Source organism: Roseateles agri, from assembly GCF_034043675.1.
Lineage (GTDB): Bacteria > Pseudomonadota > Gammaproteobacteria > Burkholderiales > Burkholderiaceae_C > KK5.
This window is the reverse complement of the sequence record NZ_JAXCLA010000004.1, coordinates 735,121-790,775: the sequence shown is the minus strand read 5'-3', so window position 1 is coordinate 790,775 and position 55,655 is coordinate 735,121. Positions and strand designations below refer to the sequence as shown.

At 68.3% G+C, this 55,655-nt stretch carries 54 protein-coding genes (2 of these 54 only partly in view); 37 read left to right on the top strand and 17 right to left on the bottom strand.

All coding sequences use genetic code 11. The features are described from left to right. The 3 genes from SNE35_RS15560 to SNE35_RS15550 all read right to left on the bottom strand — a co-directional run. Positions 1-323: the 5' end (the start) of a S8 family peptidase gene (locus SNE35_RS15560; RefSeq protein WP_320423828.1), read on the bottom strand. Its footprint begins 2,788 nt before the window's first position; 323 of the gene's 3,111 nt are visible here — the first part of the coding sequence; the start codon lies at positions 321-323; its stop codon lies beyond the left edge, outside the window. A gap of 87 nt (positions 324-410) precedes the next feature. Continuing rightward, the gene (locus tag SNE35_RS15555; RefSeq protein ID WP_320423827.1) at positions 411-986 is read right to left on the bottom strand and encodes a PEP-CTERM sorting domain-containing protein; all 576 of its coding nucleotides are present in this window, start codon (positions 984-986) and stop codon (positions 411-413) included. Positions 987-1,168: 182 nt separating this feature from the next. Continuing rightward, positions 1,169-1,771, bottom strand: coding sequence for a phenylacetic acid degradation protein PaaY (locus tag SNE35_RS15550; RefSeq protein WP_320423826.1), 603 nt, complete (start codon positions 1,769-1,771; stop codon positions 1,169-1,171). Positions 1,772-1,891: 120 nt separating this feature from the next. On the opposite strand from SNE35_RS15550, the gene SNE35_RS15545 reads away from it, so the two are divergent. From SNE35_RS15545 to SNE35_RS15490, 12 genes are all read left to right on the top strand, one after another. After that, the gene (locus tag SNE35_RS15545) at positions 1,892-2,695 is read left to right on the top strand and encodes an enoyl-CoA hydratase-related protein (RefSeq protein WP_320423825.1); all 804 of its coding nucleotides are present in this window, start codon (positions 1,892-1,894) and stop codon (positions 2,693-2,695) included. Positions 2,696-2,698: 3 nt separating this feature from the next. Further along, the gene (gene paaI, locus SNE35_RS15540) at positions 2,699-3,133 is read left to right on the top strand and encodes a hydroxyphenylacetyl-CoA thioesterase PaaI (RefSeq protein ID WP_320423824.1); all 435 of its coding nucleotides are present in this window, start codon (positions 2,699-2,701) and stop codon (positions 3,131-3,133) included. Then, positions 3,130-4,431, top strand: a complete 1,302-nt coding sequence (gene paaK, locus SNE35_RS15535) for a phenylacetate--CoA ligase PaaK (RefSeq protein WP_320423823.1) — start codon at positions 3,130-3,132, stop codon at positions 4,429-4,431. The genes paaI and paaK overlap by 4 nt, the downstream gene beginning before the upstream one ends. A 12-nt stretch (positions 4,432-4,443) precedes the next feature. Next, positions 4,444-5,433: a 1,2-phenylacetyl-CoA epoxidase subunit PaaA gene (gene paaA, locus SNE35_RS15530; RefSeq protein WP_431312746.1), complete on the top strand. Its 990-nt coding sequence runs from the start codon at positions 4,444-4,446 to the stop codon at positions 5,431-5,433. After that, complete coding sequence (paaB, locus tag SNE35_RS15525) at positions 5,430-5,720, top strand: 1,2-phenylacetyl-CoA epoxidase subunit PaaB (RefSeq protein WP_320423822.1); 291 nt, start codon at positions 5,430-5,432, stop codon at positions 5,718-5,720. The genes paaA and paaB overlap by 4 nt, the downstream gene beginning before the upstream one ends. A 4-nt stretch (positions 5,721-5,724) precedes the next feature. After that, positions 5,725-6,483, top strand: coding sequence for a 1,2-phenylacetyl-CoA epoxidase subunit PaaC (gene paaC / locus SNE35_RS15520; protein WP_320423821.1), 759 nt, complete (start codon positions 5,725-5,727; stop codon positions 6,481-6,483). Between the two features lie 14 nt (positions 6,484-6,497). Further along, positions 6,498-6,998 (top strand): 1,2-phenylacetyl-CoA epoxidase subunit PaaD, encoded by a 501-nt coding sequence (gene paaD / locus SNE35_RS15515; protein WP_320423846.1) that lies wholly within the window; start codon positions 6,498-6,500, stop codon positions 6,996-6,998. Beyond that, positions 6,995-8,074: a 1,2-phenylacetyl-CoA epoxidase subunit PaaE gene (paaE, locus tag SNE35_RS15510; protein ID WP_320423820.1), complete on the top strand. Its 1,080-nt coding sequence runs from the start codon at positions 6,995-6,997 to the stop codon at positions 8,072-8,074. The genes paaD and paaE overlap by 4 nt, the downstream gene beginning before the upstream one ends. A gap of 13 nt (positions 8,075-8,087) precedes the next feature. Further along, positions 8,088-8,720: a TetR/AcrR family transcriptional regulator gene (locus SNE35_RS15505; RefSeq protein ID WP_320423819.1), complete on the top strand. Its 633-nt coding sequence runs from the start codon at positions 8,088-8,090 to the stop codon at positions 8,718-8,720. Further along, positions 8,717-9,865 (top strand): ABC transporter substrate-binding protein, encoded by a 1,149-nt coding sequence (locus SNE35_RS15500; protein WP_320423818.1) that lies wholly within the window; start codon positions 8,717-8,719, stop codon positions 9,863-9,865. The genes SNE35_RS15505 and SNE35_RS15500 overlap by 4 nt, the downstream gene beginning before the upstream one ends. 25 nt (positions 9,866-9,890) lie before the next feature. Continuing rightward, the gene (paaZ, locus tag SNE35_RS15495) at positions 9,891-11,942 is read left to right on the top strand and encodes a phenylacetic acid degradation bifunctional protein PaaZ (RefSeq protein WP_320423817.1); all 2,052 of its coding nucleotides are present in this window, start codon (positions 9,891-9,893) and stop codon (positions 11,940-11,942) included. Positions 11,943-12,038: 96 nt separating this feature from the next. Beyond that, positions 12,039-13,895 (top strand): methyl-accepting chemotaxis protein, encoded by a 1,857-nt coding sequence (locus tag SNE35_RS15490; RefSeq protein ID WP_320423816.1) that lies wholly within the window; start codon positions 12,039-12,041, stop codon positions 13,893-13,895. Between the two features lies 1 nt (position 13,896). On the opposite strand, the gene SNE35_RS15485 is transcribed toward SNE35_RS15490, so the two are convergent. Both SNE35_RS15485 and SNE35_RS15480 read right to left on the bottom strand, forming a co-directional pair. Then, positions 13,897-15,498, bottom strand: coding sequence for an amidase (locus SNE35_RS15485; protein ID WP_320423815.1), 1,602 nt, complete (start codon positions 15,496-15,498; stop codon positions 13,897-13,899). An 8-nt stretch (positions 15,499-15,506) separates the two neighbouring features. Further along, on the bottom strand, positions 15,507-15,902 hold the full coding sequence (locus SNE35_RS15480; protein ID WP_320423814.1) for a PPC domain-containing DNA-binding protein: 396 nt from the start codon (positions 15,900-15,902) through the stop codon (positions 15,507-15,509). 27 nt (positions 15,903-15,929) lie between these two features. Here SNE35_RS15480 and SNE35_RS15475 point away from each other — a divergent pair, with 27 nt between their 5' ends. Further along, on the top strand, positions 15,930-16,409 hold the full coding sequence (locus SNE35_RS15475) for a hypothetical protein (RefSeq protein ID WP_320423813.1): 480 nt from the start codon (positions 15,930-15,932) through the stop codon (positions 16,407-16,409). Positions 16,410-16,418: 9 nt separating this feature from the next. Here SNE35_RS15475 and SNE35_RS15470 read toward each other — a convergent pair whose 3' ends face one another. Next, positions 16,419-17,183: a C40 family peptidase gene (locus tag SNE35_RS15470; protein ID WP_320423812.1), complete on the bottom strand. Its 765-nt coding sequence runs from the start codon at positions 17,181-17,183 to the stop codon at positions 16,419-16,421. A gap of 260 nt (positions 17,184-17,443) precedes the next feature. Between SNE35_RS15470 and mdtD the strand changes: the two genes are divergently transcribed. Beyond that, positions 17,444-18,886, top strand: coding sequence for a multidrug transporter subunit MdtD (mdtD, locus tag SNE35_RS15465; RefSeq protein ID WP_431312745.1), 1,443 nt, complete (start codon positions 17,444-17,446; stop codon positions 18,884-18,886). A gap of 55 nt (positions 18,887-18,941) precedes the next feature. Here the strand turns inward: mdtD and SNE35_RS15460 are convergent, their stop codons facing one another. From SNE35_RS15460 to SNE35_RS15450, 3 genes are all read right to left on the bottom strand, one after another. Continuing rightward, positions 18,942-20,657: a PhoH family protein gene (locus SNE35_RS15460; RefSeq protein WP_320423810.1), complete on the bottom strand. Its 1,716-nt coding sequence runs from the start codon at positions 20,655-20,657 to the stop codon at positions 18,942-18,944. A 186-nt stretch (positions 20,658-20,843) separates the two neighbouring features. Continuing rightward, positions 20,844-21,323 carry a peroxiredoxin gene (locus SNE35_RS15455; protein WP_320423809.1) on the bottom strand — a complete coding sequence of 160 codons (480 nt, stop codon included), beginning with the start codon at positions 21,321-21,323 and terminating at the stop codon, positions 20,844-20,846. Positions 21,324-21,443: 120 nt separating this feature from the next. Next, the gene (locus SNE35_RS15450) at positions 21,444-21,821 is read right to left on the bottom strand and encodes an Mth938-like domain-containing protein (protein ID WP_320423808.1); all 378 of its coding nucleotides are present in this window, start codon (positions 21,819-21,821) and stop codon (positions 21,444-21,446) included. Positions 21,822-21,923: 102 nt separating this feature from the next. On the opposite strand from SNE35_RS15450, the gene SNE35_RS15445 reads away from it, so the two are divergent. Genes SNE35_RS15445 through SNE35_RS15420 form a run of 6 tightly spaced genes read left to right on the top strand, consistent with a single transcriptional unit; the run spans position 21,924 to position 27,760 of the window. Next, positions 21,924-23,150 (top strand): pyridoxal phosphate-dependent aminotransferase, encoded by a 1,227-nt coding sequence (locus SNE35_RS15445; RefSeq protein ID WP_320423807.1) that lies wholly within the window; start codon positions 21,924-21,926, stop codon positions 23,148-23,150. A gap of 27 nt (positions 23,151-23,177) precedes the next feature. Then, positions 23,178-24,488 carry a homoserine dehydrogenase gene (locus tag SNE35_RS15440; protein ID WP_320423806.1) on the top strand — a complete coding sequence of 437 codons (1,311 nt, stop codon included), beginning with the start codon at positions 23,178-23,180 and terminating at the stop codon, positions 24,486-24,488. Positions 24,489-24,492: 4 nt separating this feature from the next. Further along, positions 24,493-25,884, top strand: coding sequence for a threonine synthase (gene thrC / locus SNE35_RS15435; protein WP_320423805.1), 1,392 nt, complete (start codon positions 24,493-24,495; stop codon positions 25,882-25,884). After that, complete coding sequence (locus tag SNE35_RS15430; RefSeq protein WP_320423804.1) at positions 25,877-27,097, top strand: molybdopterin molybdotransferase MoeA; 1,221 nt, start codon at positions 25,877-25,879, stop codon at positions 27,095-27,097. The genes thrC and SNE35_RS15430 overlap by 8 nt, the downstream gene beginning before the upstream one ends. Next, complete coding sequence (locus SNE35_RS15425; protein ID WP_320423803.1) at positions 27,094-27,345, top strand: MoaD/ThiS family protein; 252 nt, start codon at positions 27,094-27,096, stop codon at positions 27,343-27,345. Before SNE35_RS15430 ends, SNE35_RS15425 begins: the two co-directional genes overlap by 4 nt. A gap of 1 nt (position 27,346) precedes the next feature. Continuing rightward, entirely contained in the window at positions 27,347-27,760 is a 414-nt protein-coding gene (locus SNE35_RS15420) for an S-adenosylmethionine decarboxylase family protein (protein ID WP_320423802.1), read from the top strand. Here the strand turns inward: SNE35_RS15420 and soxR are convergent. Beyond that, positions 27,721-28,191, bottom strand: a complete 471-nt coding sequence (soxR, locus tag SNE35_RS15415; protein ID WP_320423801.1) for a redox-sensitive transcriptional activator SoxR — start codon at positions 28,189-28,191, stop codon at positions 27,721-27,723. The two genes, SNE35_RS15420 and soxR, sit on opposite strands and share 40 nt — an antisense overlap. Positions 28,192-28,269: 78 nt before the next feature. On the opposite strand from soxR, the gene SNE35_RS15410 reads away from it, so the two are divergent. Beyond that, entirely contained in the window at positions 28,270-29,223 is a 954-nt protein-coding gene (locus SNE35_RS15410; RefSeq protein WP_320423800.1) for a questin oxidase family protein, read from the top strand. On the opposite strand, the gene SNE35_RS15405 is transcribed toward SNE35_RS15410, so the two are convergent. Beyond that, positions 29,190-30,782 carry a flavin monoamine oxidase family protein gene (locus SNE35_RS15405; protein ID WP_320423799.1) on the bottom strand — a complete coding sequence of 531 codons (1,593 nt, stop codon included), beginning with the start codon at positions 30,780-30,782 and terminating at the stop codon, positions 29,190-29,192. The two genes, SNE35_RS15410 and SNE35_RS15405, sit on opposite strands and share 34 nt — an antisense overlap. Continuing rightward, entirely contained in the window at positions 30,764-32,356 is a 1,593-nt protein-coding gene (locus SNE35_RS15400) for a polyamine aminopropyltransferase (protein ID WP_431312744.1), read from the bottom strand. The genes SNE35_RS15405 and SNE35_RS15400 overlap by 19 nt, the downstream gene beginning before the upstream one ends. Before the next feature lie 31 nt (positions 32,357-32,387). On the opposite strand from SNE35_RS15400, the gene SNE35_RS15395 reads away from it, so the two are divergent. Continuing rightward, complete coding sequence (locus tag SNE35_RS15395) at positions 32,388-35,219, top strand: AfsR/SARP family transcriptional regulator (RefSeq protein WP_320423797.1); 2,832 nt, start codon at positions 32,388-32,390, stop codon at positions 35,217-35,219. A 101-nt stretch (positions 35,220-35,320) separates the two neighbouring features. After that, on the top strand, positions 35,321-36,097 hold the full coding sequence (locus tag SNE35_RS15390; RefSeq protein WP_320423796.1) for a PEP-CTERM sorting domain-containing protein: 777 nt from the start codon (positions 35,321-35,323) through the stop codon (positions 36,095-36,097). Here the strand turns inward: SNE35_RS15390 and SNE35_RS15385 are convergent. The 3 genes from SNE35_RS15385 to SNE35_RS15375 are packed head-to-tail and all read right to left on the bottom strand — an operon-like array spanning position 36,077 to position 38,968. Further along, positions 36,077-36,301 (bottom strand): DUF350 domain-containing protein, encoded by a 225-nt coding sequence (locus SNE35_RS15385; RefSeq protein WP_320423795.1) that lies wholly within the window; start codon positions 36,299-36,301, stop codon positions 36,077-36,079. The genes SNE35_RS15390 and SNE35_RS15385 overlap by 21 nt on opposite strands. Before the next feature lie 24 nt (positions 36,302-36,325). Further along, positions 36,326-37,921, bottom strand: coding sequence for a DUF4178 domain-containing protein (locus SNE35_RS15380; RefSeq protein WP_320423794.1), 1,596 nt, complete (start codon positions 37,919-37,921; stop codon positions 36,326-36,328). A 3-nt stretch (positions 37,922-37,924) separates the two neighbouring features. Next, positions 37,925-38,968, bottom strand: a complete 1,044-nt coding sequence (locus SNE35_RS15375; protein WP_320423793.1) for an SPFH domain-containing protein — start codon at positions 38,966-38,968, stop codon at positions 37,925-37,927. A gap of 167 nt (positions 38,969-39,135) precedes the next feature. Between SNE35_RS15375 and SNE35_RS15370 the strand changes: the two genes are divergently transcribed. The 10 genes from SNE35_RS15370 (at position 39,136) to nadB (ending at position 50,406) form a co-directional block, all read left to right on the top strand. Beyond that, on the top strand, positions 39,136-39,621 hold the full coding sequence (locus SNE35_RS15370) for a molybdenum cofactor biosynthesis protein MoaE (protein WP_320423792.1): 486 nt from the start codon (positions 39,136-39,138) through the stop codon (positions 39,619-39,621). Next, on the top strand, positions 39,618-39,998 hold the full coding sequence (crcB, locus tag SNE35_RS15365; RefSeq protein ID WP_320423791.1) for a fluoride efflux transporter CrcB: 381 nt from the start codon (positions 39,618-39,620) through the stop codon (positions 39,996-39,998). Before SNE35_RS15370 ends, crcB begins: the two co-directional genes overlap by 4 nt. After that, entirely contained in the window at positions 39,995-40,345 is a 351-nt protein-coding gene (locus SNE35_RS15360) for a hypothetical protein (protein ID WP_320423790.1), read from the top strand. The genes crcB and SNE35_RS15360 overlap by 4 nt, the downstream gene beginning before the upstream one ends. A 49-nt stretch (positions 40,346-40,394) precedes the next feature. Beyond that, on the top strand, positions 40,395-42,992 hold the full coding sequence (clpB, locus tag SNE35_RS15355) for an ATP-dependent chaperone ClpB (RefSeq protein WP_320423789.1): 2,598 nt from the start codon (positions 40,395-40,397) through the stop codon (positions 42,990-42,992). Positions 42,993-43,044: 52 nt separating this feature from the next. Further along, positions 43,045-43,419, top strand: coding sequence for a glyoxalase superfamily protein (locus tag SNE35_RS15350; RefSeq protein ID WP_320423788.1), 375 nt, complete (start codon positions 43,045-43,047; stop codon positions 43,417-43,419). A gap of 127 nt (positions 43,420-43,546) precedes the next feature. Then, positions 43,547-44,482 (top strand): protoglobin domain-containing protein, encoded by a 936-nt coding sequence (locus SNE35_RS15345; protein ID WP_320423787.1) that lies wholly within the window; start codon positions 43,547-43,549, stop codon positions 44,480-44,482. A gap of 1 nt (position 44,483) precedes the next feature. Next, positions 44,484-44,870, top strand: a complete 387-nt coding sequence (locus SNE35_RS15340; RefSeq protein ID WP_320423786.1) for an STAS domain-containing protein — start codon at positions 44,484-44,486, stop codon at positions 44,868-44,870. A gap of 3 nt (positions 44,871-44,873) precedes the next feature. Next, on the top strand, positions 44,874-45,956 hold the full coding sequence (locus SNE35_RS15335; RefSeq protein WP_320423785.1) for an ATP-binding SpoIIE family protein phosphatase: 1,083 nt from the start codon (positions 44,874-44,876) through the stop codon (positions 45,954-45,956). Next, positions 45,944-48,730 carry a response regulator gene (locus tag SNE35_RS15330; protein ID WP_320423784.1) on the top strand — a complete coding sequence of 929 codons (2,787 nt, stop codon included), beginning with the start codon at positions 45,944-45,946 and terminating at the stop codon, positions 48,728-48,730. Before SNE35_RS15335 ends, SNE35_RS15330 begins: the two co-directional genes overlap by 13 nt. A 74-nt stretch (positions 48,731-48,804) precedes the next feature. After that, complete coding sequence (nadB, locus tag SNE35_RS15325; protein WP_320423783.1) at positions 48,805-50,406, top strand: L-aspartate oxidase; 1,602 nt, start codon at positions 48,805-48,807, stop codon at positions 50,404-50,406. On the opposite strand, the gene SNE35_RS15320 is transcribed toward nadB, so the two are convergent. Then, positions 50,403-50,699, bottom strand: a complete 297-nt coding sequence (locus SNE35_RS15320) for a late competence development ComFB family protein (protein WP_320423782.1) — start codon at positions 50,697-50,699, stop codon at positions 50,403-50,405. The two genes, nadB and SNE35_RS15320, sit on opposite strands and share 4 nt — an antisense overlap. Positions 50,700-50,744: 45 nt before the next feature. Beyond that, entirely contained in the window at positions 50,745-51,848 is a 1,104-nt protein-coding gene (gene nadA / locus SNE35_RS15315; RefSeq protein WP_320423781.1) for a quinolinate synthase NadA, read from the bottom strand. Positions 51,849-51,931: 83 nt separating this feature from the next. Between nadA and SNE35_RS15310 the strand changes: the two genes are divergently transcribed. From SNE35_RS15310 to SNE35_RS15295, 4 genes are all read left to right on the top strand, one after another. Further along, complete coding sequence (locus SNE35_RS15310; protein WP_320423780.1) at positions 51,932-52,708, top strand: SapC family protein; 777 nt, start codon at positions 51,932-51,934, stop codon at positions 52,706-52,708. Between the two features lie 130 nt (positions 52,709-52,838). Beyond that, on the top strand, positions 52,839-54,182 hold the full coding sequence (locus SNE35_RS15305) for a cyclopropane-fatty-acyl-phospholipid synthase family protein (RefSeq protein WP_320423779.1): 1,344 nt from the start codon (positions 52,839-52,841) through the stop codon (positions 54,180-54,182). A 91-nt stretch (positions 54,183-54,273) separates the two neighbouring features. Next, complete coding sequence (locus SNE35_RS15300; protein WP_320423778.1) at positions 54,274-55,524, top strand: PQQ-dependent sugar dehydrogenase; 1,251 nt, start codon at positions 54,274-54,276, stop codon at positions 55,522-55,524. Between the two features lie 86 nt (positions 55,525-55,610). After that, positions 55,611-55,655 carry the 5' portion of a cation:proton antiporter gene (locus tag SNE35_RS15295; protein WP_320423777.1) on the top strand. 1,176 nt of this gene lie beyond the right edge of the window, so the window shows 45 of its 1,221 coding nt (coding positions 1-45); its start codon is at positions 55,611-55,613; the stop codon falls past the right edge of the window.

Here is a 55,655-nt window from a genome sequence, read left to right as displayed (position 1 = left end):
CGCAGGTGGGCCTGCACCTGGCCGCCCAGCGCTTCGATCGACGGGCTCAGCGCCTGCTGGTCCGCGCTGCGCGCGGCCATGATCGAGGCGCGCTCGCCCATATCGAGCTTGCGGCCGGACTGCCGCTGCACGCTGGCGACGCTGTCGCCGCGCAGCATGACGATCACCGTGGTCGGCGTCGTGTCGGTCATGCGGGATTTGAACGTGGGCTTGATCGCCGTGTCGCTGGCGATCGGCTGGAAGGCGTCAGTGCCGGTGACCGCCTGGGCGGCAGCGGCGAGCGGGGTCAGTACGGCGCACAGGCCGACGATGCTTTTCTTCATTTCTCGCTCCTGATGAGTCGCGATAAACGCAAGGAGGCGCCGTCCGGCGCCTGGGGGTGTTGCTTGCCTGCAGGGCTTGCCGGCGGCTCAGCGGCGGCGACGGGAGGCGCCCAGCGCGAGGATGCCGGCCAGGCCTGCGAGCGCGAGGCCGTCCGGCTCGGGCACGTTGACCGAGACCGAGTCGAGGTCCCAGAAGGCGAAGGTCTGGCTGGCCGCGAAGCTCAGGTTGACGAGGCCGCCGGTGCCGTCGAAGAAGATGTTGTACTCGGTGTAGCCGAAGGCCAGCTCGTTGTTCAGCGACAGCGCCGTGGCGCCATCGAGGAGCACGGCGAAGCTGTTCGGCGCGGAGGCGCCGGTGACGTCGGCCTCGTTCATCAGCCAGAAGCTGAGCATGTAGTGGGTGCCAGCCGTGGTTGCCAGGTCCTGGCTGATGGTGCTGACGCTGCCATTGCCGAAATAGGCGGCGTAGGTGCCGTCATGCGGCGCGAGCGTGTCGACGGCGTCGTAGACCGGGTTGATGTTCGTGGTCCAGCCGGTGAAGTCGCCGGTTTCGAAGCCTCCGTTGGTCACCAGATCTGCGCGCGCCGAGGCCGCACAGCAGAGCAGGGCGGCCGCGGTAGCCGCGCTCAGTAGGGAATGCTTGGTAAAAAATCTAGCCAGCATGATGAAACCCCTTCCGTGATGGCGGAAAAATTGGACCAAGCTCCGCCCGGGTCCCGGGGCCATTCAAAGCCCGCCGGGACCATGACGAAAGTCAGGGTGAGGGGTTCATGCTAGGGGTACTTATCACATGATGGCGTCCTCAAGCCTGATGACGCCAACCCCCGGGCTTTCCTCTAGTCAGTTCAGCCCCGCTTGGTTGCGACCAGCGTCTTCGGGCCATGCGTCGGCAGTTGCGGCCGGTCGGCCTCGCGCTCGGCCAACGGCTGCACCTCGCGCAGCGAGGCGTGGCAGCGCCGGGCCAGTTCCTGATAGGTCTCGGTGCCTTCGCGCTTCCAGCGGATCTCGTCCTCGGTGAGCGGTCGCAGCACCTTGGCCGGCAGGCCGGCGATCAGCGACTTTTCCGGCAGCTTGAGCCCGGCGCGCACGAAGGCGCAGGCGGCGACGATGCTGTAGGCGCCGACCTCGGCCTCGTCCATCACAACCGCGTTCATGCCCACCAGCGCGTCGTGTCGCACGATGCAGCCGTGCAGCACCGAGCCGTGGCCGATGTGGCCGTTGGCCTCGACGACCGTTTCCGATTCCGGGAAGCCATGGATCACGCAGGTGTCCTGCACGTTGACGCCCTTGTGCAGCACGATGCGGCCGAAGTCGCCGCGCAGGCTGGCGCAAGGGCCGATGTAGCAGCCGGGGCCGACGATCACGTCGCCGATCAGCACGGCCGTCGGGTGCACATGGGCGCTCGGGTGGACGACGGGAATCACGCCGTCGATGGCGTAGCAGGGCATGGCGGTCTCCTGGATCGGGTTGCGGGTTAACCCTTGAAAAATCTTTCTTGCTTTCGCTGGCCTCGCACCTTACGATTTACCGACCGGTCGGTCAAGAATAGATTTCGAAAGGTGGCGGTGATGGAGACAAACGAGATCCTGGTCAGCAACGAGGGCGCGGTACGCACCGTGACGCTGAATCGTCCGGCGGCGCTGAATGCGTTCACGACGCCGATGATGACGGCGCTGCGTGCCGCGCTGGACGAAGCTGCCGCCGACAAGAGCGTGCGCTGCGTCGTGCTGACCGGATCCGGCCGCGGCTTCTGTGCCGGGCAGGATCTCTCGGACCCGGCCATCAGCCCCAGCCTGGACCCGAACGATCCGCCCAAAGACATCGGCAAGCTGATCGACGACTACTACCTCCCGCTGGCCCTGACCGTGCGCAATATGCCGATCCCGGTCGTTGCCGCCGTCAACGGCGTGGCGGCCGGCGCCGGTGCCAACCTGGCGCTGGGCTGCGACCTGGTGCTGGCCGGCGCCTCGGCCAGCTTCATCCAGGCCTTCTCGAAGATCGGCCTGATTCCCGATTGCGGCGGCACCTGGCTGCTGCCCCGCCTGGTGGGCCGCGCCCGCGCGCTGGAACTGGCGCTGCTGGGCGACAAGCTGCCGGCCGTGCAGGCGCAGCAGATGGGCATGATCTACCGCTGCGTGCCCGACGAAGAGTTGGCCGCCGCCGCGCAGGCGCTGGCGCAGAAGCTCGCCGCCATGCCCGTGCGCGCGCTGGCGCAGACGCGCCGCGCCATCGACGAAGCCTCGCTGCTGGACTTCGAGGACGCGCTGAAGATGGAATCGGTGCTGCAGAGCCAACAGGGCAGCGCGCACGACTACCTTGAAGGCGCGGCTGCGTTCCTGCAGAAGCGCAAGCCGACGTTCACGGATCGCTGAAGCATGACGCCCCAACAGATCGCCGAAGCCGTCCGCGACGGCATGTATGCCAACGACCGCGCCAGCAAGATGATGGGCATGGAGATCGCCTCCATCAGCCCCGGCGGCGCAACGCTGATGATGACCGTCCGCGAGGACATGCTCAACGGCGTGGACATCTGCCACGGCGGCCTGATCACGACCCTGGCCGATTCGGCCTTCGCCTTCGCCTGCAATTCATACAACGAGCTGACGGTGGCCTCGGGCTTCAGCGTCGACATCGTGGCACCCGGCCGCCTGGGCGACCGGCTCACCGCCGTCGCGACCGAGGTGGCCCTGGCCGGCCGCACCGGCGTCTATGACATCACCGTCCGCAACCAGCGCGACGAGCTGGTTGCCGTGTTCCGTGGCAAGTCCTATCGCATCAAGGGCAAGAAAGTAGTGGAGACATTGGCATGACCGTCCGAACCCCCGCTCCCGGTGACCTGGAGCCCATCGAGCGCGCCAGCCGCGACGAGCTGCAGGCGCTGCAACTGGAACGCCTGCGCTGGACCTTGGCGCACGCCTACGAGAACGTGCCGCACTACAAGGCCGCGTTCGACGCCAAGGGCGTGCACCCGAGCGACCTGAAGACCCTGGCGGACCTGGCCAAGTTCCCGTTCACCAGCAAGAAGGACCTGCGCGACAACTACCCCTTCGGCCTGTTCGCCGTGCCGCGCGAAAAGGTCTCACGCATCCACGCGTCCTCGGGCACGACCGGCAAGCCGACCGTGGTGGGCTACACCGCGAAGGACATCGACACCTGGGCCAATCTCGTCGCCCGTTCGATCCGCGCGGCCGGCGGCCGGCCCGGCGACATCATCCACATCGCCTACGGCTACGGCCTGTTCACCGGCGGCCTGGGCGCGCACTATGGCGCCGAGCGCGCGGGTTGCACGGTGATACCGATGTCCGGTGGCCAGACCGAGAAGCAGGTCCAACTGATCCAGGACTTCAAGCCCGACATCATCATGGTCACGCCCAGCTACATGCAGGTGGTGATCGAGGAATTCGCGCGCCAGGGGCTGGACGCGGCGGCTTCGTCGCTGAAGGTCGGCATCTTCGGCGCCGAGCCCTGGACCGAAGCGATGCGCCGCGAGATCGAGGCCAAGGCCGGCATCGACGCGGTGGACATCTACGGCCTCTCCGAGGTGATGGGACCAGGTGTTGCCAGCGAGTGCATCGAGAGCAAGGACGGCCCGGTCGTCTGGGAAGACCATTTCTACCCCGAGATCATCGACCCCGAAACCGGCGAGGTGCTGCCCGATGGAGCCGAAGGCGAGCTGGTCTTCACCTCGCTCAGCAAGGAAGCGCTGCCGATCATCCGCTACCGCACGCGCGACCTCACGCGCCTGCTGCCGCCCACCTCGCGCAGCATGCGCCGCATGGGCAAGATCGTTGGCCGCAGCGACGACATGCTGATCATCCGCGGCGTCAACCTGTTCCCGACGCAGATCGAGGAACTGGTGCTGCAGATCCCGGAGCTGTCCGGCCAGTACCAGCTGGTGGTGACGCGCGACGGCCATCTCGACGAGATCGAGGTCAAGTGCGAACTCGGCGCGGCCGGCGGCGATGCCCCCGCATTGAGCCGCCACCTGCAGGAACGGATCAAGACGCTGTGCGGCGTGACGACCAAGGTCAGCGTCGGCGCGCCCGAGTCGATCGAGCGCACGCTGGTCGGCAAGGCCCGCCGCGTCGTCGACCTCCGTAAAAAATAGGAGTTAGCAAGCATGTATACCCAGGCAATGTCCGTCGGCGCGCAAGACGCGGCCGGCGTGGAAGACGCCGAGAAGCAGGCCGCCTTCGATGCCCGCATCGACGCCGGCGACTTCATCGAGGCCAAGGACTGGATGCCCGAGCACTATCGCAAGACGCTCGTCCGCCAGATCAGCCAGCATGCGCACAGCGAGATCGTCGGCATGCTGCCCGAGGGCAACTGGATCACCCGTGCGCCGACCTTGAAGCGCAAGGCCATCCTGCTCGCCAAGGTGCAGGACGAGGCCGGCCACGGCCTCTACTTGTACTCCGCCGCCGAGACCCTGGGCACCAGTCGCGACCAGATGGTCAACGCGCTGCACACCGGCAAGGCCAAGTACAGCTCGATCTTCAACTACCCGACGCTCACCTGGGCCGACATGGGCGTGATCGGCTGGCTGGTCGACGGCGCGGCGATCATGAACCAGGTGCCGCTGTGCCGCTGCTCCTACGCGCCCTATGCGCGGGCGATGATCCGCGTCTGCCGCGAGGAGAGCTTCCACCAGCGCCAGGGCTACGAAGCGCTGCTGGTGATGATGAAGCAGGGCACGGCCGAACAGCGCGAGATGGTGCAGGACGCCGTCAACCGCTGGTGGTGGCCGAGCCTGATGATGTTCGGCCCGGCCGACAAGGATTCGCCGAACTCCGAGCAGAGCATGCGCTGGGGCATCAAGCGCATCAGCAACGACCAGCTGCGCCAGAAGTTCGTCGACGCGACGATCCCGCAGGCGGAGATCCTCGGCGTCACCGTGCCTGACCCCGACCTGCAGTGGAACGAGGAACGCGGTGAGTACGACTTCGGCGCGATCGACTGGGCCGAGTTCTGGCGCGTCGTCAATGGCGACGGCCCGATGAACCGCGAACGCCTGGCCGCCCGCGTCAAGGCCTGGGACGACGGCGCCTGGGTGCGCGACGCCGCCCTGGCCCACGCAAAGAAGCAAGCAACGAAGAAGGAAGCAGCATGAGCACGCAGAACGAATGGCCCCTGTGGGAAGTCTTCGTCCGCAACAAGGCGGGCCTGGACCACAAGCACTGCGGCAGCCTGCATGCGGCCGACGCCAAGATGGCGATCCAGCTGGCGCGCGACGTCTACACGCGCCGCCAGGAAGGCGTGAGCATCTGGGTCGTGCTGAGCAGCCAGATCGTCGCCTCCGATCCGGGCGACAAGGGCGCCTACTTCGACCCGATGGAAGACAAGGTGTACCGCCACCCGACCTTCTACGAGCTGCCCGATGCCTTGAACCACATGTAATGCCATGACGACCGCATCGATCAAGGTGGGCGCGAGCCCCGAAGTCCAGTACCTGCTGCGCCTCGGCGACAGCTGCCTGATCCTCTCGCAGCGCATCGCCGAGTGGTGCGGCCACGGCCCGATCCTGGAGGAAGACCTGGCGCTGTCGAACATGGCGCTGGACCTGCTGGGCCAGGCCCGCGCGCTGCTGACGCACGCCGCCCGGCTCGATGGGCAGGGGCATGACGAAGACCAACTCGCATTCCTGCGCGAGGAGCGCCAGTACCTGAACCCGGTGCTGATGGAACTGCCGCGCGGCGACTTCGCCTTCACGCAGCTGCGCAACTTTGCGGTGGCGACCTGGCTGCTGGCGCTGTGGTCGCGGCTGGAGCAGTCGGGCGACGTGGAACTGGCCGCCATCGCCGGCAAGGCCGTCAAGGAAGCGCGCTACCACCAGCAGCACGCGGCCGACTGGGTCGTGCGCCTGGGCGACGGCACCGATGAGTCGAACACTCGCATGAAGGCCGCGCTGAACACGCTGTGGCCCTACTTCAACGAGCTGTTCGCCGCCGATGGCGTGGCCGGCCTGGGCCCCGCCTGGGCGGAGCTGAAGCCCGACTGGCTGGCGCAGTTCGGCGAGGTGCTGGCCGAGGCCGGCCTGGCCTTGCCCAAGGAAAGCGCCTACATCAGCTCGGGCCACAAGGGCGTGCACAGCGAGCACCTGGGCCACATGCTGCCGACGATGCAATACCTGCAGCGCGCCTACCCGGGCGGCGTCTGGTGACAGCCGTGATCGCGATGGACCAGGCCTGCACCCGTCTCGAAGCCGCATGGGAAGTCCTGCGGCAGATCCCGGACCCCGAGGTCCCGGTGATCACGCTGGACGAGCTGGGCATCGTGCGTGACCTGCGTGAGACGGCGGGCGGCCTCGAAGTGGTGCTCACGCCGACCTATAGCGGCTGCCCCGCCACCGAGCTGATCCAGGACGACGTGAAGGCGGCGCTGGCCCGCTTCGGCGAGATCGAGGTCACGCTGCAGCGCGCACCCGCTTGGACCACCGACTGGATCAGCGACGAGGGCCGGCGCAAGCTGAAGGAATACAACATCGTGCCGCCAGGCAAGGTGGGCGGCGCGCAGCCGCTGCGCCTCGTCCATCGCAACGCGATCACGCAACTCGCCTGCCCGCGCTGCGGCAGCGATCACACCGAAAAACTCTCGGCCTTCGGTTCCACCGCATGCAAGGCGCTCTACCGCTGCCTCGCCTGCCTCGAACCCTTCGAATACTTCAAGCCACTATGAGCCTGCACTTTCATCCGCTGCGTGTCCGTGAGGTGAAGCCCGATACCGACGAGGCCGTCCTCGTCAGCTTCGACGTGCCGCCCGAGCTGGCCGAGACCTTCGCCTTCAAGCCCGGGCAATACCTGACCCTGCGCCAGGACATCGCCGGCGAGGACCTGCGGCGTTCGTATTCGATCTGCGCCGGCAGCGACGACCCGGCCCTGCAGGTCGGCGTGCGCCGCGTGGATGGCGGCAAGTTCTCCAGCTGGATCAATGGCGAGCTGAAGGCCGGCGACGTGATCCAGGTCTACCCGCCGCAGGGCCGCTTCCACGTGAAGCCCACGCGCGAACGCAACCGCCACTACGTCGGCATCGCCGGCGGCTCGGGCATCACGCCGGTGCTGTCCATCATGAAGACGGTGTTGGCCCACGAGCCGGCCAGCCGTTTCACCCTGATCTACGCGAACCGCCGCTTCGCCTCGACGATGTTCAAGGAAGAGATCGAGGACCTGAAGAACAAGCACCTGACGCGGCTGTCGGTCCACTACGTTTTCTCGCGCGAGTCGGTCGATTCGCCGTTGCACGCCGGGCGGCTGGATCGCGCCAAGGTCGATGACTTCCTGGCCTCGCTGATCCCGGCCCAGGGCATCGACCAGGCCTTCATCTGCGGCCCCTTCGGCATGAACGAGGAGGCCGAGGCTGCGCTGCTGGCGGCCGGCGTGCCGGAGAACCGCGTCCACGTCGAGCGCTTCGGCACGCCCGAGATGCAGACCGGCAAGCCGGCGCCGCACGAGGTCCACGCGGGCGACGCCGATGCGGCCATCGTCACCGTGATCCGCGATGGCATCTCCCGCGAGATCGAGTTCAGCAAGCACGACCCCAGCATCCTCGACGCGGCGGCTCGCGCCGGCATGGATGTGCCCTTCAGCTGCAAGAGCGGCGTCTGCTCCACCTGCCGCTGCAAGGTGCTGGAAGGCGAGGTGCGCATGGACAAGAACTTCGCGCTGGACAAGGAGGAGGTCGCCGCCGGCTTCATCCTCAGCTGCCAGGCCCATGCGCTGACGCACCGGGTCACCATCTCCTTCGACGAACGCTGAACACCAGCAAGCAATGGCACGCGGACGCGCACCCGGCTTCGAATCCAACCGCGAGGAAATCCTCGCCGCCGCGGCGCGCCTGTTCGCGCGCCAGGGCTATCCCGGCACCTCGATGAACGAGGTGGCGGTGGCCTGCCAGGTGTCCAAGCCCTCGCTGTATCACTACTTCAAGGACAAGCACGAACTGCTGGTGCAGATCTGCGAGAGCCACCTGCAGACCCTGGGCGGCCTGGTCGACGAGGTGGTGGCGCGGGGCCTCGCGCCCGAGCCGCGGCTGCGCGCGCTGATCCAGGGCTTCGTCAACGAGTACGGGCGCTCGCAGTTCCAGCACCGCGTGCTGACCGAAGACGTCAAGTTCCTCAACGACGAGGACCGGGCGCGGCTGCTGCAGGTGGAGCGGCGTGTCGTCGCGGCCTTCGCCGATGCGGTCGCCGCGGTGCGGCCTGAACTGGTGAGCGCAAGACTGGAGAAACCCTTGACCATGTTGCTGTTCGGCATGATCAACTGGACTTTCACCTGGCTGCGCCCCGACGGGGAATTAAGCTACGAGGACGTGGCCCCGATGGTGGCCGACCTGTTCTTTGGTGGATTGGGGGCCGTCCAGGCATCCTCAAATAACTCGTTACTTCAGGAGACTGCGCAATGACAAGAATCAAGAACCTGGCCGCGCTCGCTGCTGCGGCGATGGCGATGGCATCGGCCCACGCGGACATCAACGTCGGCGTCACCGTGTCCGCCACCGGCCCGGCCGCCTCGCTGGGCATCCCGGAGAAGAACACCTTCTCGCTGATGCCCACGACGATCGCCGGCCAGAAGGTCAACTACATCGTGCTGGACGATGCCTCCGACACGACGCAGGCGGTGGCCAACACCCGCAAGCTGATCAGCGAGCACAAGGTCGACGTCGTCATCGGCTCCACCGTCACGCCCAACTCGCTGGCGATGATCGACGCGGTCAGCGAAGCGCAGACGCCGATGATCTCGATGGCCGCCTCGGCCCGCATCGTCGAGCCGGTGGACGCCAAGAAGAAGTGGGTCTTCAAGACGCCGCAGAACGACATCATGATGGCCCTGGCCATCGTCACGCACATGGCCTCGCAGGGCGTGAAGACGGCCGGCTACATCGGCTTTGCCGATGCCTACGGCGAGGGCTGGTACAACGAGTTCGCCAAGATCGCCTCGATCAAGGGCATCCAGATCATCGCCAACGAGCGATATAACCGCACGGATACTTCCGTGACCGGCCAGGTGCTGAAGCTGCTGGCCGCCAAGCCCGATGCGATCCTGATCGGCGCCTCTGGCACGCCGGCCGCGCTGCCGCAGAAGACGCTGAAGGAGCGCGGCTACACCGGCAAGTACTACCAGACCCACGGCGTCGCGAACAACGACTTCCTGCGCGTCGGCGGCAAGGACGTCGAAGGCACCTTCCTGCCTTCGGGCCCGGTGCTGGTGGCTTCGCAACTGCCCAACGACAACCCGGTGAAGAAGAGCGCCTCGGCCTACATCGCCAAGTACGAGGCCGCTTTCGGCAAGGGCAGCGTCAGCACCTTCGGCGGCCACGCCTGGGATGCCGGCCTGCTGCTGGAAGCCGCCGTGCCGGCCGCGCTGAAGAAGGGCCAGCCGGGCACGCCGGCGTTCCGCTCGGCCCTGCGCGACGCGCTGGAAGCCACCAAGGACGTGGCCGGCGCGCACGGCGTGTTCAACATGAGCCCCACCGACCACCTGGGTCTCGACCAGCGCGCCCGCGTGATGGTCAAGATCGAGAACGGCGCCTGGAAGTACGTTCCCTAAGTCAAGCAAAGCACCGAGATTTCGTATGAGCACTCCCGTTCTCCAAAGCCTGATCGCCGACCGTTGGATCGGTTCCCAAGCGGCGCGTTCGCTGAACAGCGCCATCAACGGCCGTGAAGTGGCGCGTACCCATGCCGAGGAGATCGACTTCGCGGAGAGCCTGCATTACGCCCGCAAGACCGCACTGCCGGCGCTGCTGAAGCTCGACTTCCAGCAGCGTGCGGCGCGACTGCGGGCGCTCGGTGCGCTGCTGAACGAGCGAAAGGAAGAGTTGTACGCAATCTCGGCCCACACCGGCGCCACCCGCGCCGACAGCTGGATCGACATTGAGGGCGGCTCCGGCACGCTCTACGCCTACGCCAGCCTCGGCGCGGCTGAGCTGCCTTCAAGCAACGTGTTGCACGAAGGCCCGGTCTCGCGCCTGGGCAAGCTGGGCCACTTCGCCGGTACTCACATCCTGGTGCCGCGCGGCGGCGTGGCAGTGCACATCAATGCCTTCAATTTCCCGGTCTGGGGGATGCTGGAGAAGTTCGCGCCGAGCTTCCTGGCCGGCATGCCCTGCATCGTCAAGCCCGCCACGGCCACCAGCTACGTGACCGAGGCCGCGGTGCGCATCATGCAGTCCTCGGGCCTGCTGCCGCCCGGCGCGCTGCAACTGGTGATCGGCGGCACGGCCGACCTGCTGGACCGGCTGGAGGAACCCGACGTCGTTACCTTCACCGGCTCGGCCGACACCGCCTCGCAGCTCAAGGTCAACCCGAACATCATCCGCCGCAGCATCCCGTTCAACGCCGAGGCGGACAGCCTTAACTGCGCGATCCTCGGCCCGGACGTGACGCCCGACGACGAGGAGTTCGACCTCTTCGTCAAGGAAGTCGCCAAGGAGATGAGCGTCAAGGCCGGCCAGAAGTGCACGGCCATCCGCCGCGCGATCGTGCCGGCGGCGCTGATCGATGCGGTGGCCACGAAGCTGCGCGAGCGCCTGGCCAAGATCAGCGTGGGCGACCCGGCGCTGGAAGGCGTGCGCATGGGTGCGCTGGCCTCCAAGGCGCAGCAGTCCGACGTGGCGGAGCGCTTGGCGCAACTCGCGGCCGGCAACGAGATCGTTTTCGGCGAGCGCGACGGTTTCGCGCCGCAAGGCGAGGGCGTCGGCGACGGTGCCTTCTTCAGCCCCACGCTGCTGCTGTGCCGCGATGCGTTCGCCAACGAGGCGGTCCACAACATCGAGGCCTTCGGCCCAGTGAGCACCCTGATGCCCTACGCCGACATGGACGAAGCGCTGGCGCTGGCCGCCAAGGGCCGCGGCAGCCTGGTCGGCACGCTGGTGACCAAGACACCGGCAGTGGCGATGCAGATGATCCCGGTGGCCGCCGCCCACCACGGCCGCATGCTGGTGCTGGACCGCGAGGCTGCCAAGGAGTCGACGGGCCACGGCTCGCCGCTGCCGCTGCTCAAGCACGGCGGCCCGGGCCGCGCCGGCGGCGGCGAGGAACTCGGCGGCCTGCGCGCCGTCACGCACTACCTGCAGCGCGCGGCGGTGCAGGGCTCGCCGACGATGCTGACCGCCGTGACCGGTGAATACCAGCGCGGCGCCGCGGTGAAGGAGGACGTGGTCCATCCGTTCCGCAAGCACTTCCACGAGATCCAGGTCGGCGATTCGCTGCTGACGCACCGGCGCACTGTCAGCGAGGCGGACATCGTCAACTTCGGCGGCATCTCGGGCGACTACTTCTACATGCACTTCGACGAGATCGCCGCGAAGCAGACGCAGTTCGGCCAGCGCATCGCCCACGGCTACTTCGTGCTGTCGGCCGCGGCGGGCCTGTTCGTGTCGCCGGCGCCGGGGCCGGTGCTGGCCAACTACGGCCTGGACACGCTGCGCTTCGTCAAGCCGGTGGCGATCGGCGACACCATCCAGGCACGGCTCACCTGCAAGCGCAAGATCGACCGCCCGACGAAGAAGGACCAGCAGCCGCAGGGCGTCGTCGCCTGGGATGTGGCGGTGACGAACCAGGACGGTGAGCTGGTGGCGAGCTACGACATCTTGACGCTGGTCGCCAAGCAGCAGGTGAGCTGAAGGACGACAAGTCAGGGCAGTTATGACGGGGGCGGTGGTTTCCGCCGTGTCGGATGGCGAACAATTCCCGTCCAACAAAGACACGAGGGGCCCCGCATGAATCTCAGTCGCCTGTCCATCCAGCACAAGCTCATCGCTTCGCTGGGCGTCTGCCTGCTGTTGTTCATCGCGATCTCGGGCGGGCTCAGCAACTGGCTGATCGGCCGGGCCGTGCGCGAACGCGTCGTCGGCCAGGAGCTGCCCAACGCCGTCAACGCGATCCGCTCCGATGTGCAACGCCGCCTGGCGGTGCCGCTGACGGCCTCCTTCGCGCTGGCGCACGACGCCTACGTGCTGCAGTGGGAATCCGAAGGTGAGCCCGAGGCAGGCCTGTCCGCCTGGAAGGCCCAGGCCAATGCGGTCAAGGCGCAGAACGGCGCTGCGGCGGTGTTCTGGGTCTCGCAGTCGACGCACAACTACCTGGGCGAGACCGGCGTGCAGCGCCAGATCGGCGACAAGGACCAGTGGTTCCACGGCTTCCTCGCCAGCGGCAAGCCCTACACGCTGGACATCGACCGCGAGGTCTCCAACGGCGCCTGGATGCTGTTCATCAATGCGCGCTTCGAGGCGCCCGGTGGCAAGCTGGGCGTGGCCGGCGTGGGCCTGGCGGTGAACGAGATGGCCAAGGCGATCGCCGACTACCGGATCGGCGAGACCGGCTCCGCTGCCATCGTGCGCGCCAACGGCGCGATCCTGATGCACCGCGACCCGGCGCTGATCGACGGCAAGCATGCGCTGAAGGACCTGCCGGGCATGAATGCCGAGCTGGCCGGTAAGCTGCTCGGCGGCAAGGACTTCGCCAGCGCCAGCTACGAGGCGGCGGACGGCGAGCGCTTCATCGCATCGACGCCGATCCCGGAGCTGAATGCCTACGTGATCGCCGAGGTGCCGGCGCGCGAGCTGATCGGCCCGGTGACGCGCGCGCTGCAGATCGCCACCCTGGTGGCGGTGCTGATCGGTGGTGGCGTGGCGCTGGTGCTGATCGTGCTGATCAGCCGCGCGATCTCCGCGCCGATCCGTCGCGCCGCCGACCTGCTGGCCGACATCGCCGACGGCGAGGGCGACCTGACACGGCGCATGACCGTCGAGAGCCGCGACGAGATCGGCCGGCTCGGTGAATCGTTCAACCGCTTCGTCGATTCGCTGGCGACGCTGGTGCGCCAGGTGCGGGCCAGCGCCGAATCGATCGCGACGGGCTCGTCGGAGATCTCGGTCGGCAACACCGACCTCAGCCAGCGCACCGAGGAGCAGGCCGGCAACCTGCAGCGCACCGCGGCGTCAATGGAGGAGCTGACGGCAACCGTCAAGCAGAACGCCGACACCGCGCGCTCGGCCGCGCAGATCGCCGCCAGCGCCAGCGGCGCGGCCACGCAGGGCGGCGAGGTGGTGGGTCAGGTCGTCACGACGATGGATCGCATCAGCGAGGCCTCGCGCCAGATCAACGACATCATCGGCGTGATCGATGGCATCGCGTTCCAGACCAACATCCTGGCGCTCAATGCGGCGGTGGAAGCGGCGCGCGCCGGCGAACAGGGCCGCGGCTTCGCTGTCGTGGCCGGTGAGGTGCGCACGCTGGCGCAACGCAGCGCGCAGGCGGCGCGCGAGATCAAGGAGCTGATCGGCCGTAACGTCGAGACGGTGGAGGGCGGCGCACGGCAGGTCGCCTCGGCCGGCAGCGCGATGGAGTCCATCGTCAGCCAGGTACGGCGCATGAACGAGCTGATGAGCGAGATCAGCGTCGCCAGCATCGAGCAGAGTCAGGGCATCGACCAGATCGGCGACGCGGTCGCCCAGCTCGACACCGTCACGCAGCAGAATGCGGCCCTGGTCGAGCAGAGCGCCGCCGCGGCCGAGAGCCTGAAGCATCAGGCGGCGAAGCTCAACGAGATGATGTCGGTGTTCAAGGTCGACTGAATCAGACGGCGGTGCGGGGCCGGTACTGCGGCTCGCGGCGCAGCAGGGTGCGCTGCTCGTAGTCCGCGGCCAGTGCCAGCAATCGGGCGTCGGACCAGGCCGTGCCGAAGAAGGACAGACCCACCGGCAGGCCGCTGACCTGGCCCATCGGCACGGTGACATGCGGATAGCCCGCCACGGCGGCAGGCTGCGTCGCGGCGGGCGTGGTGTCCTGGTCGCCCTTGATCGTGTCGATGAGCCAGGCAGGGCCGGAGGTCGGCGCGACGATGGCGTCGAGGCGGTGCTTCTTCAGCATCGCGTCGATGCCCTGTGCCCGGGCCGCGAGCTGGCCGGTGGCCAGCGACTTCAGGTACTTGGGCGCCTTCAGGCCACCGGCCTTGGCGGACTCGGCAGAAGCCTGGAACCACTCCTGGCCGAACAGCGCCAGCGTCTCGGGATGGGATTCGTTGAAGGCCACGAGGTCGGCGATCGTCCTGAACGGGCCCTGCGGCGCGAAGTCGCGCAGGTAGTCGGCCATTGCGGGGGCCATCTCGTAGACCAGCACGTCGAGCTCGCCGGCGCCCATCGCAGGAAGCTGCGGCAGCGGGTCGCGGACTAGCGTGGCGCCAGCTGCTTCCAGCGCGGACAGTGCGGCCTCGAACAACGCGACGGTGGCGCGGCCGTGGCCCTCGACGAGGTTGATGGCCACGCCGATCCGCTTGCCTTGCAGCGCGCCGGTCGGCAAGGTCAGCAGCGTGTCGCGGTCGAAGCGGCCCTGCTGCGTTTGCGTGATCGGGTCGGCCGGGTCCAAACCGGTCATCGCCCACAGCAGCAGCGCAGCGTCCGCCACGCTGCGGCACATTGGGCCGGCCGTGTCCTGCGAAGGGGAGATCGGGACGATGCCGTGGCGCGAGACCAGGCCCACCGTCGGCTTCACGCCCACCAGCGCCTGCAGCGAGCAGGGCGAGGTGACCGAACCATCCGTTTCCGTGCCCACGCCGAGCAGCGACAGGTCGGCTGCCAGCGCCGCGCCGCTGCCGGACGACGAGCCGCTGGGCGAGCGGTCCAGCGCATAGGGGTTGAGCGTCTGGCCGCCGCGGCTGCTCCAACCGCTCACCGAGGCCTTGCCGCGGAAGTTGGCCCACTCCGACAGATTGGTCTTGCCGAGGATCACCGCACCGGCCTCGCGCAGCCGCGTCACCAGCGTCGCGTCGCGGGGCACCGGCACGCCGGCCAACGCGATGGAGCCGGCGGTGTTGGACATGCGGTCGTGGGTCGCGATGTTGTCCTTGATGAGCACCGGTAGGCCGTGCAGCGGGCCGCGCAGCTTGCCGGCGGCCCGCTCGGCATCGCGTTCGGCGGCGATCGCCTCGGCATCGGGGTTCAGCTCGATGATGCTGTTCAGCTTGGGCCCCGCCCGGTCCACGGCGGCGATGCGGGCGAGGTAGGCCTGCGTCAGCCCGAGCGAACTGAGGCTGCCCTCCGCCATCCGGAGGCTCGCTTCTGCAGCGCTCAGGCCGGCGAAGGCGAAGGGCGTGGTTTCGGGCATCGCCGCTGTTGTCGTTGCTGCTGCGGCTGCGGTCGAAAGCGCAGAGGCGGCGCTGAGGAAGTGGCGACGATGCATCGGGAGGTTCAGGACGGAGTGATCTTCAATTCAGCATAACCCGTTGCCTCATCGGGTTCGCGGCGGAGCTGCCAGTCGGGCAGCAGCGCGAGCAAGACCTCGGCCGTGGTTCGCACAATGCAGCCGGGGCCGGCGTGGCCGCCGAGCACGCGACCCTCGCGATCGGAGAGGCTCATGTGCAGGTGAGAGCCGTTGCTGGCGATGCTGCCGGCCAAGGTCAGGATCTCGTATTCGCCGTCGAGCACCAGCGTCTGCTCGGCGCCGGCGAGCCGGATGCTGGCGCGACCAAGGCTGCCGATGCCGCTGAGGACGAAGGCGGCATCGCAGCCGGCCTGTCGTACCGCCTGTTCGAGGGCAGGGCGCAGGTCGTCGCCCGGTTGGAGGCGCAGGGGCAGCAGCTTCATCGTGGTACCTTCGGCTGGATGGAATCAATGCAAGACGATAGTCAAACCGAAGTCATCCAGGAAGCGCGGCTGTGGTCGGACGGGCGCTGGACCGCCCGCGTGATCAAGAACGAAGACGACGACGGCTGGGCGGTGGCGATGCTGCTGGCCGGCGAGGCCGAGCCGGCGCTGGTCGGCCCCTGGACCATGGGCCGCGACAAGAAGAACCCGAAGCCGCTGGACACTGCGGCCTTCAACACGCTGGTGAAGACAGCCTCCGAGGTGATCCGCCGGCATGAGCAACAGCTGCATGCGCAACTGCACAAGCGCGTTCGCCTGGACATGCCGCAGGGCCGCATCGACGTGCTGCTGGACATCGTGCCGGACGAGGACAACCCCTATGCGACGCTGAGCGCGCTTGATGCCGAGGGCACGGCCTTGGCCCAGGTGCGGGTGTCGCCGAGCTTCAAGCTCAGCGAAGCGAGCGCCCTGCGTTGGCTGGAGAACGATTTCCAGCGGCCGGGCTGAAGCGCTGCTTCAGCGCAGCGCCGTGTCGCCGGTGGTGGTCGCGCTACTGCTGTGGACGTCGGCCGCGCGGCGCGCGCCGGTGAAGCGCTTGGCCCAGTAGGCCTCGCGCATGTCATCCACGCGTACGGCCGCGCCGGTGCGCGGGGCGTGCACGAACTTGCCTTCGCCGACGTAGATGCCCACGTGCGAGAAGGTGGCGCGCATCGTGTTGAAGAACACCAGGTCGCCGGGCTTCAGCTCGTCGCGCTTGATGTTCATCAGGCTGTTCATCTTGGCCTGCTCGTCGGCACGGCGCGGCAGCACGAGGCCGATGCTCATCTCGAAGATGTGGCGTGTGAAGCCGCTGCAGTCGAAGCCGGTGGAGGCCGTGTTGCCGCCGCGCGTGTAACGCACGCCGAGGAAATTCATCGCCGACAGCACGAGGTCGGACGCCGAATCGCGAACGTGATCCAGCAGGCCCGACTCGCCCTGCGCCTGGGCCAGGATGCCCCGCTCCTTCAGGAAGCGGCTGACGGCGTCGGCCGGCGCCACGGGGCCAGGTTTTGCCTGCGGCGTCGCGGTGGCGGCCACGGTTGTCGGTGTAGCCGTCGTCTGCTGCAGTTGCAGGCTCTGGCCGTAGGCGCCCGTCACCATGCCGGCCGGCGGGCCGTCCGTCTGCTGCGCCTGGGCCAGGCCGCACGCGCACAGCAGCACCGCGGCGGCACCGGACTTGATCCGGAGGAGCGCATCGCGTGCAGCGGGGGAATGCGGCGGTCGGCGGGCGGCGATCGTCATGGTCGGCGCGCAGGTTAAAAGCGCGCTGTTTGGGGTGTCAAGCAATCTAGGGGGTGACCGCGGGTAAGCCCCGACGGCTTTACATCTGGTAGCTCCCATGCGCCGCGGCTGCGTCCGCTGGAAGCCCCCGTTCGAGGGAAAACCCCGGATTGGAACACATACCCCCTCGAAGCAGTGTTTCCGATCGTAGGGTGGAGCGTCGGCTCCGGCCCGCAGAGGTCGAATACTTCACGAATGAGGGACGCATCGGCGCTCCGATAATGCGGCCGATGGCAACAACCGACCCTTCCTTCCGCCGCTACCTGCCCTGGGTCGTGGCGCTGGCGTTCTTCATGCAGACGCTGGACACGACGATCCTGAACACCGCGCTGCCCGGCATGGCGCGCGACCTGGGCGAGAACCCGCTGCGGATGCAGTCGGCGGTGATCGCCTACATGCTGACGGTGGCGCTGGTGATCCCCGCCTCGGGCTGGCTGGCGGACCGTTTCGGCACGCGCACGGTGTTCCTGTGGGCGATCGCGCTGTTCAGCCTCGGTTCGCTGGGCTGCGCGGCGAGCCCCACCTTGCGGATGCTCGTGATCGCGCGGGTGGTGCAGGGCGTGGGCGGCGCGCTGCTGGCGCCGATCGGGCGGCTGGTGGTGCTGCGCGTGTTCCCGCGCGAGCAGTTCCTGCCGGTGATGAGCTTCATCGCGATTCCCGGCCTGGTCGGCCCGCTGATCGGCCCGACCCTGGGCGGCTTCCTGGTGCAGTTCGTCAGCTGGCACTGGATCTTCCTGATCAACCTGCCGGTGGGCGTGGCGGGCGTCTGGGCCTCGCTGCGCTTCATGCCGCAGCTGCGCAGCGAGACGCCGAGCGCCTTCGACTGGGGCGGCTTCGTGCTGTTCAGCCTGGGGCTGATGCTCAGCTCGCTGGCCTTGCAGGGCCTGGGCGAGCATCTGGTCAGCACCGCGCTGTCGGTGATCTGCCTGGTGGCGGGCCTGTGCGCGATGGCGGCCTACTGGCTGCATGCGACGCGCCATCCGCGTCCGCTGTTCGATCCAGCGCTGTTCAAGATCCCGACCTTTCGCATCGGCATCATCGGCAATGTGTTCGCGCGCCTTGGCAGCGGCGCCACGCCCTTCCTGACGCCGATGTTCCTGCAGCTGGGCCTGGGCTTCTCGCCTAGCGAGGCGGGCCTGTCGATGGTGCCGACGGTGATCGGCGCGATGCTGACGAAGACGCTCGCGACGAAGCTGATCCAGCGCCAGGGCTACCGCCGCGTGCTGGTCGGCAACACGCTGATCCTGGGCCTGATGATCGCCAGCTTCGCGCTGATCGAGCGCGGCACGACACACCTGTGGCTGGCCGTGCAACTGGGCCTGTTCGGCATGATCAACAGCCTGCAGTTCACCGCGATGAACACGGTGACCCTGGGCGGGCTCGACACGACGACGGCCAGCGGCGGCAACAGCCTGCTGTCGGTCGTGCAGCAGCTGTCGATGAGCCTGGGCGTGGCCAGCTCGAGTCTGTTCCTGCTGCTGTTCTCCGGCGCGCCGGTGAACCGCGCCAATCCGGGTGTCGACCTGGTGCCGGCCTTCCATGCGACCTACATCGCCGTCGGTGCGATGGCGGCGCTGGCTTCGTTCATCTTTTTCCAGCTACGGCCGCAGGAAGGCGAGAGCGGGCCGCAGGCCCGGGCGGCGGGCGATTCGATCCAGGACTGATCCAAAGAAGAAAGGCGCCCGAGGGCGCCTTTCCTTGGTCGATTGCGAGGTTCGCTCAGAGCACGTCGGAAGCGAAATCCGCCAGCCGCGAGCGCTCGCCGCGCGCCAGCGTGATGTGGCCGCTGTGCGCCCAGCCCTTGAACTTGTCCACCGCGTAAGTGAGGCCCGAACTGCCTTCCGTGAGATAGGGCGTGTCGATCTGCGCGAGGTTGCCGAGGCAGACGATCTTCGTGCCGGGGCCGGCGCGGGTGATCAAGGTCTTCATCTGCTTGGGCGTCAGGTTCTGCGCCTCGTCGATGATCACGTACTTGTTCAGGAAGGTGCGGCCGCGCATGAAGTTCAGGCTCTTGATCTTGATCTTGCTGCGCACCAGCTCGTTCGTCGCGGCGCGGCCCCAGTCGCCGGCCGAGTTGTCGCCACGGGCGAGGACCTCGAGGTTGTCGTCCAGCGCGCCCATCCAGGGGCCCATCTTCTCTTCCTCGGTGCCGGGCAGGAAGCCGATGTCCTCGCCGACGGGTACGGTCACGCGGGTGACGATGATCTCGGAGTAGCGGCGGTCGTCCATCACCTGGGCGAGGCCCGCGGCCAGGGTCATCAGCGTCTTGCCGGTGCCGGCCGTGCCGGTCAGCGTGACGAAGTCGCAGTCCGGGTCCATCAGCAGGTTCAGCGCGAAGTTCTGCTCGCGGTTGCGGGCCGTGACGCCCCACACCGAGTGCTTCTGGTTGCCGTAGTCCTTCAGCGTGCGCAGCACCGCGGTCTTGCCGGTGATCTCCAGCACCTTGGCGTACAGCGGCGTGGCGCCGGGCGCCTCCAGGTAGATCATCTCGTTGATCAGCAGCGAGGGCACCAGCGGACCGCTGATGCGGTAGTAGGTGACGCCGCCCTGCTGCCAGCTCTCCATCGTCTTGCCGTGGCGCTCCCAGAAGTCGTTGGGCAGGGCCTGGACGCCGGTGTAGAGCAGGTCGCTGTCTTCCAGCGTCTTGTCGTTGCGGTAGTCCTCGGCAGGCAGGCCCAGTGCGCGGGCCTTGATGCGCATATTGATGTCCTTGGACACCAGCACCACTTCGCGCGAGGGCTCCTTCAGCTTCAGCGCCTGGACGACGGCGAGGATCTGGTTGTCTGCCTTGCCCTGCGGCAGGCCGACGGGCAGCGGCGCATCGACCAGCTGGGTCTGGAAGAACAGCTTGCCGCCGGCCTCCCTGTGGCCGGTGCCGTCCAAGGCGAGGCCCTTGGCCATTTCCTCGACGGTGCTCTGCTTCAGTGTGGCGGCCAGGGCGTCCAGTTCGCGGCTGACCTGGCGGACGTTGCGCGAGACCTCGGTCATGCCCTTCTTGTGGCCGTCGAGTTCCTCGAGCGTGATCATCGGCAGGTAGATGTCATGCTCTTCGAAGCGGAACAGGCTGGTCGGGTCGTGCATCAGCACGTTGGTGTCGAGCACGAAGAGCTTGATGGCGGCGCTGCCGTTCTTGCGGGGCGTCTTCGTTTTGGCGGCAGGCTTGGCGACCAGCTTGGGCGATGCGGCGGCCGGTGCCGCGGCTTCGGGCTTTGCCGTCGCGGGTGTGAACAGCGCAGGCACGGTCTTCGGCGCCAGCTTCAGCACGGGGGCAGGGTGTTGCACCGGCTCGACCGCAGCAGCGGCCACCGGGGGCGACTCGGCTGCGGCGACTGGCGCCTTGCGGGGGGCTGCCGGCTTGCTCAGTGCCAGCGTGGTTTCAAATGCGGAGGCTTCGAGGCGGCTTGCGCGCTTGGTCGGGGCTTTGGGCAGTGGCATGTGTGGCGTGGCGGTCTAGAACGGGCACCCGACTCCCGGTTCGCGAACCCCGCCCGCCGGAAAGCAAAAAGCCGCACAGTCACCTGTGCGGCTTCGGAATGCTGGGCTGCTGCGGACGAAACAACGAACTTCTACGGGTTCGGGCATGAGCCCATTATGCACACCGCAGAAGTCGCTTTTCCGGAATCAGGCAGCAGCCTTCTGCAGACCCTTGACGGCTTTCAGCACGTCGTCGACATGGCCGGCGACCTTGATGCCGCGCCATTCCTCGCGCAGCACGCCGCTGGCGTCGATCAGGAAGGTCGAGCGCTCGATGCCCTTGACCTTCTTACCGTACATGATCTTGTTCTTGACGACGCCGAACATGTGGCACAGCTTCTCTTCGGTGTCGGCGATCAGGTCGAACGGCAGTTCGAGGTTCTGCTTGAACTTGTCGTGCGAAGCCATGTTGTCGCGCGAGACGCCCAGGACGACAGCGCCGGCCTTGACGAATTCCTTGTGGTGATCGCGGAACTGCATGGCCTCGGTGGTGCAGCCGGGCGTGTTGTCCTTGGGGTAAAAATACAGGACCACGGCGCGGCCGAGGTAAGTACTGGGCGTGAACTTCACGCCGCTGGTTGCGAGGGCTTCAATTTCCGGGAGGGGTTTGTTGAGCGCTGGCGTCATGTGTCGTTCGGTTCGATATGTTGTGACCGGGATACCCCGGTAAGCAATAGCCAGCAATTATACGTTGAACAGCGGTCATATGCCTCTTGGGTAAGGCGTATAGCCCCGGCAGCCCTTGCTTCATTCACATTCCAGCAACAAAGCGGCGAGCACCGCACGGCCTTCGCTGGCCAGCACGTTGTAGGTGCGACAGGCCGCCGCCAGGTCCATCGTCTCCACGCCGATGCGCGCCGCGATCAGGCTGCGGTACAGCGCCGGCCGCGCGAAACGGATCCGCGCGCCGCTGCCGAAGATCACCAGTTCAGGCTTCAAGGCCAGGATCTGCTGGAAATGCTCCTCGCTGAGTTCGTCGAAGCGTTTCACCGGCCAGTGCTGGACTTCACCGCGCCAGGGCACGAGCAGGCTTTCGCCGTGGGCCTCGCCGTTGACCCAGACGGTCTGCCCGTCGTGCCGGGAAATGCTGTTGCCGCCCTGCGGCTCATCGAGTTGAAACTTCATCTTGATTTTTTGAGAAGACAGGCTTCGCGCCGCTGCGGAAATTGCTGGCAAACCCTGTGTTTAAATTCCAGGCCCGATTGTTTTCCAGCCAGGAGCCGTTTCTTGAAGCCGATCGCCAAGTCCAGCAAGCTGGCCAATGTCTCCTACGACATCCGTGGACCCGTGCTCGACAAGGCGCGAGCGATGGAAGAAGAGGGCCAGAAGATCATCAAGCTGAACATCGGCAACGTCGCCGTGTTCGGGCTGGAGCCGCCGGACGAGATTGTGCAGGACATGATCCGTAATCTGCCAAGTGCGGCCGGCTACACCGATTCCAAGGGCCTGTTTGCCCCGCGCAAGGCGGTCGTCCACTACTGCCAGGAAAAGGGCATCAAGGGCGTCAGCGTCGATGACGTCTACCTCGGCAATGGCGCGTCCGAGCTGATCCAGATGGCGATCAACGCGCTGGTCAACGACGGCGACGAGATCCTGATCCCGGCACCGGATTTCCCGCTCTACACCGCCGTCGTCGGCCTGTCGGGCGGCCGCCCGGTGCACTACGTCTGCGACGAGGAATCGGGCTGGCTCCCGGACATCGAGGACATCCGCGCCAAGATCACGCCGCGCACCCGCGGCATCATGGTCTGCAATCCGAACAACCCAACCGGCGCGCTGTATCCGACGCCGCTGCTGCTGGAAATCATCGAGCTGGCCCGCCAGCATCAGCTGATCGTCTTTGCCGACGAGATCTACGACAAGACGCTGTACGACGGCAACGTCCACACCAGCATGGCCTCTCTGGCCGACGACGTGCTGTTCATCACCTTCAACGGCCTGTCGAAGAACTACCGCTCCTGCGGCTACCGCGCCGGCTGGATGATCGTCTCCGGCGAGAAGCGCCACGCCCGCGACTACATCGAGGGCCTGAACATGCTGGCCTCGCTGCGCCTGTGCTCGAACACGCCGGGCCAGCTCGCGATCCAGACGGCGCTGGGCGGCTATCAAAGCATCAAGGACCTGGTCGCGCCGACCGGCCGCCTGTGCCGCCAGCGCGATCTTGCCTACGAGCTGCTGACGCAGATCCCCGGCGTCAGCGTCGTCAAGCCGAAAGCGGCGCTCTACATGTTCCCCCGCCTGGACCCCAAGATCTACCCGATCGAGGACGACCAGCAGTTCGCCTATGAGCTGCTGGCCGAGGAAAAGGTGCTGATCGTCCAGGGGACGGGCTTCAACTGGAAGGCCCCCGATCACTTCCGGCTCGTGTTCCTGCCCAACTCCGACGACCTCACCGAGGCGATCGGCCGCATCGAACGCTTCCTGTCGCACTACCGCAAGCGCCACAGCCGTTGACCCTCCACTGAACCCAAGAGAATTCCCATGAACGCGATCAAAGTCGGCCTGCTGGGCATCGGCACCGTCGGCGGCGGCACCTTCGAAGTGCTGCGCCGGAACCAGGAAGAAATCAAGGGCCGCGCCGGCCGCGGCATCGAGATTGCGATGGTCGCCGACCTGAACTCCGAGCGCGCGAAGAGCATCGTCGGCGACGGCGTGCCCGTCGTTTCCGATGCCCGCCAAGTGATCGCGAACCCCGAGATCGACATCGTCGTCGAGCTGATCGGCGGCTACGGCATTGCCAAGACGCTGGTGCTGGAGGCGATCGCCGCCGGCAAGCACGTGGTCACCGCGAACAAGGCGCTGCTGGCCGTGCACGGCACCGAGATCTTCGCCGCTGCGCGCGAGAAGGGCGTCGTCGTTGCTTTTGAAGCTGCCGTGGCCGGCGGCATCCCGATCATCAAGGCGCTGCGCGAAGGCCTGGCGGCCAACCGCATCGAATGGGCGGCCGGCATCATCAACGGCACGACCAACTTCATCCTGTCGGAGATGCGCAGCAAGGGCCTGGACTTCGGCACCGTGCTGAAGGAAGCCCAGCGCCTGGGCTATGCCGAGGCCGACCCGACCTTCGACATCGAAGGCGTGGACGCCGCCCACAAGGCCACGCTGATGAGCGCGCTGGCTTTCGGCATCCCGGTGCAGTTCGACAAGGCACACGTCGAGGGCATCACGCAGCTGCAGGCCACCGACATCAAGTACGCCGAGCAACTCGGCTACCGCATCAAGCTGCTGGGCATCACGCGCCGGCGCGAGAAGGGCATCGAGCTGCGCGTGCACCCCACGCTGATCCCCACGACCCGGCTGATCGCCAACGTCGAGGGTGCGATGAACGCCGTCGTCGTGCAGGGCGATGCCGTAGGCACGACGCTGTACTACGGCAAGGGCGCGGGCGCCGAGCCGACCGCCTCGGCCGTGATCGCCGACCTGGTCGACATCACCCGTCTGGCCACGGCCGATCCTGACCACCGTGTGCCGCATCTGGCCTTCCAGCCCGATGCGATCAGCAGCACACCGATCCTGCCGATGGCCGAGGTACACACCTCGTTCTACCTGCGCCTGCGCGTCGCCGACCGGGCGGGCGTGCTGTCCAAGGTGACCACCTTGCTGGCCGAGAACGACATCTCGATCGACGCGATGCTGCAGCGCGAGGCCGCCGAGGGCGAGAGCCAGACCGACCTGGTGATCCTGACCCACGAAACGACCGAAGGCCGCATGAACACCGCCCTCGTGCAGATGCAGGCGCTGGACACCGTGCTCGCGCCCATCGTGCGGATCCGCAAGGAAGAGCTGGCCTGACGACATGCGCTACATCAGCACCCGCGGCGACAAGACCGAACGCCGCTTCTGCGAAATCCTGCTCGAAGGCCTCGCGCCCGACGGCGGCCTGTACCTGCCCGTCAGCTACCCGCAGGTCGACGACGCCACCTTGACGAAGTGGCGCGGCCTGTCCTACGCCGACCTGGCCTTCGAGATCCTCAGCCTCTACATCGACGACATCCCGGCCGAGGATCTGCGCGCGCTGCTGCGCCGCACCTACACGCAAGAGGTGTTCGGTACGCCCGAGATCACGCCGCTGAAGCCGCTGGAGCCGGGCCTTGCGCTGGAAGCCCTGTCCAACGGCCCGACCCTGGCCTTCAAGGACATGGCGATGCAACTGCTCGGCGGTCTGTTCGAGTACGAGCTGAAGCGCCGCGGCGAGACCTTGAACATCCTCGGCGCCACCTCTGGCGACACCGGCAGCGCGGCCGAGTACGCGATGCGCGGCAAGGCCGGCGTGAACGTGTTCATGCTGAGCCCGCACGGCCGCATGAGCCCGTTCCAGCAGGCGCAGATGTTCAGCCTGCAGGACGCGAACATCCACAACATCGCCGTCACCGGCGTGTTCGACGACTGCCAGGACATCGTCAAGGCCGTCTCGAACGACCTCGACTTCAAGCGCCGCCACAAGATCGGCACCGTCAATTCGATCAACTGGGCGCGCTTGCTGGCCCAGGTCGTCTACTACTTCGCCGGCTACCTGCAGGCGACGAAGACGAACGAGGAGAAGGTCAGCTTCACCGTGCCGTCCGGCAACTTCGGCAACGTTTGCGCCGGGCATGTGGCGCGGATGATGGGCCTGCCGATCGACAAGCTGGTCGTCGCCACGAACGAGAACGACGTGCTCGACGAGTTCTTCCGCAGCGGTGCCTACCGCGTGCGCGGTGCGGCCGACACCTATGAGACATCGAGCCCGTCGATGGACATCTCCAAGGCCAGCAACTTCGAGCGCTTCGTGTTCGATCTGCTGGGCCGTGACGGCGCGCGGGTCAAGGCGCTGTTCGGCGGCACCGAGTTCAAGCTGAGCGACGAGGAATTCGCGCGCATCCAGCGCTTCGGCTTCCAGTCCGGTTCCAGCACCCATGCGGACCGCCTTGCCACGATTCGCTCGTGCCGCGAAAACTACGGCCAGTTGATCGACACGCACACCGCCGACGGCCTGAAGGTGGCCCAGCAGCGGCGCGATCCTGCCGTTACCATGATCGTGCTGGAGACCGCACTGCCCGCCAAGTTCGCCGCCACCATCGTCGAAGCGCTGGGCATCGAGCCGCCGCGGCCGGCCGGTCTGGAAAACATCGAAGCGCTGCCCAAGCGGGTGACGGTGCTGCCGGTCGACGTGCAGGCGGTCAAGACCTTCATCGAAACCCATGTCTGAAGCCAAGCGCGCGCCGCTGCAAAGCCTCGACGAGGCGCTGGCGCGCCTGCTTGCCGCCGTCTCGCCGCTGGGCCGCAGCGAGAGCGTCTCGACCTTCGATGCGCTGGGCCGCGTGCTGGCTGCCGATGTCGTTTCGCAGCTCGACGTACCACCCGCCGACAACACCGCGATGGACGGCTACGCGCTGCGCGCCGCCGACGTGCCGGCGCCGGGCACCGTGCTGCCGATCTCGCAGCGCGTGCCGGCCGGCGTCGTCGGCACGGTGCTGCAGCCGGGCACGGCCGCGCGCATCTTCACCGGCGCGCAGATCCCGCAGGGTGCCGATACGGTCGTGATGCAGGAGCAGTGCGAGGCCGTGGACGGTGGCAGCGTGCGCGTCAATGCCGACGTGCCGGTCGGCCAGCACATCCGCCGCCGTGGCGAGGACGTGCAGCAGGGCTCGAGGGTGCTGGCTGCCGGCGCGCGGCTGAACGCCGCCTCGCTGGGCCTTGCCGCTTCGGTCGGTGCCGCCTCGCTGCAGGTGGCTAAGCGGCCGCGCGTCGCGCTGTTCTCCACCGGCGACGAGCTGGTGATGCCCGGCGAGCCGCTGAAGCCCGGCGCGATCTACAACTCCAACCGCTTCACCTTGCGCGGCCTGCTGCAGGCTCTGGGCTGCGAGGTGGTGGACCTGGGCATCGTGCCCGACCGGCTCGATGCCACCCGCGCCGCGCTGCGCGAGGCTGCCGCCCGCGCTGACCTGATCATCACCAGCGGCGGCGTCTCGGTCGGCGAGGAAGACCATCTGCGTCCTGCGGTGCAGGCCGAGGGCCGGCTGGACCTCTGGCAGATCGCGCTGAAGCCCGGCAAGCCGCTGGCCTTCGGTCAGGTCGCCGAGGCTTTCTTCATCGGCCTGCCCGGCAACCCGGTGTCCAGCTTCGTCACCTTCCTGATGCTGGTGCGGCCTGTGATCCTGCGCCTGCAGGGCGCTGCCGCGCTGGTGCCCAAGCGCTACCGGCTGCGCGCCGATTTCGCCTGGCCCAAGCCGGACCGGCGGCGCGAGTTCCTGCGCACGCGGCTGGGCGAGGGCGGCGGGTTGGAGCTGTTCCCCAATCAAAGCTCCGGCGTGCTGACCTCGGCCGTCTGGGGCGATGGCCTGGTCGATCTGCCGGCCGGCCAGCCGGTCGCCGTGGGCGACGCGGTCGACTTCATTCCGTTCAGCGAGTTGCTGTCATGAGCATCACCGTCCGCTATTTCGCCTCGCTGCGCGAGCGGCTCGGGGAGCAGGAAGCGTTCGACTGGCGACCGGGCCTCACCGTCGGTGCGCTGCGCGATGAACTGCTGGCCCGTGGCGAGCCGCATGCCGGTGCGTTGCATCGTGGGCGTGCCGTGCGCTGCGCGCTCGACCGCCAGCTCAGCGGTGAGGAGGCCTTGGTGGCCGACGGCGCCGAGGTTGCTTTCTTCCCGCCCGTTACTGGCGGCTGAGTTGCAAGGACTGCTGCTGACGGCTGATCTCGGCGGCGTCGATCCGGCGCTGCCGCTGATGCGCGATGCCGAGGCACTGCGCACGCTGTGCGTCGCGGCGGTCCGCGAAGTCGGGCTCGGTGCGGTCGCCGAGCTGTTCCACCGCTTCACGCCTGCACCCGGTATCGAGCAGAGCGGCGTTACCGGCGTCGTGCTGTTGGCCGAATCCCACCTGGCCGTCCACACCTGGCCCGAGCTGGGCGTGGTGACGCTGGACGTCCATGTCTGCAACCTCGGCCAGGACAACGCAGCCAAGGCGGATGCGCTGATGGCGCGGATGAGCGCCGCCTTCGCCCCGAAGGACGTGGCGACGCGGCGGCTGGAGCGCGGCCTGCTTCAGTCCTCGGCCACCGAAGGCTTGTCGCCCAGCAGGTAGCGCGGCCCCGTGCCCTTCGCCGCCGCCTGGTCGGCCGGGTTGTACAGCGCGCATTTGGTCAGCGACAGGCAGCCGCAGCCGATGCAGGAGCTGAGCCGGTCGCGCAGGCCGGTGAGCGCGGCGATGCGCTCGTCCAGCAGCGGTCGCCAGCCGCGCGACAGACGCTGCCAGTCCGCGGCATTGGGCGTGCGGCCGTCCGGCAGCGAGGCCAGGGCGGCGCGGATGTCCTCCAGCGTCAGGCCCACCGCCTGCGCCGCGCGGATGAAGGCCACGCGCCGCAGCACGTGGCGCGGGTAGTGGCGCCGGCCGGAGCCGCTGCGCTGGCTCTCCAGCAGACCGGCCTCCTCGTAGAAGCGCAGCGCGCTGGCGGCGAGCCCGCTGCGCTTTGCCAGTTCACCGATCGGTATCCACTCGCTGCTCGCGCTTCCCATGCCGGTCTCCCGATTCGCTTGACATAAAGTTAACTTTAACTTGCACGATGCGCGCCGGATTCACGAAAAGGAGAGACCATGATCGCGATGCCCGTCGAAGTTCCTGTCGAGACTCGCGCCACGCCACAGCAACTACGCGAGCTGCTGGATGCGCCGGCCTGCCTGCCGCCCGAGTACGGCGGCGGCTTGGCTAACCACCTGCCGATGGCGCTGGACGCGCTACAGAAGCTGGGTGCCAGCGGAGAGCGCCTGCGAGCCTTCTATGACAGCCAGGCACCACACATCGGGAGCGACATCGACCCGGCCTTCGCCGCCCTGGCCGCGGAGTTCCGGCGCCAGCTTGACCGGGAGGGCGCGGACACGGTGCTGCGCCGCGCCTTGCCGCGGCTGTTGCCGGGCGTAGCCGCCGCAGCCTTCCACGGCGTCATTCGCACGGCCCACGCGCTGCGTGCCGGCAGCCGCGCCGAGCTGGCGCGCGGCCTGGCCTACTGGTCGTGGCGGCACCGCGTGCTGGATGCGCCGGATCGGCCGGCGGCCCTGCTTGATTTCGATGAATGGTCGGCTCGCCTGCGCGCAGCCGATGAACACCTGGCCGGTCGGATGATCACGAGCCGCATGGTCCTGGCGACGCAGACGCCGAGCTATCTCGCGCTCGGCGCTGCACTCGCGCCGCAGGCGGATCCGCTGCGCGCGCTGGCCGGGCTGGCCGTGGAGACCTATCTGCGCAGCCGCGACTTCACCGTGTTGCACCTCGTCACCGGCCTGCATGCATTGCGTCAGCTGGCGCCCTGGCTGCCGCCAGCGTCGGAACTGCAGCCGGTGCTGGTCGGGGCCTTCACCGCGGCTTACTTGGCAGCGCAGCCCCGATCCGTCGATTCGAGCTCGTCACAGCGCGATTGGCCGGCGGTGATCGCAGCAGCCATCGCTTCAGACAACGAGCACACGATCAAGCTCGTCCACGCCTGCCGCGAGGAGGCCGCCTACTACTGCGACCCGCGCTACCTCGCCGCGGCGGCGCTGGCGACCAGCTGAGCGGCCACCCGCGTGCCGTGCGTGTAGGCCTCCTCGAACACCGAGTAGGACGACAGGTCCGCGTGCGCGAAATGCAGCCGCCCCTGGGGTTGGAGCAGCGCCGCCAGCGCCGCTGAGGACCGCAGGCCCGGCACGGGGATGCTCATCGCATGGCCCCAGCGCGCCAAGTCGGCGCGGCGCAACTGGCCGGGTAGGTCCGGATGAACGGTGCTCAGATCGGCGAGCACGGCCTGCAGCCAGGTGCGCCACTCGTCCTGCAGCAGCGAAGGGCGCCGCTCGCGCGGCAAAGCCCAGTAGGCGGTGAGCACGGTCGGCCCGCCGGCGATAGGCGACAGGCTCTGGTGCCGCGCGTCCACATAGCCCAGCGCGGGGCTGCCGTAGGCCACGTTGTCCCAGGCCAGCGGGACGCCGATCCGCTGCAGCGGCGGCGCGGCGAGCTGCAGGTTCGTCACCAGCCAGGGCGCGTACTGCAACTGAGCGGCGGCGGCATGCAGCGCGGGCAGGGCGCCGCCGGTCAGCCGGTCGGCGATGAACAGCGGCGTGGCGAGCACCACCTGATCGGCGATCCAGCGTTCCGGCGCCTGGGTTTTCTCGTTCCAGGCCTGCAGCTCGACCTCATGGCGGCCTTCCTCGACGCGCAGCACCGTGCGGCCGATGTGGATGCGCCCGGCCAGCGGCGCGGACAGGTGTGTGGCGAGCCAGCCGTTGCCCTCGGGCCAAGTCAAAACGGCCTCGCGTTCGCCGGTCTCGGCGCCCGGCGGGTGGAAGCCGTGGCGGCTGGCGAAGTAGTGCAGGCCAGCCCAGGCCGAGACCTCGGCGATGCCGGCGCCGTAGTCGTCGCGGCAGCAGTAGTCGAGGTACCAGCGCAGCCGCGCATCGTCGAGCCGCTGCGTGTCGAGCCAGGCTGCGAAGGTCTGCGCATCCAGCGCGGTGTGGGCCGGCGTCCAGGCCGCGTGATGCGTGGGCATCGCGAAGCCGAGCTGCCGCTGCGCATCGTCGACGGCGCGGGCGAAGCGCAGGTACTGCTCGCGCCCGGCGGCGTCGCGGGCCGGCGGCAGCAGGCCGTCCAGCCACTGGCCATCGAAGAACAGGCGCTCCTGCGGGCTGTGGCAGAGATGGCGTTCGTCGTAGACGGCGCGGCCCAGTTGCTGGCGCACGAGGCCCAGCTCTTCCAGCAATTGATAGACCTCCGGCGCGTCGGGGCCGGGCAGCGGCAGGTAGTGCGCGCCGAGCGGGCAGCGCATGCCGGCCATCGCATGGCCGCGGCTGTTGCCGCCGGCCTGGTCTTCCAGCTCCAGCAGCGCGAACTCGTCGACACCCGCGCGCCGCAACGCGCGGGCGCAGGCCAGGCCGGCGACGCCGCCGCCGACGATCAGGATGCGCGTGCGCCGGAGCGGGCCGGCATTGCGCGGGGGCAGGGCGCCGCGCAGACGGTGGCCGCGTGCGGCGCTCGCGCCGACCCAGCCGCCCTCGACCTCTGCCGGTGCCGGCTCGCAGCCCGCCAGGGCGGCACCGCCGGCCAATAGAAAGCCGCGACGACTCAGTGAACCTTGCCCCATTCGGCCTCGAATTCGTAGACCAGTGCCTGGTTGGAGAGGCGGTTCACCTCGGTGGGCACGCGGGCCATGTCCAAGGGGAAGTTGAACAGCGTCGGCATGTCGGCGACGCTGAGGAAGCGCAGGCCCGGCGGCAGCGCGGCCGGCAGGTGCCAGGGCCGGCGGCTGGCCAGGATGAAGCCCCACTCGCCGAAGCTCGGCACGTGCGCGTGGTACGGCGTGGCCGTGAGGCCCACCGCTTCGATCGTGGTCGCCACGGTCCAGAAACTGCGCCGCGCGATCAGCGGCGAGGTGGTCTGCACGACCGCATAGCCGCTGGCCGCCAGGTGCTGGTCCACCAGTGCGTAGAAGCTGGCCGTGTAGAGCTTGCCGAGCGCGAAATTGCTGGGGTCGGGGAAGTCGATGACGATGACGTCGAACATCTCCGCCGGGTGCTGCTCCAGCCAGCCGAAGGCGTCGGCGTTGACGATCGTGAGCTTGGGGCTCAGCAGCGAGTCGTGGTTCAGCTGGCGCAGCAGCGGCATCGTCGAGAACAGTTTCGTCATGTGCGGATCCAGCTCCACCAGCGTCACCGTCTGCACCGAGGGGTAGCGCAGGATCTCTCGCACCGCCATGCCGTCGCCGCCGCCCAGCACCAGCACCCGCTTAGGCGCGCCCTGCGCGGCCATCGCCGGGTGCACGAGCGCCTCGTGATAGCGGTACTCGTCCTTGGAGTCGAACTGCAGGTTGCCGTTCAGGAACAGCCGCGTGCCCGCTTGGCCGGAGCTGACGACGACGCGCTGGTAGTCGCTGCTCTCGCGCACGATGATGTGTTCGCCGTAGAAGCGGTCCTCGGCCCAGGTCGTCAACTGGTCGGCGCCGGCCATGGCCGCACCGAGCGCGGCCAGCACTAGCGCGCAGGCGCCGGCATGGGCGCGCCAGCCCGGCAACTGCGGGCGGAACATCACCAGCGCCCACACGGCCACCAGCGCGTTCAGCAGGCCGAAGAACAGCCCCGTGCGCACGAGGCCCAGGTGCGGCACCAGCAGCAGCGGGAAGGCCAGCGCGACGACCAGCGCGCCGAGGTAGTCGAAAGTCAGCACCTGCGAGACGAGATCCTTCAGGCCGTAGCGCTGGCTGAACTGCTTCTTCAGGATCCGCATCACCAGCGGGATCTCCAGGCCCACCAGAGCACCCACCAGCAGCACCAGCGCGTAGAGCAGGATGCGGAACGGCGCCACCGCGCTCGGCGGCAGCAGGCTGTGCGCGGCGAACAGGGCCGCCGGCATCAGCCCGCCGATCAGGCCCACCATCAGCTCGATCTTCAGGAACTGCGCAACGAGCTGCTGCTCGACATAGCGCGACAGCCAGGATCCCAGGCCCATCGCGAACAGGTAGGTGCCGATGATGGTCGAGAACTGCAGCACCGAATCGCCGAGCAGGTAGCTGGCGAGCGCCCCGGCGGCCAGTTCGTAGACCAGGCCGCAGGCGGCGACGATGAAGACGCTGGCGAGCAGCAGGACCTCGGCGGGGGAGGCGCGGGATCGTCCGTCGGCCAAGGGAGATTCGGTGTTGTCAGGCTGCGGATCCGGAGGCATTGCGTCAGGTTAACTCACTACTATCGGTGCCATGTCCGGCGTCCTGCTCTACAAGCTTGCCGTCCCGTCGATCGAGGGTCAGGTCGAGCGCGCGCGTCCGCTGCAGGGGCTGGAGGCGCAGCTGCGCCGCAGCCCGCTGGTGTGGCTGATGGGTCTGCCGGGCTCGGGCAAGACCTCGCTGGCGGCGCAATGGGTGCATCGCGCCCAGGCGGCGGGGCGGCGCTGCGTCTGGTACCGGCTCGACGAGGACGATGCCGACATCGCCGGCCTGCTCGACGCGCTGCGCCGGATCGAACCCGATCTCGGGCTGCCCGCCTGGTCGCCCGACAACCAGGTCGAGCTGCGCGGCTTCGCCCGGCGCTTCTTCGGCCAGTGGCTGGCCGCGCAACCGCTGACCCTGGTGTTCGACGACTGCCATCGCCTGCCCGAAGGCAGCCCGGTGTTCGAGCTGCTCGATGCGGCGCGCGAGCTGGCCGGCGATCGTCTGTCCTTCCTGCTGATCAGCCGCAGTCCGCCGCCGCTGCCGCTGGCCCGCGGCATCGTGCCCGGCTGGCTCGGGGTGTACGAGGACCTGGCACTGAGCCTGGACGAAGCGGCCGCGGTGGCGCAGGCCGTTTCCGGCCGACCCATGGGCGCCGTCGAACTTGAGCAACTGCGCGCGGCAGATGGCTGGATGGCCCACGTGCTGGCGCTAGCCCGCGGCGGCAGCAGCCACGCGCCGGGCGGGGCGCTGGAAGCCGTCGGCGAGTTCCTGTGCGAGGAGCTGCTGGCGATGCTGCCGCCGGGCGAACGACGCGGTCTGCGCCTGGCGGCGGAGCTGCCGGAGCTGCCGCGCGCCGAGGTGCCGCTGACGCCCTCGCAGGCCCGGCTGCTGGACCAGCTCGCCGCGCGGCGCTGGTTCGTCGACCGTACCGAGGGCGATGCCTGGCGCCTGCACGATCTGCTGCGCGACGGCCTGCGCCGCCGCAACGCCGCGCTGGAGACGCCGGCCGCGCTGGCCGAGGCCCGGCGCGAGGCGGCCGGCTGGGTGCGCCAGCACTCGCCCGAGATCGCGATGAACCTGCTGGTGGCCGCCGGTGACGAGCCCGCCGCGCTGGCACTGCTGGCCGTGCAGGGTCGCAACTGGCTGGCCCAGGGCCGGCATCGGCAATTGCTCAACTGGCTCGATGCGCTGCCCGGCGAACCCGGCCCACAGCGCCTGCTGTGGCGCGCCGAGGCGCTGCTGCCGCTGGCGCCCGAGGAGGCGCGCGAGCCCTTCGCGCGCAGCCGCGCCGCTTTCGTGGCCGCCGGCGAGGCCGATGCGGCCTACCGCGCGTGGTCAGGCGAAGTTGGCAGTTATGTTGTGCAGTGGGGCGCCGTGCAGGGGCTGGCCGAGCTGGTGGACGAGCTGGAACTGATCGAGGCGCGGCTGGGACCGCCCTCGGGCGAATGGCGTTTCCGCTGCGCGGCCGACGCGCTGACCGCGCTGATGTACGGCCGCGCCGAAGATCCGCGCATCGCCCGCTATGCCCAGGCCACGGCGCTGACGGTGGAGCAGGCGCCCGACGTCGCCAGCCGCATCGGCGCGGCGGCTCAGTTGCTGATCTACCGGCTCTGGTGGGCCGGCGACTTTCCCGGCGGGCGGGCGCTGTACCAGGCCTTCGACGCCGAGGTGGAACGCGGCGACCGCGACGGCAGCGTGCCGCCGCTGGCGCGGCTGATCTGGTGGTCCAACGCGGCCATCGTCGACTGGCAGTGCGGCTCGCCGCAGCGCTGTTACGACAAGGTCGACCGCGGCCTCGCGCTGGCCGAGGAAACGGCCATCCATGTGCGCGACTTCTTCCTGCTGACCCAGGGCATCTTCTGCGCGCTGGCCCAGGAGGACTGGCAGCGCGCCGAGGCCTATCTCGCCCGACTGGCGCTGACCGAGCGCGGCCACCGGCGGCTGGACAGCATGGTCCACCACTTCTTCCGCAGCTGGTACTGCCTGTCGCGCGGCGACGCCGCCACCGCGCTGGCCCATGTGCAGACGGCCGAGCCGATGGCACAGGCGCTGGGCTCGCTGTTCCATCGGGTGATCGTGCTGTCGGCGCTGGCGCCGGCGCGCCTGCACAACGGCGATACGGCGGGTGCCGTCGAGGCCTACCGGGCCCAGCTCGCGCTGGCCAAGGGCAGCCAGAACCCCACCTTCGCCTACATCGCCTTCTGCGCCGGTGCCGAGATCGCGCTGGCCACTGGCGATGAGGCGGCGCTCGCCAAGCAGGTGGAGCGGATGCTGATGGTCAAGCAGCTCGGAGGCTTCCACAGCGATTGCGGCTGGCGCAGCCCCGTGCGGGCGCGGCTGCTGGCCTTCGCGCTGGAGCGCGGCATCCTGCCGGAGACGGCGCGGCTCTGGATCCGCCAGAAGCAATTGCCGCCGCCGCCCGGCTACCGCGGCGCGGAGTGGCCGATGCCGGTGCGCATCCGCGCGCTGGGCGGGTTGGACGTGGAGCTGGACCGCCCCGGGGAGAACACGCCGGCGGGCGCCAAGCCGCCGACGCGGCTGCGCGAGCTGCTGGCGGTGCTGGTCGTGCGCCGCCGCCAGGGCGCCACGCAGGACGAGCTGTGCGACTGGCTCTGGCCCGAGGCCGAGGGCGACAAGGCCGCCGCCTCGCTGAAGGTGGCGCTGCACCGGCTGCGCGGCTGGCTGGGCGCCGACGCGGTGCTGCTGAGGAACGGCGTGATGGCGCTGAACGAGCTGTGCGTGGGCTGCGACCTCTGGCTGCGCATGGATGAGGGCAATCCCTTGCAACTCGCCACGCTGGCGGGCAGCCTATTGACCGGCTGCCAGGCGCCGCCGGTGCGCGCGCTGCGGGAGCGGCTGGCGGCGCTGGTCATGCGTTGACGAAGCTCTCCTCAAATCGTCCACACCGTTTTACCGATCCGTAACCTGTCGGCTTCTATCGTCCGTTTCCATGCCGCATGTCGCGGTGCCAGGAGTTGACGATGAGCTTTGCGATTGCAGGAAAACAGATGCTGGCCCTGATGGGGGCGGCCATGCTCGGCATGGCGGCACCGGCCGGCGCCACGCAGGTGACCTGGTACGTCCAGGGACACTTCAACGCGACCGACCCGAACACTCCGGCCGACCTGGCGGCCCTGGTGCCCGGCGGCGCGGCCTTCCAGGCCAGTTACACCTTCGACACCTCGATCGCGAACAGCCCGGTGGCCTTCATCTCGGGCGTGGAGTACTTCTACACGACCAGCACCGCGCTGGGCGGGCTGGCGACCTTGGACGTGGCCGGCAGCCACTTCAACTCCAGCAAGAGCGTCAACATCATCGAGTACGCGGACGGCAATGGCGAACAACTCACCTTGAATGCCGGAGTCGGCGTACAGGGGCCGTTCTCCGGCAGTACTTACACGGCCTCGCTCGACGTGCTGGCGATGGGCCATTCGGGGCCGCCCAGCGCCGATGCATCCGTCAAATGGCCCTGGTTCTCGCCCTTCGGCGGCACCAGCGGCTCGTTCCAGCTGGTCAGCGCCACGCCGCCGGACCTGACGCCGGCCAGCAACCCGCCCTTGCTGGTGCTGCAGTTCTATCCCAGCGACGGCAGCAGCCGCGTGGACCGCCTCGGCACCATCGATGCGATCCAGGCCACGCCGTTCGCCTCGACCGTGCCCGAGCCCGGAGCGGCGTTGCTGATGCTGTCCGGCCTGCTGGGCTTCGGCGCCCTGGGCCTGCGGCGCCGGGCCAGTGCTTCAGCCGTGGATCGCGGCTGACACGATCAGCCCGATCGACAGGCACATCGCGGCGACGACGATGGCCAGCGCCAGGTTCTTCTTCTCGACGATCTCTTCCCACAGCTTGTAGGGCGTGATCCAGTCGATGATGACGAAGCAGAGCCAGAAGATCACCACGCCGATCAGTGCGTAGAGGATCGAGCCGGCGACGATCGCGGGCTTCAGCCATTCGATGCCGTTCATGGTGAGGGTCTCCTGCTGAAATAGTTACTTGTGGCCACCGCCGCCGCTGCTGTAGCCGCCGTAGGAGCCGCCGCTGGTGCCGCCGATATAGCCACCGCTGTTGCTGCGCCGGCACTGCTGGTATTCCGCGCTATTCGTGCCGAAGCTGTCGGCATAGCCCTGGCAGTCGTCGCGGCTGCACAGCCGCAGCATCAGGAGCAGCAGCGGCAACAGCACGAAGATGATGATGATCCAGCGCAGCACGCGGCCGGGGCTCAGCGGCGGCGCCGCGTCGCGCTGCAGCGCTGCCACACGGTCTGGGGCGAGCCGGAAGGCGCGGGCCACTTCGGTGGCGTCCAGCGCCTCGCCCTGGCTCCAGGTCACTTCGTTGCCGGTCTGCTCGCGGCTCAGCACCGCCTTGCGCGCGCCCGAGGTGGATTCGTAGTCGACGACCTGGGCCCGCTCGTCGCGCTTGAGCTGCCAGTAGAACTCGCCCAGCACGTAGGTGGTGCGGGCCGCGTAGGCGTATTTGCGGCGGTAGCTGCGGCCCTGCCAACTCGCCGTGCTGCCGGCGGCCGCGGGCGCGCCGGTCAGCGGGCGCACGAGGCTCCAGCCGTCCTCGGCGTCGACCAGGAAGACAAAGCCTTCCGTGCGGTTGTAGAGCAGGTACTCGCGCCAGAAGGTGGTCTCGTCGTCGTCGCCGGGCTCCGGGATGTCGCAGCGCTCCTGGTAACCGACGACCTGCCAGGGCACGGGGGTGCAGCTGCCGAAGGCCAGCGAGCCGGTGCTGCCGAGGGCGATCTGCGGTTCCCCGCCATGCGCCTGTGCGAAATGCTTCAGTTCCGCGCCGACGCCCTGGCTCAGGTCCACGACGTGGCGGCACTGCGGACAGATGATGCTGACGGTCGAGTCCAGTCGCGGCTCCAGTGCCGCGCCGCAGTTCGGGCAGGCCAGCGCGCGCGAGCCGGCGAGGCTGCGGGTCGACGAGGATTCGGTATCGCGCAGGCCGCGCAGTTGCAGGTCGGCCAGCCGCACCGGTCGGCCGATCGACCATTGCGGCGCCTGCGGATCGCTGTACTCCAGCGAGCCGACCTCGTCGCGCTCGTTGCGCAGTTCCGCCACGAGGAACTCGCGCCCCAAGGCCGGCGGCCGGGGCAGTTCGCCCTCGGCAGCGGCCAGTGTGGTCTGGGTCAGCGCGGCGACACTCCAGCCGCTGCCGCCGAGCGTCAGCGGGGCGCCGAGCCGCAGGGCCTCCGGTGCCGGCGCGGCCTCGGCCAGCGGCGCGTCGAAGGCCATCACGAAGCTGCCGTTGTCCTCCGACAGCCAGGCACTGCGGCCGGTGCTGTCGAACAGCGCATGCCATTCGTTCCAGCCCCCATCGGCATAGCGCAGCTGCAGCCGGCCGACGATGGTGAACGCCTCGCCGGCATGCCGGCCGCTCGCGCCCAGTTGCAGCGGCGAGTAGTCCTCGATCAGCTCGGCGCTGGTACCGATGCGGCGCAATGCATCGCCGTCGCGCACCAGCGTGCTGCGGCAGAAGCTGCAGACAGCACTCGCCGAAGCCGCCGAGGCGAACTCGACCGGCGCACCGCAGTTGGGACACAGCGCCTGCCAGCGGCGCTGCGGCTGCTCAGTCGCCAATGATCAGGCGAGCTTCTTGAGCAGCTCGGTCTTCTTGGCGGCGAATTCCTCGTCGGTGAGGATGCCCTTGGCCTTCAGGTCGCCGAGGCGCTCGAGCAGGGCCATGATCGAGTCGGAGGTTTCGGCCGGCGCAGCGGCAGTTGCCGCGGCCGGTGCGTGGGCGGCGACGTTGCCGATGCCCTGGCCCAGCTGCTGCGCCAGCACCTGGCCCAGCGCCACGCCGGCGCCCAGGCCCATCGCGTCGCCGGCGATGCCGCCGCCCTGGCCCACGCCCTGAGCCAGCTGCGGGATGGACTGCGCCGTCTGGTACTGCATGAACTGGCCCATGTTCTGGCCGATCATGCCCATGCCGATGCGCTGGTCGAGGATCTTCTGCAGTTCCTCCGGCAGCGACACGTTCTGCAGCGTCACGGCCTCCAGCTTCAGGCCCAGCTTCTCGAACGAAGGCGCCGTGGCGGCCTGCAGCTGCGCGGCGAACTCGACCTGGTTGGCGGCCAGGTCCAGGAAGGCAAGACCCGACCCCGCGACTGCGTCGCTGATGTGCTGCAGCATCAGGCCGCGGAGCTGGCCGTCGAGGTCCTGCGTGGTGTAGCGCTCGCGGGTGCCGGAGACTTCCTTGTGGAAGGTCTTGGCGTCGCCGATGCGGTAGCTGAAGTTGCCGAAGCCGCGCAGGCGCACGGCGCCGAAGTCCTTGTCGCGGATCGTCACCGGCTGGGTCGTGCCCCAGCGCTGGTCGACCTGCTGGCGGGTGCTGAGGAAGTAGACGTCGCTCTTGAACGGGGACTCGAACAGCTTGTCCCAGTTCTTCAGGTAGGTGAGGACCGGCAGCGTCTGCGTGGTGAGCTTGTAGGTGCCGGGGCCGAAGACGTCGGCGATCTGGCCTTCGTTGACGAACAGCGCGACCTGCGACTCGCGCACCGTCAGCGAGGCGCCGTTCTGGATTTCCATGTCGGCCATGGGGAAGCGCCAGGCGAGGGTGCCGTCGCCGTCTTCGGTCCATTGGATGATGTCAATGAACTGTTTCTTGATGAAGTCCATCAATCCCATGTCTCAACTCCTCGATTCGTCGTGAGCGCGCGGCCGCCGATGGTGACCGAAACGGCGCAAGTATCCAACAGCCGACTTAAGGAATGCTTGAGCCGTAAAGTGAAGAATGCCGGGAGGGCGGCCAAGCTGTTACTGAACATTGGGGACGCGATGACACAATTGCTGCCATGCAGAAAACGCCCCGCGTCAGCATCCGCTCAGAAGACTTCGACCTCGGCGCCGAGACGGCCGCTTTGCGAGCCGGCGATGGGGGCATCGGTGCCATCGTGAGCTTCGTCGGCACCGTGCGCGACGCCAGCCACGGTCAGGCGGTCAGCGCGATGGAACTGGAGCACTACCCGGGCATGACTGAGACGGCGATCGAGGCCATGATCGACGCCGCCTTCCAGCGCTTCGACATCCGCGCCGCGCGGGTGATCCACCGCATCGGCCGGCTCGAGGCGCGCGACCAGATCGTGCTGGTGCTGGTCGCTTCCGCGCATCGCGGCCAGGCCTTCCAGGCCTGCGAATTCCTGATGGACTACCTTAAGACGCAGGCGCCGTTCTGGAAGAAGGAACACACGCCCGACGGCGCGCACTGGGTGGACGCCCGCACGGCCGACGACGCGGCGCTGGCGCGCTGGGGCATCGGGGTGCAGGGGAACGCGCAATGATCGTCCTGCAGGTGCTGGCGGTAGCCGCCGGCGCCAGCGTCGGTTCGCTGGCGCGCTGGGCCGCGGGGCTGTGGCTGAACGCGCGCTGGCAGGGTTTCCCGCTGGGCACGCTGCTGGTCAACGTGGTCGGCGGCCTGATGATCGGCATGGCGCTGGAATGGTTTGGCCGCCAGCCGAACGAGTTGCTCAAGCTGCTGCTGGTGACCGGCTTCCTGGGCGGGCTGACGACCTTCTCCTCCTTCTCCGGCGAATCGCTGGCGCTGCTGCAGCGCGGTGAATTCGGCCTGGCTCTAGCGCACACCGGCATGCACGTGCTGGGTTCGCTGGCGGCGGCGGCGCTGGGCCTGGCGCTGATGCGCACGGTGCTGGGCGAATGAACGCCCGCATGTTGCGCCGCGCCGGCGTGCTGGGCCTGGTGATCGGTCTGCTGGCCGCGGCGCTGGCCTACTGGCATGCCACCAGTGGGCCGGATCCGCGCTTGACGCAGGGCTACGAGATCATCGGCGGCCAGGTCTTCGACAGCGAGCAGGCCGACGAGGCGCGCAAGCGCCAGATCGAGCACGTCGGCGGCAAGGCGGCCGTCTGGGCGGTGGAGTTCAACGAATGGTTCGGCTCGCTGTGGCAGGGCACGCGCCTTGCCGCGACCTTGGCGATCCTCGGGGCGCTGACGATGCTGGCCTGCTTCCACATCGCCGGCCTGATGGACGAAGGCCACGACCCTTGAAATCCGCGGGCCCAGGCCTAACTTGCGTGGAATCAAGGAGTTAGCCCATATGCGCCCCGACAAATTCACCACCCGTTTTCAGGAAGCCATCGCCGAAGCCCAGAGCCTGGCGATCGCCCGCGACAACCCGTACATCGAACCCGCCCACGTGCTGGCGGCCATGCTCGTCCAGGAAGACGGGCCGAAGGCCTTGCTGGAGCGTGCCGGGGTCAAGGTGCCGGCGCTGAAGACGGCGGTGGAGACCATCGTGGCTGGCCTGCCCAGCGTGCAGGGCGAGGGCCAGCAGGTCAGCGCCGGGCGCGACCTGATCAGCCTGTTGCAGGCGGCCGAGAAGGAGGCCGGCAAGCGCGGCGACCAGTTCATCGCCAGCGAAATGTTCCTGCTGGCGCTGTCCGACGCGAAGACCGACCTGGCCGGCGTCGCGCGCGGCCACGGCCTGACCCGCAAGGCGCTGGAAGGCGCGATCGAAGCGGTGCGCGGCGGTGAGAAGGTGGATTCTGCCGACTCCGAAGGCCAGCGCGAGGCGCTGAAGAAATACACGCTCGACCTGACCGAGCGCGCCAGGAGCGGCAAGCTCGACCCGGTGATCGGCCGTGACGACGAGATCCGCCGGACCATCCAGGTGCTGCAGCGCCGCAGCAAGAACAACCCGGTGCTGATCGGCGAACCGGGCGTCGGCAAGACGGCCATCGTCGAGGGCCTGGCGCAGCGCATCATCAACGGCGAGGTGCCCGACTCCCTCAAGAACAAGCGCGTGCTCGTGCTGGACATGGCGCTGCTGCTGGCCGGCGCGAAGTTCCGCGGCGAGTTCGAGGAACGCCTGAAGGGCGTGCTGAAGGAGGTCGCCAAGGACGAAGGCCAGACGATCATCTTCATCGACGAGATCCACACAATGGTCGGCGCCGGCAAGGCCGAGGGCGCGATCGACGCCGGCAACATGCTCAAGCCGGCGCTCGCGCGCGGCGAACTGCACTGCATCGGCGCAACCACGCTGGACGAGTACCGCAAGTACGTGGAGAAGGACGCCGCGCTGGAACGCCGCTTCCAGAAGGTGCTGGTGGACGAGCCCAGCGTCGAGGCCACGATCGCGATCCTGCGCGGCCTGCAGGAAAAGTACGAGGTGCACCACGGCGTCGAGATCACCGACCCGGCCATCATCGCCGCGGCCGAGCTGAGCCACCGCTACATCACCGACCGCTTCCTGCCCGACAAGGCGATCGACCTGATCGACGAGGCCGCCGCCAAGATCAAGATCGAGATCGACTCCAAGCCCGAGGTCATGGACCGGCTCGACCGCCGCATGATCCAGCTGAAGATCGAGCGCGAGGCCGTGCGCCGCGAGAAGGACGAGGCCTCGCAGAAGCGCTTCGACCTGATCGAGGAAGAGCTGCTGCGCCTGCAGCGCGAGTACGAGGACCTGGAAGAGATCTGGCTGAGCGAGAAGGCGCAGGCCCAGGGTTCGGCGCATGTCAAGGAAGAGATCGACCGCATCCGCCAGCAGATCGAGGACCTGAAGCGCAAGGGTGACTTCAACAAGGTCGCGGAGCTGCAGTACGGCAAGCTGCCCGAGCTGGAGAAGAGCCTCAAGGAAGCCCAGGCGAAGGAAGCCGGCAAGGCGGGTGGTACGGCTGCGCGCCCGCAACTGCTGCGCACCCTGGTCGGCGCCGAGGAGATCGCCGAGGTCGTGGCCCGCGCCACCGGCATCCCGGTCGCCAAGCTGATGCAGGGCGAGCGCGACAAGCTGCTGCAGATGGAAACGAAGCTGCACGAGCGCGTCGTGGGCCAGGACGAGGCCATCACCGCCGTGTCCGATGCGATCCGCCGCTCGCGCGCCGGCCTGTCGGACCCGAACCGCCCGACCGGCTCCTTCCTGTTCCTCGGCCCCACCGGCGTCGGCAAGACCGAGCTGTGCAAGGCGCTGGCCGGCTTCCTGTTCGACAGCGCGGACCACATGATCCGCATCGACATGAGCGAGTTCATGGAGAAGCACTCGGTCAGCCGCCTGATCGGCGCGCCGCCGGGCTACGTGGGCTACGAGGAGGGCGGGGTGCTGACGGAAGCGGTGCGCCGCAAGCCCTACAGCGTGATCCTGCTCGACGAGGTCGAGAAGGCGCATCCGGACGTGTTCAACGTGCTGCTGCAGGTGCTGGACGACGGCCGCCTGACCGACGGCCAGGGCCGCACCGTGGACTTCAAGAACACGGTGATCGTGATGACGTCCAACCTGGGCTCGCAGCAGATCATGGCACTGACCGGCGAATCGTCGGCCGTGATCAAGGACGCGGTGTGGGGCGAGATCAAGACCCACTTCCGGCCCGAGTTCCTGAACCGGATCGACGAGGTCGTCGTGTTCCATGCGCTGGACAACAAGAACATCGCGTCCATCGCACGCATCCAGCTGAAGGTGCTGGAGCAGCGGCTCGAGAAGCTGGACATGAAGCTGGACGTCAGCGACGCGGCGCTGGCCGAGCTGGCCAAGGTCGGCTTCGACCCGGCCTTCGGCGCGCGGCCGCTGAAGCGGGCGATCCAGCAGCGGGTGGAGAACCCGCTGTCCAAGCTGATCCTGGAAGGCCGCTTCGGGCCCAAGGACGTGATCCCGGTGGATGTCGCCGGAGACGAGTTCAGCTTCGGGCGCGTGGTCCACTGAACGTAGCCATCCGGTAGGGCAAGATGGGGCGATTCCACTTCGGAGTCGCCCCATGTCATTTCAGCTCCATGCCCCGACCCCCGTGCTGCGCATCTTCGACGAGGCGCTGGCGCGGGATTTCTACGTCGGCTTCCTCGGCTTCGCGGTCGACTGGGAACACCGCTTCGGCGACAACTTCCCGCTGTACATGCAGGTCTCGCAGGGCGACTGCCAGCTGCACCTGAGCGGCCACCATGGCGACTGCTGCCCCGGCGCCTCGCTGCGCATCGTGACACCGGCGCTGGACGCCCTGCATCAGCAGCTCAGCGCGGCCGACTACAAGCATGCCAAGCCGGGCATCGAACTGAAGCCCTGGGGCAGCCGCGAGATGACGGTGACGGACCCCTTCGGCAATCGCCTGACCTTCGTCGAGGACGCGGAGCCCTGATTCGACAAGCGTGGCCAAAGTCTCACAGACTTTGGCGTGTCACCGTCGAAACTTCTCACCGATGGTATGGTCCAGGGGAGCAGTACCCCGGGCACACCGCGAGTCGCACCTTCTAAGGGAGAAGACGATGACCTCTGTCGAGCTGCTTGAGAAGTTCAATATCACCGCGCTGGACGTCGAGAACATTCGCAAGGCAGGCGCCATCCTCGCGCCGCAGCTCGAAGACTTCGTGGAGGCCTGGTACGTGTGGCTGCGCCAGCAGCCCGAGTACCTGCAGTTCTTTCCCGACGCCGCCAACGTGGCCCGCGTCACCAAGCTGCAGACCGCGCACTGGAAGGAATTCTTCGCCGCCGAGATCAACGACTTCTACGTCGCCCGGCGCACGCACGTCGGTGCGGTGCATGCCCACATCGAGCTGCCCAACGACATCTACTTCGCCGGTGTGAGCATGTCCTACCAGATGTTCGGCGAGCGGCTCAAGGCCGCAGGGCTGTCGGGCGACGAGGTCATGACCCTGATGATGGCCGTCAACAAGCTGCTGAAGCTGGACACCTTCCTGGTCATCGACACCATCTCGCGCATCGCGCGCGAACGCATCGCCGACCACAGCCGCGCGATGATGGAGATGTCCACGCCGGTCACGCCGATCTGGGAAGGCATCCTGCTGCTGCCGCTGGTGGGCATCATCGACACCACGCGCACCAACGAGATCATGAACAAGACCCTGACCAAGATCGCGGAGAGCCGCGCCAAGGTCTTCGTGCTGGACATCAGCGGCGTGGCCTCGGTCGATACCGGCGTGGCCAACCAGCTCATCAAGATCACCAAGGCCACGCGGCTGATGGGCTGCGAGTCCATCATCTCCGGCGTGTCGCCGTCGATCGCGCGCACGATGGTGGAGCTGGGCGTCTCCATCGGCGAGGTGCGCACCACCGCCACCCTGCGCGATGCCTTCGAGCTGGCGCTGCGCGCCGTGGGCGTGATGGACATGGGCACCGTCAACACCGCCACCATGGCGGCGCCCAACAACGCTCTTGCGGTGCGACCACGCCCCGCCGTGTAGCGTGGCGGAATTCTCAGCCGGCGACCTGGGCGCCGTCTCCATGACCGAGGTGCAGGGCTGCCTGGTGGTCGCCATGCCAGGGGACGCTGGCGAAGAGACGTTTGCCCAGCTCTTCGATGCGGTCTCGCAGTGGCTGGTGGCCCGCCGTGCGCCGGCGGTCGTCCTGGATTTCTCGGGCGTGCGCATCCTGGACCTGCATGAGTTCGCGCGGGTGCGCACGCTGGCCAAGGTGGCGGGTTTCCTGGGCGCGCGGGTGTTCCTGGTGGCGCTGAGCCCCGGCATCGCGGCCTTCCTGGCGCAGGCGGGCGCGGACATGGGCGACATGCATTTCTGCCTGCAGATGGAGGACGCCTTCGCGTTGATGGCGCGGCTGGCGCAGGAGGCATGAAGCGTGAACAGCGCGGGCCATCCCTGGGGTAGCGAGACGGCAGTCTTCCGGCTCCAGTCGATGCTGGACCTGCGCATGGCGGCCAGCGGCGTCATGGGCATGGCCAGCCTGGCGCGCTGCTCGCCGCTGGATCTCTCGCAGCTCGCTACGCTGGTCTCCGAGCTGGGCAGCAACATCCTCAAGTACGCCGGCAGCGGCCACATCCGCGTACAGACGGTGCAGGAGGATTTCCGCACCGGAGTGGAGGTGGTGGCCGAGGACAACGGCCCCGGCATCCCCGACATCGCCCAGGCCATGCAGGAGCATTACAGCTCCTCGGGCACGCTGGGCCTGGGCCTGTCCGGCGTGCGCCGCATGGTCTCGGAGTTCCACATCGATTCGGAGCCCGGCCGCGGCTGCCGCGTCCGCGTGCAAAAGTGGATGGCGAAGCCGGCTGCGCTGCACAAGGCGGCCGGTCCCGCATCCAGCCTCCCGCCGCTGCCGATCCTGCCGACCGTGCCCGCCGTGGCCTTCGATACGGCCGAGATCAACCGGCCCTGCTATCCCGAATCCGTCTCGGGCGACAGCACCGTCGTGCAGCCTGTGGCGGGAGGCCTCCTGCTGGGATGCATCGACGCCTCGGGGCATGGCCCGCGGGCGCATGCGTTGTCGACACGGCTCGCGCAGCAGCTGCGTGCGGTGGCCGGCACGGACATGGCGCACCTGTTGTGGCTGCTGCACCAGAGCGCGGTGGGCACGATCGGCGCGGCCGCGGCGATCGCCTTCGTGGACACCGCTCGTTCCACCTTGGCCTTTGCAGGCATCGGCAACATCCGCATCCGTTGCGTGGGTGCTGTGCCATGGGCCGGCATCTGCCGCGACGGTGTGCTGGGCGAGCGTTTCCCGACGCCTGAGGTGCAGCAGTTCCAGCTGCATGCGGGCGACGTGGTGCTGCTGTATTCCGACGGCATCCGCGAAACCCTGAGCACGCAGGTGCTCGCCCGCGCGCACCTGGGCACCGCTGCCCACATCGCCGACAACGTGCTTCAGCACGGCGGCAAATCCACCGACGACGCCAGCTGCGTGGTGCTGAAATGCAGGGCATAGCTGGGGTCGGCCACATCGCGCTGCTGGGCGAGGCCTCGTGCGTGGAAGCGCGCCGCAAGGTGCTGCAGGCGCTGCTGGCGGTGGAGGGCGACGCCACGCGCTGCACCCCCATCGCCGCCTGCGTCTCCGAGCTGTGCCGCTGGATGCTGGTCAATGCCAGCGCGGCCGATGTGGCGCTGTCGTTCAGCCGCGACGGGCACGACTGCTTCGCCGTGCTGGCCTTCGGCTCGGACACGCCGCTGCCCCGGCCCCGGCCGCCCCGGCAACTGCTGGATTTCGCGCGGAGCCATGAGGTCTTCGCGGAGCAGGGGCGGCACGGGCTGCGCCTGTACTTCGCGCTGCACCACCACGTGGAGCTGCGCGCGGTGGAGGCGCTGCGCAGCCGCTTCGCGGAAAAGTCGCGCGAGGTCCTGTTCATGGAATCGCGTCGCGCCGAGGCCGAGATGCGCCAGATGGTGGAAGAGCTGCGCGTGGCCAAGGACGCGGCCGATGCGGCCAGCAAGGCCAAGGGCGACTTCCTGGCCAATATGAGCCACGAGATCCGCACGCCGATGAACGCCGTCATCGGCATGTCCTACCTGGCGCTGAAGACGGACCTGAATCCGCGCCAGCGCGACTACGTGATGAAGATCCGCCAGTCGGGCCAGCACCTGCTGGGCATCCTCAACGACATCCTGGACTTCTCCAAGGTGGAGTCGGGCAAGCTCAGTGTCGAGAAGACGCCCTTCGAGCTGGACCGCGTGCTGGAGAACGTGGCCACCGTGGTGGCCGACAAGGCCCAGATCAAGAACCTGGAGCTGATCTTCGACCTGCCGGCCGAGGTGCCCCAGCACCTCGTGGGCGATCCGCTGCGCCTGAGCCAGATCCTCATCAACTACGCCAACAACGCCATCAAGTTCACCGAGCATGGCGAGATCGACATGGTGGTGCGGGTCGAGGAGCAGAGTCCCACCGAGGTCCTGCTGCGCTTCGAGGTGCGCGACACCGGCATCGGCATGACGCCGGAGCAGATGGGCCGCCTGTTCCAGAGCTTCCAGCAGGCCGACACCTCCACCACGCGCCAGTTCGGCGGTACCGGCCTGGGCCTCGCCATCAGCAAGAGCCTGGCCGCGCTGATGGGCGGGGAGGTGGGGGTGGAGAGCGAGCCGGGGAAAGGCTCGTGCTTCTGGTTCACGGCCCGGCTGGGCCTGGGCGAGCGGCGCAGCCGCCGGCTGGCGCCGGACGACCTGCGCGGGCGCCGCGTGCTGGTGGTGGACGACAACGAGCACGCCCGGGCAGTGCTGGTGGACATGGTCGCCACGCTGAACTTCGAGGTGACCGCGGTGGATTCCGGCCCCCACGCGCTGGATGCCGTGCGGGCCGCCGTGGCGGCGGGCCGGCCCTTCGACGTGGTGATGCTGGACTGGCAGATGCCCGGCATGAACGGCCTGGAGACCGCCCGGCGCATCGCCGCGCTGGATCTGCCGGCGCTGCCGCAGCGGGTGATGGTGACCGCCTATGGCCGCGAGGAGGTGGCCGAGGCCGCCAAGGGCGCGGGCGTGGAAGACCTGCTGCTCAAGCCTGTCAATGGCTCGCTGCTGTTCGACACGCTGATGCGCCTGTTCGGGCGCCAGGCGTCGGCGATGGCGCTGCGCCAGGAAGAGCCTGGCAGCGCCGCGCTGGCGGCCCTGGCCCCGCTGCGCGGCGCCCACGTGCTGCTGGTGGAAGACAACGAGGTGAATCAGCAGGTGGCCGGGGAACTGCTGCAGGACGCGGGCTTCATCGTCGAGATCGCCGGCAACGGCCAGATTGCTCTCGACATGGTGCTGGCGCGCGAGCCCGCCATGCCCTACGACGTGGTGCTGATGGACATGCAGATGCCGGTGATGGACGGCATCCAGGCCACCCTGCTGATCCGGCGCGAGGAACGCTTCGGGCCCATGCCGATCCTGGCCATGACGGCCAACGCGATGCAGGTCGACCGCGACCGCTGCAGCGCCGCGGGCATGCAGGGTTTCCTCTCCAAGCCCATCGAGCCCGACGAGCTGTGGCGCGCGCTGGCGCAGTGGATCCGCCCGCGCGCCGGCCTGGGTGCCTTGCCCGCCCCCAAGGCCGCGCCCGCCGTGCCCCGCGGTGCGGTGGCCCTGCCGCTGGAGACCCTGCTGCACGACGTGCCGGGGCTGGACCTGCAACTGGGCCTCAAGCGGGTGATGGGCAAGGAGTCCCTGTACCTGAACATGCTGCGCACCTTCGTCAGCGGCCAGGCCGATACCTGCGCCCACATCCGCGTTTCGCTGCGGCTGGGCGAGGTGACCGTTGCCGAACGGCTGGCCCACACCCTGCGCGGGGTGGCGGGCAATGTCGGTGCGACCGAGGTGCAGGAGCTGGCGACCCGGCTGGAGTCGGCCATCCGCGAGAGGCAGGCATCGGCAGCCATCGAGGCGGAGCTGCAGCGGCTGCAGGAGCCGCTCGAGACCCTGGTCCAGGCCCTGGCCACGATCCTCGATCGGCACGACGCGACTCCGAGCAGCAGCGCCACGCCAACCCCCGCCGCCGGCACCGTCACCCTGGCCGCACTGCAGGAGGTCTACCGCCATCTGCAGGAGCTGCTGGACGGCTCCGATTCGCAGGCCGCCGACCTGTTCGACGAGCACCGCGAAGAGTTCCGGGCCATTGCCGGCACGGGCTACAAGGCCATCGACGATGCGATGCGCGAGTACGACTTCGAGCTCGCCTTGCTCGAACTGCGCAAGGCCATGGCCGCCCATGCTGCCGAAGCGGGTACGGGGTCCTGAGCGCAGGGGCACACACCCATAGAATCGGTTTCCCTTTTGCATGACGCCTCGATGAAAAGCACGGGCGCTCCGGAATGACGAATGCAGCAGCTCCCGTGGTGATCGTTGGCGCCGGTCTGGCCGGCCTCACCGTTGCCCTCCATCTGGCCGACACCGTGCCGGTCGTCGTGCTGGCCAAGCGCGAGTTGACCGAGGCCGCCACCGCCTGGGCGCAGGGCGGCATCGTCGGGGTGCTGGGGCGAGACGACAGCATCGAGAGCCATGTCCGCGACACGCAGGACGCCGGCGCCGGCCTGGTCGACGAGGCCACCGCCCGCTTCATCGCCGAGCGCAGCGCGCAGGCGGTCGAATGGCTGGTGCGCCAGGGCGTGCCCTTCACGCCCGACCACGACGGCCCGCTGGGCCTGCACCTGACGCGCGAGGGCGGCCATGCGGTGCGCCGCATCGCCCACGCGGCCGATGCCACCGGCAAGGCCATCCACGACCAGTTGCTGGACGCCGCGCGGGAGCACCCGAACATCACGTTGCGCGAGCGCTGGATGGCGCTGGACTTGATCACCTCGCGCCACCTGCAGCGCGAGGAACTGCCGCGCTGCTACGGCATCTACGCGCTGGACATCGATACGCAGAAGGTCGAGACACTGCCGGCCCGTGCCGTGGTGATGTCCACCGGCGGCGCCGGCAAGGTCTACCGCTACACGACCAACCCCGACACCTCCACCGGCGACGGCATCGCGATGGCCTGGCGCGCCGGCTGCCGCGTCGCGAACATGGAGTTCATCCAGTTCCACCCGACCTGCCTCTACCACCCGCAGGAGCGCAGCTTCCTGATCACCGAGGCGCTGCGCGGGGAGGGCGGTCACCTCAAGCTGCCGGACGGCACCCGCTTCATGGCCGCGCACGACGAGCGGATGGAGCTGGCGCCGCGCGACATCGTCGCCCGCGCGATCGACTTCGAGATGAAGAAGCACGGCCTGGACCACGTCTGGCTCGATGCCACGCACCTCGGCGAGGCCTTCCTGAAGGAACACTTCCCGACCATCCATGCGCGCTGCCTGAGCCTGGGCATCGACATCGCGAAGCAGCCGATCCCGGTCGTGCCGGCGGTGCACTTCACCTGCGGCGGCGTCGTCACCGACCTGAACGGCCGCAGCGACCTGCCCAACCTCTACGCCGTGGGCGAGACCACCTACACCGGCCTGCATGGCGCGAACCGCCTGGCGAGCAATTCGCTGCTGGAGTGCGTGGTGCTGGGCCAGACCTGCGCGAGCGACATCCTGGCGTTGCCGCAGCCGGCGGCCGAGCCGCTGCCGGACTGGGACGAGAGCCAGGTCGAGAATGCCGACGAGCAGGTCGTCATCGCCCACAACTGGGACGAGTTGCGCCTCTTGATGTGGAACTACGTCGGCATCGTGCGCACGACCAAGCGGCTGGAGCGCGCGCTGCACCGGATCGACCTGCTGCGCAGCGAGATCGACGACTACTACGCCAATTTCCGCGTGACCCGCGACCTGCTGGAACTGCGCAACCTGGTCGAGTGCGCGGAGCTGATCGTGCGCTCGGCGCTGCTGCGCCACGAGAGCCGCGGCCTGCACTTCAGCCGCGACTACCCGCGCACGCTGCCGGTCAGCTTCCCGACGATCCTGATCCCGGATCGCAATTCAAGAACGGCTTAAACGTTGCGCGCCCGCAGCGCGGTGCGCGCCTCGACGAAGTTGAAGGCGTAAGTCACCGCCTCGTGCACCGCGGCGCTGATCTCCTGGCGCTCCCGCTCGGTCAGGTAGAACGAGAAATCGACCTCGTGGCGGATGTAGCGCGGCGGCAGGCGGTTCAGCGCCACGCAGGCGACGTCGCAGAGCGTGTCCGCGTCCAGGTCGACATTGGCGGCGTAGTTCGGCGCCAGTTCCATCACCGTGGAGAAGACCTCGCGTTCGTGATGGTTGAACAGCGAGCTGAAATCTTGCGCCATGGTCTTGTCCCTTCAGGTCTTTATCAGGCCGATTTATAGCGCCATTCAGGCGGCGCCGATGTTGGGCGTTAGCCCCGGCTTGACGCCCGCCTTCAGGGCGGCCGTGAAATCCAGCATCCGCTCGATGCAGCCCAGCGCCTGGCGGCGCGTCGGCTCTTCGATGGCGATCTCGCCGCTGCCCGTTTCCAGGCAGTCGACCAGGTTTTGCAGGCCGTTCATCGCCATCCACGGGCAGTGCGCGCAGCTCTTGCAGGTGGCGCTGTTGCCGGCGGTGGGCGCTTCGATCAGCGTCTTGCCTGGCGCCAACTGGCGCATGCGGTGCAGGATGCCGTTGTCGGTGGCGACGATGTATTCCTTCGCCGTGCCCTCGACGACGGCCTTGATCAGCGCCGAGGTGGAGCCGACCACGTCTGCCATCTGCACCACGCTGCGCGGCGATTCCGGGTGCACCAGCACCATCGCGCCGGGGTGCTGCTCGCGCAGCAGTTCCAGCTCCAGGCCCTTGAACTCGTCGTGGACGATGCAGGCGCCGTTCCACATCAGCATGTCGGCGCCGGTCTCTTCCTGGATGTAGCGGCCGAGGTGGCGGTCCGGCGCCCAGAGGATCTTCTGGCCCTGGGCCTTCAGGTGCGAGACGATGTCCAGCGCGCAGGAGCTCGTCACCATCCAGTCGGCGCGGGCCTTCACGGCGGCGCTGGTGTTGGCGTAGACGACGACCTGGCGGTCCGGGTGCGCGTCGCAGAAGGCGGCGAAGTCGTCGGCCGGGCAGCCCAGGTCCAGCGAGCAGGTGGCGTCCAGGTCGGGCATCAGCACGCGCTTCTCGGGCGACAGGATCTTGGCCGTCTCGCCCATGAAACGCACGCCGGCGACGACGAGCGTCTGCGCCGCGTGATCGCGCCCGAAGCGGGCCATTTCGAGCGAGTCGGAGACGATGCCGCCGGTTTCCAGCGCCAGGTCCTGCAGGTCGCCGTCCACGTAGTAGTGGGCCACCAACGCGGCGTTCCTGGCCTTCAGCAGTTCGGCGGCGCGGGCCTTCAGCGCGGCGCGTTCGTCGCGCTTCAGCGGTGCCGGCACCTTGGCCCAGGCGTGGGCGGTGCAGCTCTGGCCTTCGGCGTCCTGCCGCGTGTAGTCGAAGAGAACTTGTTCCATGTGGCGGATTGTCGCCGAGGGCTCCGGCGCCTGCTTGCGCCCGGATTTGCGGCCAGAATGGATTCCCCACAGGAGATCCGCCCATGAAGACCCTGCTGATCTACGACAAGCTCGTGAGCCTGCACCGCGAACGCCACCGCAAGCTGCGCCTGAAGGCCGGCGACCAGCGCTTCGGCTTCGCGCGCGAGACGAACTCGGTGCTGTTGGCCGCCAGCGAACTGGGGCAGGCCTGCCTGGACTATCCCTGCGTGTTCATCACCACCGAACAGGGCCATGCGATGGCCGCGCTGATGGGCCTGCGCGATCGCGAGAACCTGTTCGTCGAGGCGGACGGCAACTGGGTGCGCGGCGCCTACGTGCCGGCCTTCGTCCGCCGCTATCCCTTCGTGCTGGCCGAGAGCGGGGCTCAGCCGGGCGAGTACACCGTGTGCATGGACGAAAGCTACGCCGGGCTCAACGAGACCGAGGGCGAACCGCTGTTTCAGCCCGACGGCAGCGACAGCCCCTGGCTCGACCAGGTCAAGAGCTTCCTCGTGCAGTTCCGCAACGAGATGGACGCCAGCCACCGCTTTGCCGAGCGCCTGAACGAGCTGGGCCTGTTGGTCGAGCGCCAGGTCAACTACGAGCTGCAGGGGCGCAGCTACAAGCTCAGCGGCTTCAAGCTGATCGACGAGCAGAAGCTGCTGGCGCTGCCGCCCGAAACGGTGCAGGAACTGTTCGCCAATGGCTGGCTGGGGCTGGCCTACGCGAGCCTGCTGTCGCAGGCGCAGGTGCCACGTCTTGCCTCACGTTTGACGGCGCTGCTGGAGGCGCAGGCGCTGGCCGCCGCGCAGGCGATACCGCCCGTGCATGTGCACTAAAAGCAAGCACTGAAAAGCAAGGTTTCTGGCGGGCGCAGAGCGCTCATTGCGCATAGGCACGCCGCTTGCCAACTTTCGGTCCATGGACCAAGAATCAAGCCTCCGGAACTCGAGCTTTCGCGTGCATGCCGTGGACACTTCCCCGTCTTCCCGCTCCCTCGCAGACCTGACGCCCGCCAGCAATACCGCGCTGGGCGATTGGACCGAACTCGCGCAGCGTCTGTTCGCCGCCTACCCGGGCGCGCTGGGCCTGCGCGTCGGTCAGGGGCCCGGGAGCTTCAGCGGCGTGTTCGGCCGCGACGCGACCCAGGGCCAGGCGCCGGATTTCAGCCTGAACTTGGCCAGCGGCGAGGTGCTGCGCCGCCTGATCGCCGGCCGCGATCCGCTGCGCTTCGCCGAGGCCTACTTCCGTGGCGACATCGAGATCGAGGGCGACTTCTTTGCCGCGCTGACCCTGAAGGATCACCTGCGGGAGATGCAGCTGCCACCGATGCTGCGCTTCAAGGTGCTGCTGCGCATCCTCGGCATCGGCGGCAGCCTGCCGGGTACCGGTACGGCGCTGCCGACCCTGGACGTGCACGACCACAGCCGCCAGGAGAACCGCAAGGCGATTGCCTTTCATTACGACGTCTCCAATGATTTCTATCGCCTGTGGCTGGACCCGGCGATGGTCTACTCCTGCGCCTACTACGCCGAAGAAGGCTTCGACCTCGCGCAGGCCCAGGAAGCCAAGCTGGAGCACATCTGCCGCAAGCTGCGCCTGCAGCCCGGCGAGCGCTTTCTCGACATCGGCTGCGGCTGGGGCGCGCTGGTGATCCATGCCGCCAGGCATCACGGCGTGCGCGCGCACGGCATCACGCTGAGCGAGCAGCAGCTGGCGCTGGCGCGGCAGCGCATCGAGGCGGCGGGCCTCACGGAGCAGATCAGCGTCGAGTTGCGCGACTACCGCGACATGGCACCGGCGGACGGCTTCGACAAGATCTCCAGCGTGGGCATGTTCGAGCATGTCGGCCTGAAGAACCTGCCGCAATATTTCGCCAAGGTGCACGAACTGCTGCGGCCCGGCGGCCTGTTCCTGAACCATGGCATCACGCACGACGAGGAGGGCTGGGGTCAGGCCTTGTCCTCCGTGTTCATCAACCGCTACGTGTTCCCGGACGGTGAGCTGGACCTGCTGTCCAACGTGCAGCGCGAGATGGAACTCAAGCGCTTCGAGATCCTCGACGTCGAGGGCCTGCGCGCTCACTACGCGAAGACCTTGCGTGCCTGGGTCGGCCAGCTCGAACAGAACCACGAGGAAGCGCTGAAGCACGTCAGCGAGGCGACCTGGAGAGTTTGGCGCCTCTACATGGCTGCCTGCGCGATGGAATTCGAATCGGGCGAGCTGGGGCTCTACCAGATCCTCGCCAGCAAGCGCCTCCCGCAGGGCGGCCCGGCCGACCAGCCGGCAACGCGGCGCTACATGTACCCGTAGGCCGTCTCCTACAAGCGGCCGAGCCATCGGCCTGCACAAAGCGGCATGGCAGCGCGTAGTGTTGCTGCATGTGTCTGTGAGGAGACAAACGATGAAGACCCTGCTGAATGGCGGCTCGCGTGTGCTCGCGTGCCTGGCGCTCGTGACGGCGGCCGGCGGGGCGCAGGCGCTGGACGGGCAGGTCGTCGTCAGCGGCCTCACAGCGCCGCTGCAACTGACGGCGCCGGTCGGCGACAGCCGCTCCTTCATCGTCGAGAAGGGCGGCTTGATCAAGATACTGTCGGGCGGCTCGGTGCAGGCCACACCCTTCCTGGACCTGAGCGGCCAGGTCAACACCTCCGGCGAGCGCGGCCTGCTGGGCCTGGCCTTCGACCCGAACTTCGCCAGCAACGGCCGCTTCTACGTGGACTACATCGACCGCACGACGCTGAACACCGTCGTCGCCCGCTACACGCTGCCCACGCCCGGCGCCGCCACGGCAGCCGGCGCCACCGTCGACCAGATCCTGACCATCGCGCAGCCCGCGGGCCGCGACAACCACAAGGCCGGCTGGCTCAGCTTCCGCCCGGGCGATAGCTCCGATCTCTACATCGCCGTGGGCGACGGCGGCAGCAGCTACGACCCCGATGGCAACGCCCAGAACCCGCAGTCGCTGCTCGGCAAGATGCTGCGCGTGGACGTCAGCGGCAGCGGCGCCGGCTACACGATCCCGGCCGACAACCCCTTCGCCGCCAGCGCGACGACGCGGCCCGAGATCTGGGCGCTGGGCCTTCGCAACCCGTATCGCGACAGCTTCGACCGGCTGACCGGCGACCTCTGGATCGGCGACGTTGGCCAGTCCACGCGCGAGGAGATCGACCGCGAGCTGGCGGGTGACCCCGGCGGCCACAACTACGGCTGGCGCCTGCGCGAGGGCACGATCGAATCGCCGGTGAACGGCGGCACCGCGCCGGGTCTGACCGATCCGGTCTTCGACTACGGCCGCAGCACCGGCGGCAGCATCATCGGCGGCTTCGTCTATCGCGGCCCGAGCATCGCCGATGCCGATGGCCGCTACTTCTTCGGCGACTACGTGGCCAACAAGGTGTTTTCGCTGGCGGTCAACGCGGACGGCAGCGTTTCCGACCTGCGCGACGAGACGGCCGACTTTATCGGCGGCACGGGTCTGTCGGGCGTCTACTCCTTCGGCGAGGACGGCCTGGGCCGGCTCTACGCGCTGGGCGGCAACGGTGTGCTGGTCGTGATGGTGCCGGAGCCGGCGACCTGGGCGCTGTTCGGCGGCGGCCTGGGCCTGCTTGCCTGGATTTCGCGCAGGCGATCCGGAGGACGCGGCGCCGTCTGACGGAGCGGTCGCGGCGATGGGTTTATCCTCGACAGGGTCAGATCAACCACTGGCGGGCTCTCGCGGGCTCGCAAAACAAGCCCTGCATGGAGTCTCTTGCCGCCTATTTCCACATCGACCGCTGGCCGCCG

Excerpts from the sequence above, each read along its gene's own strand:
- SNE35_RS15425 (WP_320423803.1), top strand. The coding sequence starts at position 27,094 with ATGAGCATCACCGTCCGCTATTTCGCCTCGCTGCGCGAGCGGCTCGGG.
- paaC (WP_320423821.1), top strand. The coding sequence starts at position 5,725 with ATGACGACCGCATCGATCAAGGTGGGCGCGAGCCCCGAAGTCCAGTAC.
- SNE35_RS15430 (WP_320423804.1), top strand. The coding sequence starts at position 25,877 with ATGTCTGAAGCCAAGCGCGCGCCGCTGCAAAGCCTCGACGAGGCGCTG.
- paaE (WP_320423820.1), top strand. The coding sequence starts at position 6,995 with ATGAGCCTGCACTTTCATCCGCTGCGTGTCCGTGAGGTGAAGCCCGAT.
- SNE35_RS15460 (WP_320423810.1), bottom strand. The coding sequence starts at position 20,657 with ATGCCACTGCCCAAAGCCCCGACCAAGCGCGCAAGCCGCCTCGAAGCC.
- SNE35_RS15545 (WP_320423825.1), top strand. The coding sequence starts at position 1,892 with ATGGAGACAAACGAGATCCTGGTCAGCAACGAGGGCGCGGTACGCACC.
- SNE35_RS15550 (WP_320423826.1), bottom strand. The coding sequence starts at position 1,771 with ATGCCCTGCTACGCCATCGACGGCGTGATTCCCGTCGTCCACCCGAGC.
- SNE35_RS15320 (WP_320423782.1), bottom strand. The coding sequence starts at position 50,699 with ATGGCGCAAGATTTCAGCTCGCTGTTCAACCATCACGAACGCGAGGTC.
- SNE35_RS15555 (WP_320423827.1), bottom strand. The coding sequence starts at position 986 with ATGCTGGCTAGATTTTTTACCAAGCATTCCCTACTGAGCGCGGCTACC.
- paaA (WP_431312746.1), top strand. The coding sequence starts at position 4,444 with ATGTATACCCAGGCAATGTCCGTCGGCGCGCAAGACGCGGCCGGCGTG.
- SNE35_RS15450 (WP_320423808.1), bottom strand. The coding sequence starts at position 21,821 with ATGAAGTTTCAACTCGATGAGCCGCAGGGCGGCAACAGCATTTCCCGG.
- SNE35_RS15330 (WP_320423784.1), top strand. The coding sequence starts at position 45,944 with ATGCAGGGCATAGCTGGGGTCGGCCACATCGCGCTGCTGGGCGAGGCC.
- paaD (WP_320423846.1), top strand. The coding sequence starts at position 6,498 with ATGGACCAGGCCTGCACCCGTCTCGAAGCCGCATGGGAAGTCCTGCGG.
- SNE35_RS15455 (WP_320423809.1), bottom strand. The coding sequence starts at position 21,323 with ATGACGCCAGCGCTCAACAAACCCCTCCCGGAAATTGAAGCCCTCGCA.
- thrC (WP_320423805.1), top strand. The coding sequence starts at position 24,493 with ATGCGCTACATCAGCACCCGCGGCGACAAGACCGAACGCCGCTTCTGC.
- SNE35_RS15405 (WP_320423799.1), bottom strand. The coding sequence starts at position 30,782 with ATGGGGCAAGGTTCACTGAGTCGTCGCGGCTTTCTATTGGCCGGCGGT.
- SNE35_RS15310 (WP_320423780.1), top strand. The coding sequence starts at position 51,932 with ATGAAGACCCTGCTGATCTACGACAAGCTCGTGAGCCTGCACCGCGAA.
- SNE35_RS15470 (WP_320423812.1), bottom strand. The coding sequence starts at position 17,183 with ATGACGATCGCCGCCCGCCGACCGCCGCATTCCCCCGCTGCACGCGAT.
- nadB (WP_320423783.1), top strand. The coding sequence starts at position 48,805 with ATGACGAATGCAGCAGCTCCCGTGGTGATCGTTGGCGCCGGTCTGGCC.
- SNE35_RS15300 (WP_320423778.1), top strand. The coding sequence starts at position 54,274 with ATGAAGACCCTGCTGAATGGCGGCTCGCGTGTGCTCGCGTGCCTGGCG.
- SNE35_RS15410 (WP_320423800.1), top strand. The coding sequence starts at position 28,270 with ATGATCGCGATGCCCGTCGAAGTTCCTGTCGAGACTCGCGCCACGCCA.
- SNE35_RS15500 (WP_320423818.1), top strand. The coding sequence starts at position 8,717 with ATGACAAGAATCAAGAACCTGGCCGCGCTCGCTGCTGCGGCGATGGCG.
- mdtD (WP_431312745.1), top strand. The coding sequence starts at position 17,444 with ATGCGGCCGATGGCAACAACCGACCCTTCCTTCCGCCGCTACCTGCCC.
- paaK (WP_320423823.1), top strand. The coding sequence starts at position 3,130 with ATGACCGTCCGAACCCCCGCTCCCGGTGACCTGGAGCCCATCGAGCGC.
- paaZ (WP_320423817.1), top strand. The coding sequence starts at position 9,891 with ATGAGCACTCCCGTTCTCCAAAGCCTGATCGCCGACCGTTGGATCGGT.
- SNE35_RS15480 (WP_320423814.1), bottom strand. The coding sequence starts at position 15,902 with ATGAAGCTGCTGCCCCTGCGCCTCCAACCGGGCGACGACCTGCGCCCT.
- SNE35_RS15485 (WP_320423815.1), bottom strand. The coding sequence starts at position 15,498 with ATGCATCGTCGCCACTTCCTCAGCGCCGCCTCTGCGCTTTCGACCGCA.
- SNE35_RS15360 (WP_320423790.1), top strand. The coding sequence starts at position 39,995 with ATGAACGCCCGCATGTTGCGCCGCGCCGGCGTGCTGGGCCTGGTGATC.
- SNE35_RS15390 (WP_320423796.1), top strand. The coding sequence starts at position 35,321 with ATGAGCTTTGCGATTGCAGGAAAACAGATGCTGGCCCTGATGGGGGCG.
- crcB (WP_320423791.1), top strand. The coding sequence starts at position 39,618 with ATGATCGTCCTGCAGGTGCTGGCGGTAGCCGCCGGCGCCAGCGTCGGT.
- paaB (WP_320423822.1), top strand. The coding sequence starts at position 5,430 with ATGAGCACGCAGAACGAATGGCCCCTGTGGGAAGTCTTCGTCCGCAAC.
- SNE35_RS15350 (WP_320423788.1), top strand. The coding sequence starts at position 43,045 with ATGTCATTTCAGCTCCATGCCCCGACCCCCGTGCTGCGCATCTTCGAC.
- SNE35_RS15475 (WP_320423813.1), top strand. The coding sequence starts at position 15,930 with ATGCAAGACGATAGTCAAACCGAAGTCATCCAGGAAGCGCGGCTGTGG.
- nadA (WP_320423781.1), bottom strand. The coding sequence starts at position 51,848 with ATGGAACAAGTTCTCTTCGACTACACGCGGCAGGACGCCGAAGGCCAG.
- soxR (WP_320423801.1), bottom strand. The coding sequence starts at position 28,191 with ATGGGAAGCGCGAGCAGCGAGTGGATACCGATCGGTGAACTGGCAAAG.
- SNE35_RS15375 (WP_320423793.1), bottom strand. The coding sequence starts at position 38,968 with ATGGGATTGATGGACTTCATCAAGAAACAGTTCATTGACATCATCCAA.
- SNE35_RS15440 (WP_320423806.1), top strand. The coding sequence starts at position 23,178 with ATGAACGCGATCAAAGTCGGCCTGCTGGGCATCGGCACCGTCGGCGGC.
- clpB (WP_320423789.1), top strand. The coding sequence starts at position 40,395 with ATGCGCCCCGACAAATTCACCACCCGTTTTCAGGAAGCCATCGCCGAA.
- SNE35_RS15385 (WP_320423795.1), bottom strand. The coding sequence starts at position 36,301 with ATGAACGGCATCGAATGGCTGAAGCCCGCGATCGTCGCCGGCTCGATC.
- SNE35_RS15370 (WP_320423792.1), top strand. The coding sequence starts at position 39,136 with ATGCAGAAAACGCCCCGCGTCAGCATCCGCTCAGAAGACTTCGACCTC.
- SNE35_RS15345 (WP_320423787.1), top strand. The coding sequence starts at position 43,547 with ATGACCTCTGTCGAGCTGCTTGAGAAGTTCAATATCACCGCGCTGGAC.
- SNE35_RS15505 (WP_320423819.1), top strand. The coding sequence starts at position 8,088 with ATGGCACGCGGACGCGCACCCGGCTTCGAATCCAACCGCGAGGAAATC.
- paaI (WP_320423824.1), top strand. The coding sequence starts at position 2,699 with ATGACGCCCCAACAGATCGCCGAAGCCGTCCGCGACGGCATGTATGCC.
- SNE35_RS15400 (WP_431312744.1), bottom strand. The coding sequence starts at position 32,356 with ATGCCTCCGGATCCGCAGCCTGACAACACCGAATCTCCCTTGGCCGAC.
- SNE35_RS15395 (WP_320423797.1), top strand. The coding sequence starts at position 32,388 with ATGTCCGGCGTCCTGCTCTACAAGCTTGCCGTCCCGTCGATCGAGGGT.
- SNE35_RS15490 (WP_320423816.1), top strand. The coding sequence starts at position 12,039 with ATGAATCTCAGTCGCCTGTCCATCCAGCACAAGCTCATCGCTTCGCTG.